We start from the raw sequence: 57,230 nt of genomic DNA, 5'->3' as shown, positions 1-57,230 counted from the left end.
TCCGCGGTATGGCCAAGGATCCGGCCGACCGCTTCCCGACCGCGACCGCACTGGCCAGGGCCGCGCGCGCCGCGCTGACTCCGGTATCACCCGCTGAGCCGACTCTCGTGGTGCGCGCGCCCGACCGGCCCCCGACTTCCGGTGGGCCGGTCGTCCGCGGCGCGGCTGTCGCGGCGGAATCCACGGGAGAGCTGTCGATTCCCGCGGTGATCCGCCCGAGCGAGGCCACCGTGGTCCGTCCGACGGAAACCCAGTTCACCCCACTCCAGCCCGCGAATGAGCCAGAGGGCCCGCGCCCGTCGCAGCCGTCCGCGGCGGGACTACCGCCGATGCGCCCATTCCCCGACGCGCATCTGTATCCGGAAACCCAGGCATACCTGGACTCGGCGGCTGCGCGGGCACAGGGATATCCGGCACCGGCGTATCCGCAGAACTACACCGATTCCGCGGCGCCGACGTACGCTCCGGATCACGGTTATCCGCCGGGCCCGGTCGGCTACCAGGTACCGCGGTCCGGTTATCCGGTTCAGGAGCACGAGCAGTACGACGGTTATCCGGCCCGGTCCGGCTATCCGGAGTACGGCCATCCCGAGTACGGCTATGACGAGATGCCGCCCCCACCGTCCCGCACCGGACGCTCCATCGCACTGCCCATCATGGTCGCTGTGCTCGCCATCGTCGCGTTGACCGTCGGCGGCGCGATCGTCTGGCAGACCTTCGGCTCCGGTTCGGCGGAGACGACCTCCGCTGAACCGATGTCGGAGGGGGCGGTGCCGACAACACGCCCTCGCCTCCGGACAATGCCTCCGGCAGGTTCACCCACTACGCCCGATGCACCCCCTCCGGTCGAGCCACCAGCGGTCACCCTGCCCGTGGGTGCCACACCCTGCGGGCAGGGCGGGGCGGCCGCAGGGGGCTTCAGCCGTTCTGCCGCCGGTACCACCGTGACCAGCTGTCCGTTCGCAGAAGCGGTACGCCGGGCCTATGCCGATAGCGCCGAGCCACCGAATACGGCCGGTAACGCACCACGCACGGTGGTCGCGACCAGTCCGGTCACCGGCCAGACCTACACGATGAAATGCCGGACCGAAGATCAGCTCGTTATCTGTACCGGCGGCAACAATGCGGTGGTGTACGTCTATTGACGTATGGCGTAGACAATGCAGCGGTTTTGTCGGGCAGCGGTATCCCGTGATCGCCGCTGCCCGCATCCGGTCGAGGTGGGCGATCGGCCCGAAGCCCCAGTACCGTGTCGGGACGCCCTGCCGACACGAAAGCCGGGCGGAATTCGCAACGAGGAATGTATCGAAGTATGTCTGCTGACCGATTTCGTAGAGCTCGAAATATCCTGGGTTGTGCGGCGGCCATCGCCCTGCTGGTCTCCGGCTGCGGGGCCGACCGCGCGCTGGAAACGGTGCCGAGTACGGCGGAAGTCACCGCAGCCGAGCCGCGCACCGATCAACAAGGCCTGTCCATCATCGTGCCGGGTACATTGGCAGCCAGTTATGCGGAGCTGGCGGCCAATGTATCCGGGCAGCTCGGTATGGCGATCATGCCGGTCGGCGGCGAGCAGGCGGTGACCTTCGGTGACTGGACCAGCGGACCTGCGTGGTCGACGATGAAGGTGCCGTTGGCCATCGCCGCGCTACGCCAGAGTTCGAGTATCTCGAACTACACCGTATCGTCGGCGATCACCGCCTCGGACAATACCGCCGCCGATGTGCTCTGGCAGTCACTCGGTGGTGGTGAGGCGGCGGCGCAGGCAGTACAAGCGGTGCTGCGCGAAGGTGGGGACAACACCACCGTGGTACCCGCTGCCCGTTCTCGTTCCGAGTATTCGGCCTTCGGGCAGGCCGACTGGTCGCTGGTCGATCAAGCGCGATTCGCCTCGCGGTTGCCCTGCCTGCAGCAGTCCGGACAGGTCACCGAGTTGATGGAACAGGTCATATCCCGTCAGCGCTGGGGTCTCGCCGAGTTCGACGGAGCCCTGTTCAAGGGTGGTTGGGGACCCGACACCAGAGGCGATTACCTGGTGCGGCAGTTCGGGATCATCACCGTTCCTTCGGGGCAGATCGCGATCGCGATGGCGGTGCGGCCGGATTCCGGGGTATTCAACGACGGCATGAAGATCCTGAATACACTGGCCGCGGTGGTCGCCGAACATGCGGATGAGCTGTCCGGCGGGCGCTGCCCGGCCGGATGAGAACAGCTGTCCCTGGCACTGTTACCCAGCGTTCACCGGGTCGGGGCTGCCGAGATCGACCGTGGAGGGCAAGATAGCGGCCATGCGCATCGGAGTCTTGACCGGAGGCGGTGACTGCCCAGGCCTGAACGCGGTTATCCGGGCCATCGTCCGCACCGCGAACGGCCGCTACGGAGACGCGATCGTCGGTTTCGAGGACGGCTGGCGCGGCCTGCTGGAGGACCGGAAGATCCGGATCCACAACGATGATCGCACCGACCGCCTGCTGGCCAAGGGCGGCACCATCCTCGGTACCGCGCGCACCAATCCCGACGTGCTACGCGCAGGCCTCGGCCGGATCAAGCAGACCCTGGACGACAACGGTATCGAAGCGCTCATCCCGATCGGCGGCGAGGGCACGCTCACCGCGGCGAGCTGGCTGTCCGACGAGGGCGTTCCGGTAGTCGGTGTGCCGAAGACGATCGACAACGATATCGATTGCACCGATGTCACCTTCGGCCACGATACTGCGCTGAGTATCGCCAGTGAGGCGATCGACCGGTTGCACACCACCGCCGAATCACACCAGCGCGTCATGCTGGTCGAGGTGATGGGCAGGCACGCGGGCTGGATCGCGATCAACGCGGGTGTGGCCGCTGGCGCGCATCTGACTCTGGTTCCGGAAGTCCCGTTCGATGTGGACGAGGTGTGCACCATGATCAAGCGGCGCTTTCAGCGTGGTGACAAGCATTTCATCTGTGTCGTCGCGGAGGGATCGCATCCGGCGCCGGATCGTGGATTCGCGTTGCGCGAGGGCGGTATCGATGAATTCGGCCACGAGCGGTTCACCGGCGTCGCACAGCAACTCGGTGTTGAGATCGAACGGCGCATCGGCAAGGAGGTCCGCACCACTGTGCTCGGTCATGTGCAGCGCGGTGGTATCCCGACACCCTACGACCGGGTGCTGGCCACCCGTTTCGGCTTGCATGCCGCCGAGGCGGTACACGCGGGCCGATTCGGCCAGATGGTCGCGTTGCACGGTACCGCCATCGAGCTCGTCCCGCTGTCGGAAGCTACCAAGCAGCTCAAACGGGTGCCCGAGGAACGTTATCGTGAGGCGGAGGCGTTCTTCGGCTGAATACGTCGGATTCGAGTCACCGAATCGCCAGAGTGCTACCGTGAATCGTATGCGTGTCCGGTGGCGAATTGTATTGGCTTTATTCATGATTGGAGTTCTCGCTACCGGATGCGCTGAGGCGGATCCTGCCGAGCCGATCAGCGGTGACTGGCACGGTGCCATCGAGGTGCCCACGCAACCGCTCCAGATAGGGGTGAGTTTCCACGGCGATGGGACGGCCACCATCGACATTCCCCTGCAAGGAATACGGGACACGCGGCTGAAGGATGTCAGCTCCGAGCGCGACCGGGTGTCGTTCGCGATTCCCGGTATCCCCGGCGAACCCATGTTCCTGGGCAGATACGACTCGGAAACCGACCGGATCACGGGGGATTTCACCCAGTCCGGTCAGACTTTCCCGCTGACCATGCAGCGAGGAGTGGTCGAAGGCCCGGCCCGTCCCCAAGAGCCGAAGCCGCCGTTTCCCTACAAGTCCGAGAACGTCACCTATCACAACGGTGACATCACCATCGCGGGTACGCTGACCGAGCCGCGCGGCGCGGGGCCGTTTCCCGCCATCCTGCTGATCAGCGGAAGTGGTCCGCAGGACCGCAACGAGGAGCTCATGGGCCATAAGCCCTTCTTGTTGCTGGCCGACACCTTCACCCGAGCGGGCTACGCCGTGCTGCGTACCGACGACCGCAGTGTCGGCGGCACCACCGGAACGCTGGAGGACGCGACCTACACCGACCTCGCCGAGGATGCCGCCGCAGGCATCCGTTTCCTCCGCGCGCGATCCGATATCGACCCGGACCGGATCGGGTTGTTCGGCCACAGCGAAGGTGGCTACCTCGCGCCGCTGGTCGCCGCGCGCCCGGACAGCGGTGTCGCGTTCGCCGTGCTGATGGCCGGGCCCGGTGTCCCAGGCGCGGATGTGCTCATCGAACAGACCCGGCTGATCGCTACCGCGAATGGTATGCCCGCCGAGCAGGTGGCTACCCGGGTGCGGCAGACCAGCGAACTGGTCGCCCCGTTGAAAACAGGTGATTTGGCCGCCGCGGTGGAACTGGCCGAGCAACAGAACCAGTCCCTCCCGGCCGCAGAGCGGGTGCCGGACGATCAGATCGCCGCGCAGATCAACCCGTATCTGGCCGCCATGGTCGCTTACGATCCCGCGCCCGCACTGCGTGCCCTGCGGATTCCGGTGCTCGCGTTCTTCGGTGCGACGGACCTGCAAGTGCCGCCTGCGCAGAGCGAGCAACCGATGCGCGATCTCCTCACCGATGCTCCGGACGCGACCGTGCATGTTTTCCCCGGGCTCAACCATCTGATGCAGCCGAGCGAGACCGGCAACCCCAGTGAATACAGTGCTATCGAAACGACCATCGCGCCGGAGGTGCTCGATTATGTCCTCGGCTGGCTGCGCCAACGGGTCCCGGTGCGTTAGCCGCGGCAGCGCACACCGCGAGAGCCCCTGCGTTACTACGAGAGCGCTTACTTAGACTGATGGCCATGAGCGCACCCACGGTCGACCTGATGGATTACTCGGATGTCATCGCCCGATTCGAGCCGGTGCTCGGCATGGAGGTTCACGTCGAGCTCTCCACCGCGACCAAGATGTTCTGCGGTTGCCCGACCGAGTTCGGCGCCGAGCCGAACACCCAGGTCTGCCCGGTATGTCTCGGCTTGCCCGGCGCGCTTCCTGTGGTGAACCAGAAAGCCGTGGAGTCGGCTGTCCGGATCGGTTTGGCACTGAACTGCTCGATCACGCCGTGGGGGCGGTTCGCGCGCAAGAACTACTTCTATCCAGACCAGCCGAAGAACTACCAGATCAGCCAGTACGACGAGCCGATAGCCACGAACGGATACCTGGACGTGCTGCTCGACGACGGCAGCACCTTCCGGGTGGAGATCGAGCGCGCGCATATGGAGGAGGACACCGGCAAATCGGTGCACATCGGCGGGGCGACCGGCCGGATCCACGGTGCGAGCCATTCCCTGCTGGACTACAACCGGGCCGGTGTGCCGCTGATCGAGATCGTCACCAAGCCGATCACCGGTGCCGGGGAGCGGGCGCCCGAGGTGGCCAGGGCCTATGTGACCGCGCTGCGGGATCTGCTGAAATCCCTCGAGGTCTCCGACGTGAAGATGGAGCAGGGCTCGCTGCGCTGTGATGCCAATGTTTCGCTGATGACAATCGGAGCCACCGAATTCGGCACCCGTACCGAGACCAAGAATGTCAACTCACTGCGTAGTGTCGAGGTCGCGGTGCGTTATGAAATGCGCAGGCAGGCCGCGGTGCTCATGGGCGGCGGTGCGATCGTGCAGGAGACCAGGCACTTCCACGAGGCCGACGGCAGTACCTCGCCGGGCAGGCGCAAGGAGACCGCCGAGGACTACCGCTACTTCCCCGAGCCCGACCTCGAGCCGGTCGCGCCCGATGCGGCATGGATCGAGCAGTTGCGCGGCACCATCCCCGAATACCCTTGGTTGCGCCGGGCGCGTATCCAATCCGAGTGGAGCCTGTCCGATGAGGTGATGCGCGACCTGGTCAACGCGGGTGCGCTGGATCTGGTCATCGCCACCGTCGACGCGGGCGCCCCGGTCAACGAGGCACGCTCCTGGTGGGTCGCCTACCTCACCGAGAAGGCCAAGGAACGCGAGATCCCGCTGGACGAGCTGTCGATCACCCCTTGGCAGGTCGCCGAGGTGATCAAGCTGGTCGAGGCGAAGACGATCAACAACAAGGTGGCCAAGCAGGTCGTCGACCACGTTCTGGACGGTGCGGGCGATCCGGCGCAGATCGTGGAGACCAAGGGACTCGGTATGGTCAGCGACGAGGGCGCTTTGCGGGCCGAGGTGGACAAAGCGCTCGCCGCCAATCCCGATATCGCCGACAAGATTCGCTCCGGCAAGGTCCAGGCGGCGGGCAAGATCGTGGGCGACGTCATGAAGGCGACCCGTGGTCAGGCCGATGCGGCGCGGGTAAGGGAACTGGTGCTCGCCGCCTGCGAGTGAGCACCAGCCGTCGCTCAGTCCAGGCTGCCGCCGCCGGCCCTCGGGGGCGGGATGCGCACCACACGATCGTCGAACGGTCCCGGCTGACCTCCGGTTTTATTCACTGTGCTCACCCAGACAGTGCCGTCGGCGCTGGCGTCGGCACCACCGAGTTGCCCGTATTTGTCCTGGGCCATCAGTGTCGGCGCCGTGGTGACCGTATGGGTGTTCGCGTCGGCGGCCACGAGGGCGAGGGCCTTCGCGCGGGTCAGCGAGATGGCCACGCCGTCGGCGGTCACCGTGCAGCCCGCGACTCCTGGTCGGTCGGGCCAGGTCCACGCGGTGACGACTGTGCCATCGCCCCCGATATGTTGTAACCGGTCTTCGGTGGCGGTGCTGTCGGTGATCCAGACGCTGTCCTTGCCGCCACGGCAGACATCCCCGGCGGTGCCGATTCCGGATACTGCGATCTCCGGGTCCGCCGTGCGTCCTGGTGCTGGTGAGTCGATCCGTAACAGTTTGCCCGCCAGCGAGCCCGAGGAGGCCGCGGCAGCGGGGTTGCCCGCATTGCCGGTCAGCACCAGCATCCGGTCGGGTGAGACGAAGTCGATCGCGCCGCGGTTTCCGCTGGCGCCTTTGGGGATTCCGGTGAGAATATCCTTCGGCGGACCGCCCTTGGCGATGCGGACCACCCGGTTGTCGCTCGCGGTGGTGATGTACGCGTACAGCAGGCCGTCTTCCTGATATGTGGGTGACAGCGCGATATCGCTCAGGCCGCCATCGGTGGAGCCGTCCACGTCCAGCTTGGCGATCTCGATCGGGGGTTGTTCCGGGACGACCTGGAGAATGCGTCCGGTCCTGCGCTCGGCCACCAGCGCACTGTTGCCGAGGGTGACCAGGCCGCCGGTAGTCTCCAGGCAGGTGGCTACCACGGCGGGGTCGGGATCGATGCACGGCCCGCTGGGCCGGGTCGTCGAGGTGGGTGGTGCGTCCGGGCTCTTCGGCTTGATGCTTGCCCCGTGCCAGGTCGGTTCCGGAGTGAACGGGCTTGACGCGGAATCGTCGAACCGGGCACAGCCTGCCAGCAGGGCTGAGCCGAGTGCCACGCTCGCTGCGATGCGGCCAACGACAACCAAACTCATAGCTCAGACGTTACGGAAATACCTTCCCGCGCGCCCCGTCCGGGTAGGTGTTGCGCGCATATTGACACGCCGTACCGCGTACTCGGTCGTCGTCATGAGGCGCGGCTTAGGGTAGTGGCCGTGACCGACAAGCCGAATAACGCACCCGGACTTTCGCATTCCGAGGATTCTATGGCCGCTGAGGACGTTAGGGACTCCACGCGGTCCACGGCCGAGCAGTCGGTGGTGTCGGCTACCGGGCTAGGGGCACGTAGCCCGTTCGATGGGCCGACCGAACAATTTCCCAGTGTGGAGCTATTCCGGCGGCCGGAACAGGCCGAAGGTATTCCACGCACCGAGGAGGAACTCGGCCTCGATCCGGACGTCCCGGTGGTCGGTGCGGACAAGACGGACCCGCGGCATGCCGGGGCGAACGGGGCCGAGGACAGCCAGGCGGAGGCGGACCAGCCCGCGTCCACCTATGAGTACGCCAGCATTCCACCTGCACCGACCCTGCCGAAAGGCAGCGTCCGGGTACCCCCACGTAAAGACGAGAATCGGCGCGGCACAGTGGATTTCGGTCTTTTTCTGCTGCGCTTGGTGCTCGGCGGCACATTCATCTATCACGGCCTGCAGAAACTCACCGGGTGGTTCCACGGCCCCGGTCTCGACGGCACTCGCGATATGCTGGCCGACGGTGGCTGGGACAACCCGACGCTGTCCACCACCTTGGTGACCGTCGGTGAGCTCGGTGGCGGCATCCTGTTGGTACTCGGCCTCGGCACCCCGTTCGCCGCGGGCGCGGTGCTGGCGGTGGTTCTGGACGCTTGGGCCTGGAAGCAGGGCATGGTGCCGGGGCTCCAGTACAAGGCGGGCCCAGGAGCGGTCGAATTGGAGAGTGTGCTCGCGGGCCTCGCTGTCGCCATCATCTTGATCGGTCCGGGACGCTGGTCCTTCGACAGGAATCGCGGCTGGGCCACCCGGCCTTTCATCGGTTCCTTCGTGATTCTCCTGCTCGCCATCGCGGCCGCGGTCGGCGTCTATTGGTACCTACACGGGGGCAACCCGTTCAGCGGAATCGGCCCCTTCGACTGAGCAGTCGCCGGGTGGCATCGGGCAAGTCCTGTGCGGACCTGCCGAATGCCACCCGGGGCCCGCGTTATGGAACCTGGCGGACGGCGCCCTTATCGGCCGAGGTCGCCATGGCGGCGTAGGCGCGAAGAGCGGTCGTGACCGGTCGCTTCCGATCGACCGGCTGCCAGGGGCGTTCAGCGGCTTCCATCTTGGTCCTGCGTTCGGCGAGCACGGTGTCGTCGAGGAGGACTTCGAGGGTCCTGGTGGCGACATCGATGCGGATCTGGTCGCCGTTCTCCACCAGGGCGATGACACCGCCTGCGGCGGCTTCGGGCGAGATATGCCCGATCGACAAGCCCGAGGTGCCGCCGGAGAACCGGCCGTCGGTGATCAGCGCGCACTGTTTACCGAGGCCTGCGCCCTTCAGGAAGGCGGTGGGGTGCAGCATCTCCTGCATGCCCGGGCCGCCTGCGGGGCCTTCGTAGCGGACCACGATCACATCGCCCGGCTTGATCTTCTTGCCGAGAATGATCGACACGGCCTCCTCCTGGGACTCCACCACCACGGCAGGCCCTTGGAAGGAGAACAGTTCCGCGTCGATGCCAGCGGTTTTCAGTACCGCGCCATCGGGCGCGATATTGCCCCGCAGGACCACCAGCCCTCCTTCTGCGGTGTAGGCGTGCTCCAGATCCCGGATACAGCCGTTCTCGGCATCGGTGTCCAGCGCCGACCAGCGATTGTCGGTGGAAAACGGTTCGGTGGTGCGCACTCCACCCGGTGCCGCGTGGAAGAGTTCGATGGCTTCCTCGGAGGCCTTGCCGGAGCGGATATCCCAGGTGTCGAGCCATTCGTCGACGGAGGCGGTGTGCACAGTGGTGACATCGGTCTCCAGCAGATCCGCGCGGCGCAGTTCACCGAGGATGGCGGGGATGCCACCCGCGCGGTGCACATCTTCCATGTGGTAGTCGGAGTTGGGGGAGACCTTCGACAAGGTGGGCACCTTACGGCTGATCTCTTCGATGGTGTGCAGATCGAAGTCGATCTCACCCTCCTGTGCCGCGGCCAGCGTGTGCAGCACGGTATTGGTCGAGCCGCCCATCGCGACGTCCAGTGCCATCGCGTTCCGGAAAGCCTTGGCGTCGGCGACGTTCCTCGGCAGTACGGAGGCGTCGTCCTCGCGATACCAGCGGTTGGCGATATCGACTATCACGGCACCCGCCTTTTCGAACAGCGCCCTGCGGGCGGCATGCGTCGCGAGCGTGGAGCCGTTGCCAGGCAGCGCCAGACCGAGTGCTTCGGTCAGGCAGTTCATCGAATTGGCGGTGAACATACCGGAACACGAGCCGCAGGTCGGGCACGCGGAGCGTTCGACCTCGGACAGGCCCTCGTCCGTCACCGCCTGGTTCGCGCTCGCGGAGATCGCCGTGACCAGGTCGGTCGGGGCGTGCGCTACGCCGTCGACGACCACGGCTTTGCCCGCTTCCATCGGTCCGCCGGAGACGAATACCGCCGGAATGTTCAGCCGCATAGCGGCGTTCAGCATGCCGGGAGTGATTTTGTCGCAATTGGAGATGCAGACCAGCGCGTCGGCGGTATGCGCGTTCGCCATGTACTCGACCGAGTCGGCGATGATCTCCCTGGAGGGCAGCGAGTAGAGCATGCCGCCGTGCCCCATGGCGATGCCGTCGTCGACGGCGATGGTGTGGAATTCGCGTGGTACGCCGCCGGCGGCGCGCACAGCGTCGGCGACGATCTCGCCGACGTCCTTCAGATGGACGTGGCCGGGCACGAACTGGGTATAGGAGTTCGCGATGGCGACGATCGGCTTGCCGAAGTCGGTGTCGGTCATGCCGGTGGCCCGCCAGAGCGCGCGGGCGCCTGCGGCATTGCGGCCGATGGTGGTGGTTCGGGAACGAAGCGGTGGCATTTCGATGATCCTCGGGTCGCGGGGGGCTGACTGTGCGACGGCGCAGAGCGTGCTCGGCGGACCCACACGTTACCCCGGTGGATTGGCGTACTCATCCGGCGGTCGGAGCAGGTGGTACGGGCGGCGCTCGCTGTCGAGCCCGGATTTCGGTCCGCCGCTGCGGGTGGTGCCGGGGTTGCCGGAGATGCCGGATCGTCGAGGGCGATGGGCACGAAGCAGGATCGCTACTCCGGCGAGATCATCCTATGATCCGATGCCACACCAGCATACCGCCGGTGTATGTGCCCATCCGGCACTCGGCGGTACGGCGCCGGTCGTGTCGTGTTCAGGTGGAATCACCGGTGTGGTGGTCGAGCACTGGATGATTACCGCGTGCCCTCGTCGGTGTCGGTGGGGAATTTTCCCGAACCATTCTGCTGAGGGTCGCCGTGGTCTCGGGGTTCACTGTCGGGGCTCGGGCTCGCCGCCTCGGTGGTCGCCGTGGATTCCTCGGCATCGCTGTGGTCGGCGGGTGATTCCTCCGGCTGCGCGAACGGATCGGGGATCCGGCCCGCCGACGCCGCCGCCAGCTCGCGCAGCCGGTCGTAGCTCACCGCGGGTAATGCGACTTCCGTACCGTCGGTCAGGTCGGCGCGTACGTATCCGCGCTTCGGGATCCGTACGCCCCGTATTTGTGTCCAGTCCAGCCGACGGGAGCCGAACATCGTCCGCAACTCCAATCCGGCGTCCGAGACGGTGGTCTGCGTCCGCAGTATCCAGACCAGTACCACGACCGGGATCAGCAGGAGCCACCACAGTGCGGCGGGCCAGCCGACGAACGGGAAGAACACGCACAACAGCAGGATGAGCACACCGAGGAGGGACAGCCGCGAGATGCGGATCACACGGGAATTCGATGCGCTACCCGTGTCCGCCGTCGGCGCGGACATGTGGGACGATTCAGAGGGTGGCACGGACTGATGCGGTGATGACACACCACCATCCTCGCATCCTGGTACACGGACACAAGCAACCGCACTGTCCCACATAATGGGACGCAATGGGTCAGCTATTTGACTCTTCGGTTCACCTCCGCTTAACGTCGTGCGCGTGAATCGAAACGAGTTGCTCGTAATCGGCCGGCGCGTCCAGCGTTGAGCCTGACACACTGAGTCGGATACGTCAGCTCGCGTTGCGACGCGCCACCCTCGATCAGCCCTGTGCTGTCGGGGGATTTTTTATGTTCGGACTACTGTCCAGCATGGCGAAGTGCACGACACCGCATGCGGGGGCCGGCTTATCCGGCCCAGCGCCTCGAGGCACAAAACCGGGGTCAGAACGACAACCAGTAAGGAACGAAGACGGTGAGCGCACCTACCGCACGGCCCGGGCCCTCGGCCCGCAAGCCTGCGCCTTCGGTGAATCAGCAGGCTACGCCCGCTGCCAATGCGATATCGGCGGCCGCCCGCCGCCCGGTCCCGCCCGAGCGGGTCACCGGCGCGCAGTCGGTTATCCGTTCGCTGGAGGAGCTCGGCGTCGATACCGTATTCGGTATTCCGGGCGGTGCGATCCTTCCGGTATACGACCCACTGTTCGATTCGGCCAAGGTGCGCCACGTCCTGGTCCGGCATGAGCAAGGCGCGGGCCACGCGGCCACGGGTTACGCACAGGCCACCGGCAAGGTCGGGGTGTGCATGGCCACTTCGGGCCCCGGTGCGACCAACCTGGTCACCCCGATCGCCGACGCGCAGATGGACTCGGTCCCGATCGTGGCCATCACCGGTCAGGTCGGCCGCGGTTTGATCGGCACCGACGCGTTCCAAGAAGCCGATATCTCCGGCATCACCATGCCGATCACCAAGCACAACTTCCTGATCACCGAAGGTGTCGATATTCCGCGCATCATCGCGGAGGCGTTCTATCTCGCCGCCTCAGGCAGGCCGGGCGCCGTGCTCGTCGACATCCCCAAAGACGTGTTGCAGGCGCAGACCACCTTCAGCTGGCCACCCGAGATGCGGTTGCCCGGCTACCGCCCGGTCACCAAGCCGCATGGCAAGCAGGTGCGTGAGGCGGCCAGGATGATCATGGAAGCCAAAGCGCCGGTCCTGTATGTCGGCGGTGGCGTGATCAAGGCCAATGCCTCGGCCGAACTGCTGCAGCTGGCCGAACTGACCGGTATCCCGGTGGTCACTACACTGATGGCGCGGGGCGCGTTCCCCGACAGCCACCAGCTGAACATGGGGATGCCCGGTATGCACGGCACTGTCGGCGCGGTGGCCGCGCTGCAGAAGTCGGACCTGCTGATCACCCTCGGCGCCCGCTTCGACGATCGCGTCACCGGTCAGCTGGACTCCTTCGCCCCAGGCGCCAAGGTCATCCACGCCGATATCGACCCGGCCGAGATCGGCAAGAACCGGCACGCCGATGTGCCTATCGTCGGGGACTGCCGCGAGGTGATCGCCGAGCTCATCGAGACGCTGAAGGCCGATCCGACGACAGGCACCGCTCCGCTGCTTTCGCTGGGCGAATGGTGGACCTACCTCGACCGGGTGCGCTCGTCGTATCCGCTGGGCTGGACTCCGCCTTCGGATGGCTCGCTGTCGCCGGAGTTCGTCATCGAGGCGCTCGGCAGGCTGGCCGGACCCGATGCGATCTACTGTGCCGGTGTGGGGCAGCACCAGATGTGGGCCGCCCAGTTCATCAAGTACGAGAAGCCACGCACCTGGCTCAACTCCGGCGGCCTCGGCACCATGGGTTACGCGGTTCCCGCCGCCATGGGCGCCAAGATGGGCGCGCCGGACAAAGAGGTATGGGCGGTCGACGGTGACGGCTGCTTCCAGATGACCAATCAGGAGCTGGCCACCTGCGCGGTCGAGGGTGTCCCGATCAAAGTCGCGCTGATCAACAACGGCAATCTCGGCATGGTCCGGCAGTGGCAGACCCTGTTCTACCAGGAGCGCTACTCCAACACCGATCTCGGCACGCACACCCTGCGTATCCCCGATTTCGTGAAGCTCGCCGAAGCCCTCGGCTGCCACGGCATCCGCGTCGAGCGCGAGGAGGACGTGGAGGCGGCCATCCGCGAGGCACAGGCCATCAAAGACCGCCCCGTGGTGATCGACTTCATCGTCGGCAAGGACGCCCAGGTGTGGCCGATGGTCGCCGCGGGCACCAGCAACGACGAGATCATGGCAGCCCGTGGTATCCGCCCGCTGTTCGACGAGGACGAGCAGGCCGATGAGCCCGCGGCCATCCACGCTGCGATGTCACAAGAAGAAGCGGTGTCACAAGAACAGGACAAGGTGAACAACGGATGAGCACCACCCACACCCTCAGCGTTCTCGTCGAGGACAAACCGGGCGTGCTGGCGAGGGTCGCGGCGCTGTTCTCCCGTCGCGGCTTCAATATCGAATCACTGGCGGTCGGCGGCACCGAGCTGCCGGAGGTCTCGCGTATGACCATCGTCGTCACCGTCGAGGACCTGCCGCTGGAGCAGGTCACCAAACAGCTCAACAAGCTGGTGAACGTCATCAAGATCGTGGAGCAGGACTCCGACAGTTCGGTGGCCCGCGAACTGATCCTGGTCAAGGTACGCGCCGATGCCAGTGTGCGTACTCAGGTGATCGAGGCGGTAGGGCTGTTCCGCGCCAAGGTCATCGACGTGTTCCCGGACGCGCTCACCATCGAGGCGACCGGAACCAGGTCCAAGCTCGACGCGCTGTTGCGGATGCTAGAGCCCTACGGCATCCGGGAGATCGTGCAGTCCGGTGTCGTCGCGGTAGGGCGTGGACCGAAATCCATCACCGCTGCCAGATGACGCGGAAGACGCCGCAGCGGCCGCTCGCCAAGCGGCGGTCGCGCGTAGTCTGGCTGCGATCGACGGTCGGCGTGCCGGCCTCCCGCCTCTGCGGGAACGACCAAGTCCCCGCAGAGGCGAGGACGATTTCACACAATACCGGCGCGAGCGAGATGTACCCCGCCTCGCGCGGGATAACTCCGGAAGGAAACCACACAGTGGCAGTCGAGATGTTCTACGACGACAATGCCGATCTGTCGATCATCCAGGGCCGCAAGGTCGCTGTCATCGGCTACGGCAGCCAGGGCCATGCGCATTCGCTGAGCCTGCGCGACTCCGGTGTCGAGGTGCGCGTCGGCCTCGCGTCGGGTTCGAAGTCGCGGCCGAAGGCCGAAGAGGCGGGCCTGACCGTCGGCACCCCGGCCGAGGTCGCGGCTTGGGCCGACGTCATCATGGTGCTGGCGCCCGACACCGCGCAGGCATCGATCTTCACCAATGACATCGAGCCGAACCTGAAAGACGGCGACGCGCTGTTCTTCGGCCACGGCCTCAACATCCACTTCGGGCTGATCAAGCCGCCCGCCGAGGTCACCATCGGTATGGTCGCGCCGAAGGGCCCCGGACACCTGGTCCGGCGCCAGTTCGTCGACGGCAAGGGTGTTCCGGCGCTGATCGCCGTGGACCAGGACCCGAAGGGCGAGGGCCAGGCGCTGGCGCTGTCCTACGCCAAGGCCATCGGTGGCACCCGCGCAGGCGTCATCAAGACCACCTTCAAAGAGGAGACCGAAACCGACCTGTTCGGTGAGCAGGCCGTGCTCTGCGGTGGCACCGAGGAACTGGTCAAGACCGGTTTCGAGGTCATGATCGAGGCCGGTTACGCCCCGGAGATGGCCTACTTCGAGGTACTGCACGAACTCAAGCTGATCGTCGACCTGATGTACGAGGGTGGCATCGCGCGGATGAACTACTCGGTGTCCGATACCGCCGAGTTCGGCGGCTACCTGTCCGGCCCGAGAGTCATCGACGCCGACACCAAGAAGCGTATGCAGGCCATCCTCAAGGACATTCAGGACGGCACCTTCGTCAAGCGCCTTGTGGCCAATGTCGAGGGCGGCAACAAGGAGCTGGAGGCGCTGCGCAAGCAGAACGCCGAGCACCCGATCGAGGTCACCGGCGCCAAGCTGCGTGGTCTGATGAGCTGGGTCGACCGGCCGATCACCGAGACCGCCTGAGCCGGCGCGGAGATCATCCGAAGGCCTGTTCGTCGAGAGACGGACGGGCCTTCGGGCATTCCACGGCGAGTAGCCAAGGGCAGTAGGCTGGTGTAGTGCCGGAAGGAACACCAGCTCAGCGTTTGCGTCTCGCTCTGGAGATGTATGAGTTCGGTGTGCGTATGCAGCGCACCCGGATCCGCCGAGACCGTCCCGAGGCGACGGAAACCGAGATCGAGCAAGCAGTGCATGAGTGGCTTCTCACTCGCCCCGGCGCGCCACTCGGCGACGCGGTCGGACGGCCGTCGTCGCGGTTCGCATAAGTGGCTCCCCGCATTGCGCAGCATTGATTCAACCGTGAACGCGATTTCCTCGAGTCGCTTCGAGCAGTGACGAATCATCGACGGTAGTCAAATGGTTGCCGAACAGCGTTTTGGTGCCACCACATCACTCCGCTCGAACGACCGACCCGGCACCGGCGACCCCACCGCTAGACTTATTACCGATGAGTAAGTTATTTGCGTCGGTGGACGAAGTGACCGAGCGCCTCGGTGCGGCCGGGTATCTCCCATCCCTCGATATCGCGACCACGGTGTTTCTGGCCGGCCACCTCGGCAAACCCCTGCTGGTCGAAGGCCCGGCGGGGGTCGGCAAAACCGAGCTGGCCAAGGCCGTCGCCGCCGCGACGAACTCCGATCTCATTCGGTTGCAGTGCTATGAAGGCATCGATGAGGCCCGCGCGCTCTACGAGTGGAATCACGCCAAGCAGCTGCTACGCATCACCGCCACCGATACCGAAGGCTGGGACAGCGCCCGTGACCACGTCTTCACCGAGGAGTTCTTACTCGACCGCCCCTTGCTGGCCGCTATCCGCAATCCACGCCCCACCGTGCTGCTCATCGACGAACTCGATAAGGCCGACGTAGAGCTGGAAGGTCTGTTGCTCGAGGTGCTCGGTGACTATCAGGTGAGCATCCCAGAACTCGGCACGATCACCGCGGTCAGGAAACCGTTCGTCTTCGTGACCTCGAACGCCAACCGCGAGTTGTCCGAGGCATTGCAGCGACGCTGTCTCTACCTGCACATCGATTATCCGACAGCGGAATTGGAGCGGGCGATCGTGCGTATGAAAGTGCCCGAGCTGGACGCGGCACTACGCGAACCCGTGGTCGGTGTGGTCGGCGCGCTCCGGCAGCTCTCCTTGCGCAAGCCTCCATCGATCGCCGAAACCGTGGATTGGGCAAAGACTCTTGTCGCTCTCGGGGTCCGCGATCTGACCGGGAACATCGTTCGCTCGACCCTCGGTGTGCTGCTGAAATATCAGTCCGATCAGCGCGTAGCGATCGAACGATTGACATTGCTCGAACCTGATCGCACGCCGGGGAGCGCAGCGCGATGAGAGCGACCGAGGGGCGTGTCCGCGATACCGAAGCCGGATCCGCTGATTCGATGACCGATCGGCTCGTCGAATTCGTCGGCTTGCTGCGTGACCACAGGATCACCGCGGGGCCGAGCGAGACCATCGACGCGGCCGAGACGATAGTCGCCCTGGGGACAGCCGATCGTGATCGGCTGCGCTGCGGCCTGGCGGCCTGTCTGCTCCGTCGCAATGTCCAACGCCCCGTGTTCGATCAGCTCTTCGACCTCTACTTCGGCACGGCGGACACACCGCGCCCCGGCGCCGCCATCCCTGAGAAGTCCATCGATGCCCTCCGCGATCAGCTGGTTCCCGCACTGGCACAAGGTGATACGCAGGCCATCGGCGAACTCGCCCGCCGAGCGCTGACCCAACTCGGTGGCTACGGCGGGGCCGGTGCTCAGCAGAACTCCGGCCCGGTCACCACCGCATCCGGTGCGGGCTGGTCCTCCTACCTGACCATGAAAGCCCTACGCCCGGAAGAGCTTCTCGACCGGATAGTCGCGGGCATGCACGGCACCTCCCAGCTCGACACCGCCGTGCACACCATCGAAGCCGACCGTCGGCTCACCGAATTCCGCACCGCCGTCCAGACCGAGGCCAGGCTGCGCTCCGCACAGTTACGCGGCACCGAATACATCGCCCGTCGTGGCGTGCAATCCAGTACCGACCGCATCGATTTCCTCGGCGCCCGCGAACAAGATCTCGCCGAAATGCGCCGTCTGGTCCACCCATTGGCCCGTAAACTCGCCACTCGCCTCGCCGTACGCCGCCGCAAAGCCGTCCGCGGACAGATCGATCTGCGCCGCACTCTGCGCCGCTCCATGTCCACCGGAGGCGTCCCCATCGACCCGGTCCTGCGCTCCCGCAAACACGGCCGCCCCGACCTGGTCGTACTCGCCGATATCTCCGGTTCGGTCACCGGGTTCGCCGAATTCACCCTGCACCTGATCCAAGCCCTACAAGACCAATTCAGCAAGGTCCGCAGCTTCGGGTTCATCGATACCTGCGACGAGATCACCGGATTCTTCACCAAGGGAGAACCGCCGACCCCCGGCACCGCCGCCCGAATCATCAGCTCCGCCGATGTCGCCCGTTTCGGTAGCTCGAACTACGGTGAAGCATTCCAAGGATTCCTCGACAACTACCTCGACGCTCTCGGCCCACGCACCTGCGTCCTCATTCTCGGGGATGCCCGCACCAACCGCACCGATCCGAATCTCGCTGCCCTGGAAACGATCCGCACCCAGGCGAAGCAGACCTATTGGCTCAACCCGGAATCTGCTCGCTCATGGTCGACAGGCGACTCCGCCGCCCATGTATACGCCGAGCACGTCACCATGCACGAGTGCCGAAACGTCGAGCAGCTCGCCGAGGTCATCGCCCGGCTGCTGCCCGCATGAGCACAGTACGTGACTACCCGCGCACCTCGTCGATCCGGATCAGCGCGTCTCGGCCGTAACCGCTCGGCTTGACCTTGACACGATGTGAAGGGGTCGAGTGGTCGACGAAGGAGGTGGTTGTCATGCATACAACCAACCACGATGGGCCGGATGCTCGTCTCGTCACCGCTCTCGCCGGGGCCGATGCGGCGACCCGGCTGCGGGCAGCGCTTTCGGCAGGCACACTGGGCGATCCACATCTCATGGAGCCGCTCATCGCCCGCTGCGCCGTAGAACCGGACTTCTTCGTCCGGGACATGCTGACCTGGGCGTTGTGCCGGTTGCCTGCCGAGATCACGGTACCGAGGCTGCTAGCGGAGCTCGGGTCGGACACCACGCAGGCCCGCAGCCAGGCATTGCACACCCTGTCCAAGATCGGTGACCGGAGTGCCTGGCCCGCGGTATCGGCACTGCTGCACGCCGAGCACGACGAGGTCGCGCGTAGTGCGTGGCGGGCCGCCACCGTACTCGTATCGCCCGGCGCGGAGGGGAAGCTCGCCGCTGATATGGCGACCGAGCTCGGCCGGGGTGACTACCAGGTGCAGCTCAGCCTGAGCCGCGCGCTGGCGGCGCTCGGAGCGGCTGCCACCCCGATTCTAGATGCTGCCATGGCGAGTCCCGATCCACACATCCGCGCGCATGCCCAGGCCACTGAACGGCTTCGCCGTAACCCCGAGAGCGGGTTCGCCCTCTCGCTCGAGTTTGCCGAGCGGGTCACGGCGACCGGCCCGGACGCGTAACAAGGAGACGACGGAATGTTGATCGGTGAGGTCTCGCGACGTTCCGGCGTCAGCACCCGCATGCTGCGCCACTACGACGCGTTGGGGCTGCTGGAACCGACAGGCCGCACATCGAGTAGCTATCGTGAATACTCCGCCGACGACATCCGTCGTCTCTTCCATGTCGAATCCCTCAGAACCCTGGGGCTATCGCTGCACGACACCAAACGGGCACTGGACGAACCCGGCTTCGCGCCCGCCGAATTGGTGGGAGAGCTCATCCGGCGCACCCGAGCGCGGATCGCCACGGAGGAGGAACTGCTAAGAAAGCTGGAGTGTGTCGACACGGCCGCACCGGCACAGTGGGAGGCCGTGATGGGCATCGTCACCCTACTGCGTGCGCTCGAATCGGAATCCGGAGCCAGCAGGCAACAAGCTGTGCTGGCACAGCACGAGGGCGCATCGCTGCCCGTCGAAGCGCTGGTCGAGGCAGTGCTGTCGGAAGACGATCCGAATGTCGCCGGGGCGCTGCGCTGGTCGTTGGCGAGGGCGGCCGGTGCTGGGTTGACCGAGTTGGCAGTCGGCCTGGATTCGGCGGTGGTCGAGGTTCGGCGCCGAGCGGTTGTCGCGATAGCGGAAGTGCCCGTCGCGGCAGCGGCAGTGTTGCTGCGGCGGGCACTCCACGACTGCGACGTGACAGTGCGGGACCGTGCTGCCCTGGCACTGGGCTCCCGTCGGGTCGCGGAGGCGATACCTGCTCTGCTCGCGATGGTTGTCGCGGGGCGGTTCGATGTCGAGGCCGCCGAGGCATTGGGATTGCTGGCGGAGGGCGCGGCCGCTGCCGCCGATATCGTCGGGATGATGCGGGATGAGCTCGAGCGCACGGACGACATCCCATCGCGGTTGCGGATTACGCAGGCGCTCGCCGAGCTTCCTGGCGTTGCGGCGCGGGAGGTGCTCACCGAGCTGGCTGATGATGCCGACCGGACGATCGCGGCGACCGCGGCTGCGATTCTGCGTAGATGAGATTACCGGAGGGGCGAGTTCCGAAGGTTCGCATGTGTTTTGGTGTGAGGTCTCATCAGGGGCTGTGATGGGTGTATAGGCGATTGCGGTCTTGTCGCTGATTCTGGAGGTGCCAGATGCAGGGGGCATCGACCGATGGATCTACGATCACATCTGAGGAGAGCCGACCGGCGGGCAGCAGCACTGCCGGACGCACTGACGGAATTTCCGGGTATCGGTGGTGTGGTAGAAGAACATCCTGAAATAGTCAGAATGGTATACCCCAGTTGTCAACTGGCTGTTTCGAACTCGGCGAATCGTTCCTCGAGCCGTTCTGTTGCGGGCCAGTCTTTCCGTCGTTGTGGCAAGGTGAGGTGCTGACCGTTTATTTCTTGCAGTCCATGTCGCAGCATCGATCCTTCGCGGCGATCATGCATCAGTTTTGCGCCGACGAGGATTGTGTACTCGGGTGATATTCCGATCAGATTTGCATCATAGGCGGCGTGGTGGATTTTGCAGAGGCTCAAACCGTTGGACACATCCGCCGTACCGTTCTCCTTGCTATCCGCGACTATATGGGCGGCGTCGAGCAGTTGTGTATGACCCACATCGCATATTGCGCAGCGATGGTCGTACGCAAGAAGGACCCTGCCCCTGAACTCTGGCTGATGTAGGCGCTGTGTGGTCAGGCGTTGAGCATACTTTCGTTCGATCGGCTTCAGATTCAACACATCTGGAATATCTCTGAAGGTTTCGTCCAGTGCTAGAATGAATCGTTGTCGTTTTGTATCGTCCGCAATTACGTAGACCGGGAATACTGGTACATAGCGAATGGCTGTACCGATCTTGATCCATCGGAGTAGGATGATGGGCATATTTAACTCATAGGCGCGTCGTAGCTTCGTATTGTCGCCTTGGACACTGCCTTCTCGGTACGCATAGGCATAGAGCGAGTCACTGAATTCTGCGTCCTCATATGGGCTGTCCGGCTTTGAGAGGATCGACAAGGTAGCTGCTAATTGAGCGGGATTCCAGATTCCCTTATTGCGATCGATCAACCGATAGGTCTCGGCACCGACTTCGAATTCGGTCAGCTCCTCGCGAGTCAGCGCCCCCTTCTCTTCAACCCTGCGCGCCAGACGATCGAAGATCATCTGGCGTAGCTCTAGCTCCGCCTCGCTCTCCATAGGAGGAGTGTGCCATGGTCGACTGATTGCCACTGATCTTTCGATTCGCGTTGGCCGAGTGGCGGGTTCGTCCGGAGCCGTGACAGGTGGCCAGCTCCGTGTGGCTCGACGCAATGAGGAGCGTGAAAACCACGCGTCCGTAATCGCACTGCGTCGCAGCCCATCTAGCGTTCCGACCAACTGGGTGAGACGGATTCGAGCCACTGCGCGTCGCTGCGATTCTCGACGTAGCTACCCCCAGGAGGGTCGGCATAAGCGGTCAGCATAGCTCGTCTCGCTGAAGGTGAACCAGCCGAGAGGTTTTGATCCCGAGAGTGCTTCCAATCGGACCAGGACCATCCAGCGCCCGCGTCGATCCGGAACTCGGTCACTGTCCTCTCCACACCGTCGATGAATACATGGACATGAACAGGGCCGTCCGGGTCGCGGATGACGACCACTTCGACATCTGATTGCTCGAAGTCCCCTGCGCGCCTGTCCATTCGATCTCCGATCTGTGAAGTGCGGAGTGATCGTTCATGTGAGCTCAGTTGGTGGTCGTACCGGCCTATTTCATCAGAGGAGGAGCGCCAACCACCGATCGCCGCGCGGTCATCACCGCATCCTCTTACCAGGAGGTGGGATGTGGGTGCACGATCATGCCACTATGACAAGCTGTCAGTCTCGTATCTCGGAGACTTCCACCGCTCGCCCCGCGCGGCGTGACAGTTCACACGCTTCTGCCACGTAACACGCCTCCAGCGCATCGATGGGACTACAAGGACTGTCGAGCTCACCGGTGACAACCGCGACGAAGGCCGACAACTCTTCCGCATAAGCGGATCGAAACCGTTCCAGGAAGCCCGTATAGAAGTAAGACGCGGTCCGGCCGGCTCCGACCGGATCGAGCGGCGCCACACCATCCACTCCGACGACAGCGTTCCCCTCGGACCCCAACGCCTCCAACCGCACGTCGTACCCCGTGCCGTTGTACCGCGTCAACGACACGGTAGCCAGCGTCCCGTCGTCCAAGCGCAGCACGACCGCGGCGGTATCGACATCGCCTGCTTCGGCGATGAACTCCTCTCCCCGGTTGGCTCCGAGCGCGCAGACCTCGACGACTTCCCGGCCCGTCACCCACCGGATGATGTCGAAATCGTGCACCCCGCAGTCCCGGAACAGCCCACCGGACCGTGCGATGTATTCGGCGGGTGGTGGCGCCGGGTCCAGAGTGGTCGCGCGTACCGTGTGTAGTCGGCCGAGCCGACCGGAGGAGATAGCGCCGCGAACGGCGCGATAACCGGCGTCGAAGCGCCGCTGGAACCCGATTTGGACTGGGACCGAGGAGTTCTCGATGTGCTCGATCACGGCTAAGGTGCCCGCCAGGTCGGCGGCCACCGGTTTCTCGCAGAAGACCGGGATTCCGGCGTCGACGGCGCGGGTGATGAGTTCGGGGTGGGAATCGGTGCCGGTGGCGATGACCAGGCCGTCGAGGTCGGCGGCGAAGAGGGCGTCGAGGTCGGGGGCGAATTCGGCGCCGAGGTCGGTGGCGACAGTGTGGGCTCGGTCGGTGTCGGCGTCGGTGAGCACGACGGTGGCCACGGTCGGCAGTGCTGTCAGGGTCTCGGCGTGCAAGGTTCCGATCCGGCCGGTGCCTGCCAGGCCGATGGTGCTGGTTCGGCGGGATGGCATCGGCTTCTCCTGGGGTGGTGCTGACCTACGGACGGTGGAGGTTCCGATTCCGGCCGTCCGGTGTTTCTGGTGTTTACCAGGATGTCTCCTGGTTGCAGCGGTATTGTCCGGAATGAACCATACTTATGAGACACGATGATCAGAGTCCCGTAGTTGGGGCGCTCCACTGTATCGGAGCCGACTCGATGTCGGAGGTCGGAGAAGTGCCGGTGATCGGATCTCGCTATCGGCCGCGGCTCGCGGCCGCGCCGATCTCTTGGGGGGTCTGCGAGGTCCCTGGTTGGGGACATGTGCTCGACGCGCGTACTGTCCTGGCGGAAATCGCCGCGCTCGGCTTGTCCGCTACGGAGCTCGGCCCGCCGGGGTATCTGCCGGGCGACCCTGGTGAACTGCGTCGATTGCTCGATGCCTTCGGGTTGACGCCGGTCGGTGGATTCCGCGCTCTCGTACTGCACCGCGACCAGCGGCAGGCTGTTGCGCAGGCTGCGGATACCGCCGCGCTGCTGGCTGCCATCGGTGCGGAAGTTCTCGTGCTCGCCGCTGCGACGGGATCCGGGGGATATGATGCGCGGCCACGGCTCACCGATACCGAATGGCGCACGTTGGTGCGGACCGCCGCCATGGTTCGCGATGTGGTCGCCGGGTACGGCCTGCGCACGGTGCTGCACGCGCATGTGGGCACGCATGTGGAGACAGAGGCACAGATCGAGCGGTTCCTCGCCGATTCCGAGCTCGACCTCTGCTTGGATACCGGGCATCTGGTCATCGCGGGCGCTGACCCGGTCCGGCTGGCGCGGCGGTATGCCGAGCGGATCGGGCACATCCATCTCAAAGATGTCCGTGGCGTGCTGGCCGATCGGGTGCGTGCCGGGGAGATGGGGTACCACGAGGCGGTGCGTCGTGGGTTGTACGTTCCGCTCGGCTCGGGCGATATCGATATCGCCGCGCTCGTGCGCAGTGTGCGAGCCGTGGGGTATCGGGGGTGGTATGTCCTGGAGCAGGACACCACCTTGTGTCCGGTGGACTCGGCGCGACAGCCGAGTCGCGATACCGGGCGCAGTATGCGTTACCTCGAGGACACCGTACTCGCCGCGGCGGAGAGCTAGTGTCGCGATGACGGCGACACCGGAGGTTCTCACGGTCGGCCGGGTCGGGGTGGATCTCTACCCGGAACAGAGTGGAGTCGCGCTGGCGCAGGTGCGCAGTTTCGCGAAGTCCCTCGGCGGCACCGCGACCAATGTGGCGGTGGCCGCCGCTCGGCTCGGTAGGTGTTCGGCGATACTGACCAAGGTGGGTCCGGATGGTTTCGGTGATTTCGTTCGTACCGCGCTGGAAGGTTTCGGTGTCAGCTCCCGTTACGTCACGACCGCTCCGAATCTGCTGACTCCGGTGGTGTTCTGTGCGCTCACCCCACCCGCTGATCCACCGTTGTTGTTCTACCGCGCGCCGATCGCGCCGGATCTCACCCTTACCGTGGACGATGTTCCTTGGGACATCGTGGATACCGTGCCATTGCTCTGGGTCACCGGCACCGGTGTGAGTGCCGAGCCGAGCCGGACCACCCAGCGTGAGATTCTGCTGCGACGTGCCCGGCGTAGGTATACCGTGCTCGATCTGGACTACCGGTCGATGTTCTGGCCCGACGCCGATACCGCGCGGGCGGAGATCGACTGGATGCTCGACCATGTGGATGTGGTGGTCGGTAACCGCATCGAGGTCCAGGTGGCGGTGGGTACCGAGGACCCGGCCGTTGCGGCCGACCGGCTGCTCGCCCGCGGTGTGCGTTTCGCGGTGATCAAACAAGGCGCCGACGGGGTGCTGGTGGCCACCGAATCCGAGCGTTGGACGGTGCCACCGTGCCGGGTCGAGGTGGTCTGTGGCCTCGGCGCGGGCGACGGATTCGGTGGGGCACTGATCCACGGGCTGCTCGCGGGCTGGGACCCACGGCGGGTCGCCACCTACGCGAATGCGGCGGGCGCGCTGGTGGCCGCGCGCCTCGCCTGCGTGGACGCGATGCCTACCGATGCGGAAATAGAGGAGCTGCTGTGTCGCTGAGACTGCACCGGCCGACGGGAACGTTGCGCCGCAACGGCGATCCGGTGTTGTTGACTCCGGAAGACGCCGGATGGAGCTACGCCGGGCTGTGGGTGCTGCGGATCGGCGCGGGGATGTCGCGGACTGTGCGGACGGGGGAGTTCGAAGCGTTCGTGCTGCCCTTGTCGGGTGCGTGCGCGGTGCGTGTGGATGGTGTGGTTTTCGCCTTGGCAGGCCGGGAGTCGGTCTTCACCAGGGTCACGGATTTCGCCTATGTGCCAAGGGATGCCGAGGTGGAGCTGGAGGCCGCGGACACCGACCTGGAGGTGGCGCTGCCGATGGCGCGTTGCACACGCAGGCTGGAGCCGAGATACGGTCCCGCGGAAAAGGTTCCGGTCGAAGTGCGTGGTGCGGGAAATGCGACACGGCAGGTCGCGAACTTCGGGGTACCCGGCGTATGGGAGCACGCGGACAAGCTCAACGCCTGCGAGCTGATCACCCCGGATGGCAATTGGTCGTCCTATCCGCCGCATAAACACGATGAGGCGAGCGACTGTGAGGTCGTCAACGAGGAGATCTATTACTTCCGTATCGCCGGGCGGGACGGCATCACGCCGTCGCATGAGGGGTTCGGTATGCACCGGACCTACACCGCCGACGGCACCGTGGACGAAAACGTCACGGTGGGTGACGGCGATGTCTTCCTGATTCCGTACGGCTACCACGGGCCGTGTATCGCCGCGCCCGGCTATCCCATGTACTACCTCAATGTGCTCGCCGGCCCCGCGCCAGAACGATCCATGGCGTTCTGCGACGATCCGGCGCACAGCTGGGTGCGGGCGCGCTGGGACGACGAGCCCACCGATCCGCGATGTCCGGTCACCACGCATGAAGGGCGGGTCCGATGCGGCTGACCGCGGCGCAGGCGCTGGTGGCCTGGCTGGTCGCGCAGCGTTCGGAGACGCTCGACGGCTACGAAGTTCCCTTGTTCCCCGCTGTTTTCGCGATTTTCGGGCATGGCAACGTGCTCGGTCTCGGTACCGCGTTGTATGAACGGCGTACCGAGCTCCCGGTCTGGCGCGGACATACCGAACAGGGGATGGCACTGGCGGCCGTCGGCTACGCCAAGGCCACGAACCGGCGTCAGGTCGGTGTCGTGACCTCCTCGATCGGGCCCGGCGCACTGAACATGGTCACGGCCGCGGGTGTCGCGCACGCCAATCGGCTTCCGCTGCTGCTGCTTCCCGGCGACACCTTCACCGGACGCGCGCCCGACCCGGTCCTGCAACAGGTCGAGCACTTCGGCGACGCGACCGTCACCGTGAACGACGCGTTCGGCGCGGTGAGCCGATACTTCGACCGCATCACTCGGCCGGAACAACTGATTTCCAGCCTGCCCCAAGTGATTCGGGTTCTCACCGATCCGGCTGACAGCGGTCCGGCCGTGCTCGCGCTACCCCAGGATGTCCAGGCAGAGAGTTACGACTTCCCCGAAGCGCTGTTCGCGCCGGTCGTACACCGGCTCATCCGGCCGCGTCCCGACCAGCGGGCGCTCGCCGCCGCCGTCACGCAGTTGCGCGCCGCGCATCGGCCGCTGATGATTCTCGGTGGTGGGGTCCGCTATTCTGGCGCCGGTGGCACGGTAATGGAATTCGCTGAGCACCATGGTGTTCCGCTGGTAGAGACCACTGCGGGCCGTACATTGGTTCCGCACAGACATCCGCTGTATGCCGGGCCGCTCGGTATCACCGGTTCGGCGTCGGCGAACGCGATGGCGGCCGAGGCCGATCTGGTTCTCGCGATCGGGACCAGGTTGCAGGACTTCACCACGGCCTCCTGGACCGTTTTCGCCCCGGATGTCCGCCTGGTGATGATCAACGCGGCACGGTTCGACGCCGTGAAACACGGTGCTCTCGAGGTGGTCGGTGATGCCGATGCCACCGTGCGCGAGCTGGACGGGCAGCTCGGGCAGTGGTGCGTCGATTCCGAGTGGAGTGCGCGTGCCGCGGCGCTGCGTACCGCATGGGATACCTATATCGACGCTCGGCGGGCGCCTACTCCTGGTCTGCCGAGCTATGCCCAGATCGTCGGCGTCGTGAACGAATCGAGTGGACCGGGCGACTATGTGATGACGGCTTCCGGTGGTCTTCCTGGTGAACTCGTCGGTGGTTGGCGGGCGGTGGGTGGCGTACCCACGATGGATGTGGAGTACGGCTTCTCCTGTATGGGCTATGAGCTCACGGGCGCCTGGGGTGCGGCCATGGCGCATTCCGCCGGAGTGGTCACGACATTGCTCGGGGACGGTTCCTATCTGATGTTGAACTCGGAGTTGTTCTCCGCGGCTTTCGCCGGGCACCCGTTCGTCGCGGTGGTCTGCGATAACGACGGCTACGCGGTGATCGCTCGTCTGCAGGAGGGGCAGGGTGGTGCCCCGTTCAACAATTTCTACGCGCAGTGCCGTACTACTCGTGCGGATCCGCCCCGGGTCGATTTCGCCGCGCATGCGGCCGCCCTCGGCTGCGCGGTCTTCACCGCTTCCGATCTGGACGAATTCCGTGCCGCCTATGGCCTGGCCCGGTCGGCGGCGCGGGCCGGATCCGGTCCGGTGGTGCTCGTGGTGCGGACTCGGTCCTCGGTGTGGACCGAGGCGGGCGCGTGGTGGGAGGTCGGTGTTCCGGAGCAGCTGTCAGGGCGGGCAGGCTATATGGAGGCGAAGTCACGCCAGGTGCGCTTCCTGCGGCCCTGAACAGAACTGGGCGAACAGTATCCCGGCAATCCATCGATGTGGCTCGTGTATGAGCGTTAGCTCACAGTTGGGGATACCGGACGTGAGTTATTCGTCGGATCATGGCATCGTTGATCAGTGAGACCAGGACAGCTCGATTACATGACCTGGCTCGTCTACAGAAAGTATGAAATGGCTCAAGGCATTGTGAAGTGGTTCAACAGCGAGAAGGGCTTCGGCTTTATTGCGCAGGACGGCGGAGGACCCGACGTCTTCGTGCACTACTCGGCTGTGAGCGGCTCGGGTTTCCGCTCCCTCGATGAGGGACAGCACGTGGAATTCGAGATCGGCCAGGGACAGAAGGGTCCCCAGGCTCAGGATGTTCGCGTTATCTAATCGCGACTCAGCTTTCGGAAGGCCCCGCACCGGAACGGTGCGGGGCCTTCCGCCCATCTGGGGGTATCGCCGCCACGATCCTGTTCGATCGGCCCGCGCGGAACGCTGGTTCAGCGTGTCAGTGCCTCGGCTTGGAAGAACTCCGCGGCCACTGCTTGGGCCCTCACGCGATCATGTGCCACGGATTCATGGAAAGTTCTTGCAGCGCAGTCTAATTCGGTAGTGATGAACGCGGAGATCGGTGCGGGTACCGGTCCGCTGCCCATTTCGTGGGCCTGCGACTTCAATCCGGTCAGCTCGGCCACCGCGGCCGATAGGTCGGCGGGTAGTTCGCACTGCCGCATCAGCGTCGGCAGATGCATGGGCGTCATTGTCGAGGCAGGGTGCTCACGCAACCACCGCAGTACCATCGCCGGGCGCAACGAGTAGAACACTTTTTTCAGTGACCGGGAGTGGTTGAACAGCGCCCACTGCTTATTGCCCAGGTGCAGATAGTGCCGCGCTATCTCGTCGCGGTCGGTCACCTCCTCGGCCACCGCGCGCAATCGGGCGCAGAACTCCGTGTCGCGGCGGTAGGTGATCGGCGACATCAACCACTCGATGAGCACGGCGTTGCCCTGTACCAGTAGTTGCAGCGCCTTGGCGAGATCCCAGCCGTTCAAGTCGAGCGGACCTGAGATCGGTGGTTCCAGCACATCGTAGGTGTGCCACGGGGACAGATAGGTCTCCAGCTCGGCGATGTACACGAATCGGCAGTCGTAGTCCGAATCCGGTGAGGGAAAGCCCCATGCTCGGCTGCCGCTTTCGATCGCAAGCCGGATCGACACCCGATACTCGTGTTCGAGCTGGTCCAGTGCGCGGTCGATGGAGCCGACCACCGTCGGATCCATCGAAGCTGGAATCGCGCGCACAGCCATGATTGTCATACTAGGTACCTGATCAGGCACGACGCAGGTGTCTTAATGCCCGTTTTATGGCCTCGCCGCGGGCGGTAGCGGTATATCGCCCGGCTTATGGGGAGGCGTTGTGCCAGCGGTTGCCGCCGTACTGTGGCCGGGGTACCACGAGATGACGGTACGGGCCCCGCATCGAAAGCGGCTGCGGGGCCCATTGTCCGCGATCAGCTGTGTGCTGGGACGGCGGAAAGCCGGACACATTCGGCCGCGAGCTGTTCCGGGTGGGTCAACTGCGGGTAATGACCTGTGCCTTCGATCGAGATCGAATCCGTATCGCGGGAAGCGAGAAACGCGGCGCGCGGACGCCGAGATGCTCGGCGAGCTGCCGGATCAGCATCGGTAGTTCCGGTGTTCGATCGTCGAGGACGGTGTAGGACCGGCCCGCGGTATCGGGCAGAGTGGGCAGGCTGATCAGGAAATCGGTGAAGTAGTCGAGGTCGACGATCGGCACGAAGGTCCGCGAACTGCCGGGAATCACGGTGAGCCTGCCGTACCAGAGGTCCTCGACCATAGCGGCCAGTCCGACGTATCGGCCGGGGCCGAGCACACTGCTCGGATTGGCGATGGTCAGTGCGATATCGAGGTCGGAAGCCAGCTGGCGCAGCATGGGATCCGATTCGAACTCGGACGCGCCGCAGGTCGGGGAGGGTGGATGCCCAGTCCGGTATGTGCGGTCGCGCCTCTCGGATCTGCCGAATGGAAGCTCGAGAGAAACCGGCGCCACCCGGCATGTCGCAATTATTCGAAATTTCTATCACATTTTAAATAAGGTCATGCTGTGAGAAATGGTCTGATCTTCTCATAATATTCTCATGATTTTCTCAGGGGTATTCGCTCGCTGATGTGTGCTCCTGCCTGATTCTATGCCTTGAGCTGGCATTACGTATGAGTTATTCGCTCATCGGCGCCTCGGGTGCGGTCTGTGGAGATGTAACGAAGCATCCGTGTTCTGTGTCACGAAATATTCCGATCGGGTAACGGCTGCGGTTATATGTTCGATGTACTCGATGTCAGCCAGTTCGACTGGATCCCTTTTACGGAAGAGGTATTTCATGATCCCCGTTATCATCGACACCGGCAGCGCTGCGATGGACGGTCTTTTCAATACGCTCGGTGCGGCTCTGTACGGCATCGTCGATACCCTCTGGACCGGCTCCTTCGGCGGCTGACCGAGAGAACCGTTCGACGCCGATAGCGGGCGTCGTATGACGGGCCCCGCGCCGAACCGGTGCGGGGCCCGTTGCTATGCGGTGGCGCCGCGCTGTCGCCTGCGGACCTGATCGCCCATACCGGTGTTGTTCGGGGCATAGGCGGGGTCCTTCGTGGTGACGCTGCGCTACCGCCTACGGACCTGACACCCATGCCGGGGCGGCAGGTCCGGGCTTTGCGTTCCGCCGGGCACGTGGCTGATCGCGGTCGACTGCCAGGTGGTAGGAGCGGGGGAAATCGCGCGCACTAAGCTGGTCGGCGGTAATTGCCGCACCCATTCCCCAGGAGTAGCCCCCGTGAGCCAAGCAGGCCGTCCGGTAGTTCTGATCGCCGACAAGCTCGCCCAGTCGACCGTCGACGCGCTCGGTGACGGCGTCGAGGTTCGCTGGGTCGACGGTCCCGACCGGCCTGCGCTGCTGGCCGCGGTGCCAGAGGCCGACGCACTGCTCGTACGCTCGGCGACCACAGTCGATGCCGAGGTCCTGGAAGCAGGGAAGAACCTGAAGATCGTCGCCCGTGCCGGCGTCGGCCTGGACAACGTCGATGTGCCCGCCGCTACCGAGCGTGGGGTCATGGTGGTGAACGCCCCGACCTCGAATATCCATACCGCCGCCGAGCACGCGGTCACGCTGCTGCTTGCCGCCGCGCGTCAGGTCCCCGCCGCGGATGCGACGCTGCGTGAGCGCACCTGGCAGCGCAGCAAGTTCAACGGTGTGGAAATCTTCGGCAAGACCGTCGGCGTCGTCGGCCTCGGTCGCATCGGCCAGCTGTTCGCCGCGCGCCTCGCTGCCTTCGAGACCAAGGTGATCGCCTACGACCCCTACGTATCGCCTGCCCGCGCCGCGCAGCTCGGCATCGAGCTGATGAGCCTCGACGAGCTGCTCGAGCGTGCCGACCTGATCTCCATCCATCTGCCGAAGACCCCGGAAACCAAGGGCCTCATCGGTAAGGAAGCCATCGCCAAGACCAAGCCGGGCGTGATCATCGTCAACGCCGCCCGCGGTGGTCTGATCGACGAGGCCGCGCTGGCCGAGGCGATCAAGTCCGGTCATGTTCGCGCCGCGGGTCTGGACGTATTCGAGACCGAGCCGTGCACCGACAGCCCGCTGTTCGATCTGCCGCAGGTCGTGGTGACCCCACATCTGGGCGCCTCCACCGCGGAGGCCCAAGATCGCGCAGGCACCGATGTGGCCAAGTCGGTATTGCTGGCCCTGGCAGGCGAATTCGTGCCGGGAGCGGTGAACGTCACCGGCGGTGTCGTCGGGGACGAGGTCGCACCGTGGCTGGATATCGTGCGCAAACAGGGCGCTCTGCTCGGCGCACTGTCCAATGAGCTTCCGGTCAGTGTCGAGGTCCAGGTGCGTGGCGAGCTGGCCGCTCAGCAGGTCGCGGTGCTGGAGCTGGCCGCGCTGCGTGGCATCTTCTCCGCCCATGTCGAGGACCAGGTCACCTTCGTCAACGCGCCTGCCCTGGCCAAGGAACGTGGTATCACCGCCGAGGTCACCACGGCGTCGGAGAGCCCGAGCCACCGCAGTGTGGTCGACCTGCGTGCGGTATTCGGTGACGGCAGCACCCTGAATGTGGCGGGTACGCTCACCGAGCCGCAGCTGGTGCAGAAGATCGTCAACATCAACGGCCGCAACTACGATATGCGGGCCGAAGGCCTGAATCTGGCTGTCCTGAACTACGAGGACAAGCCGGGAGCGTTGGGCAAGGTCGGCACCGAACTCGGTGAAGCGGAGGTCGATATCCTGGCCGCGCAGCTGACCCAGGATGTGGACAAGGAAGGCGCGACCGTGGTGTTCCGGGTCGCTCGTCCGGTACCCGCCGAGGTGCAGGCCGCGATAGCCGAGTCGGTCGGCGCGGCCAAGGTCGTCCTGGTCGACCTGGTCTGATCGGGGCAAGCTCATGAAACTCGCTGTCATCCCTGGCGATGGGATCGGGCCCGAGGTCATCGCCGAGGCGCTCAAGGTGCTCGACGTGGTCGTGCCCGGTATCGAGAAGACCGAATACGATCTCGGCGCTCGTCGTTACCACGCGACGGGGGAGATCCTGCCGGACTCGGTGCTACCAGAACTGAAGCAGCACGATGCGATTCTGCTCGGTGCTATCGGTGATCCTTCGGTGCCGAGCGGCGTGCTCGAACGCGGTCTGCTGCTGCGCACCCGGTTCGCGCTGGACCATCACGTGAACTTGCGGCCGTCCACGCTGTATCCCGGTGTGACCGGCCCGCTGGCGGGCAACCCTGCTATCGACCTCGTGGTGGTGCGTGAGGGGACCGAAGGGCCGTATACCGGCACCGGCGGCGCGATCCGTGTGGATACCCCGCATGAGGTAGCGACCGAGGTGAGTAACAACACCCGTTTCGGTATCGAGCGCGTAGTGCGTTACGCCTTCGCCGCGGCACAGGCCAGGCGTAAGCGCCTGACATTGGTGCACAAAACCAATGTGCTCACCTTCGCAGGCTCGCTCTGGCAACGCACCGTCAGCGAGGTCGCGACCGAATTCCCCGATGTCGCAACGGATTATCAGCATATCGACGCGACGACCATCCACCTGGTCAATGATCCGGGCCGGTTCGACGTGATCGTCACCGACAATCTGTTCGGCGATATCATCACCGATCTCGCGGCCGCGGTGAGCGGTGGAATCGGCCTGGCGGCCAGTGGCAACATCGATGCCTCCAGGACGAATCCGAGCATGTTCGAGCCGGTGCACGGCAGTGCGCCCGATATCGCGGGCCAGTCCAAGGCCGACCCGACCGCGGCGATCCTCTCGGTCGCGCTGCTGCTCGACCATCTCGGTGAATCCGAGGCGGCCGCGCGCATCGAGTCGGCTGTCGCCAAGGACCTCGCCTCCCGTTCGGGTGTCGTGTCGACCGTGGAGGTCGGCGACCGCATCGCCGCGGCGGTCTGAACCGCCCGCCGACCGAGGTCCCGCTCTCGGCCCGGCATGGGCGGTCAGGTCCGTGGGAGGTAGCGCAGCGTTTCCACGAAGGACCCCGCCCATGCCATGAACAACACCGGCATGGGCGGTCAGGTCCGTGGGAGGTAGCGCAGCGTTTCCACGAAGGACCCCGCCCATGCCATGAACAACACCGGCATGGGCGGTCAGGTCCGTAGGAGGTAGCGCAGCGTTTCCACGAAGGACCCCGCCCATGCCATGAACAACACCGAAGCGGGACCTTCTGTTTTCCTTTCCCCGCACGCACGTCATAGTGCGGGCGGGGCTGCACCGGATCTCGGGCGAAGCGGGTGAGTGGATCTGTTACGGATCCGGTTGTGCGGGGACATGCGGGACCAGGGGAACCGCCGCTGCGGCCGTACCTGCCGCGAGCAGGAAGACAGCGGGAAAGCCACTTATGGTGACGAGCGCGCCGAACGCCGGCGGGATGGCGGCCATGGCCAGGTTCTGTCCGGTGTTCTGGATACCGAGGCCGCGACCACTCCAGTGCGGGCCCGCTATCTCGGCGATCGCGGTGAAGGCCAATCCGTTGTCGGAGACTGTGATGACGGACGTGGCGATCAGCAATGGAACCGCGGCGAACCACCAGTGTGTCCACGCGGTCAGCGCCAGAGTCGCCATCGACAGCGCCGCGGCGATGGCGACCGTGCGCAGCGGACCGACGCGGCTGCCGACGTGATCGGACCATACGCCAGCCCCGATCCGGCCCAGTGCGCCGAGGAGTTGTGTGCCCGCTACCAAGGCGCCCGCGGCAACAGGGGGCCAGCCGACATCATGTTGCAGCCACAGCAGCGCGAACGTCCATACAGTGCCCTGCGGTATGACGAGCAGTACCGAGACCAGGTGGATGCGCCATAGCGTGGCATCGGTGCGATACGGGTTGGTACGTAACGCCGGATCGGCGGTGGATCCGGGGTGGCGCGGCGGGTCGATGATGCCGGTCGAGCAACTCACGGCCGCCAAGCCCGCCATGAGCGCGGGGACCAGAATGGCCGCGGGCACACCGTAGGTATCGGCAACCATCGGAATCGCCAACGCGCCGATACCTACGCCGAGTGGCTGCGCGGTCTGCCGGATTCCCATGGCCAGCCCGCGTCGGTGCGGTGGGAACCAGCCGACGATCACCCGGCCACTGGCACCGTTGGTGCTCGCTGCTCCGATACCACCGAGGAACAACAGCGCGCCTAAAGCGAGATCGTCGGTGGTGGCCGCCGCGGCGCATCCCGCCACCAGCATCAGTAACGGGCCGCTGATCAATACTTTGCGCTCGCCGACGCGGTCGACCAGATAACCCCAGCCGATCAGTGTGCACACCAGCCCGATGGTCGGCATGGCCACCAGCAGCCCCGCGGTAGTGAGCGGCATACCGCGGTCGGTGAGGGTGGGTAGCAGGAACGGCACGCCATGGACGAAGACCGCGCTGGTGGCCTGGGCGAAGACGCCGATACCGAGCATGGACCATCGGCGCACCTCATCGATCTGCGTCGCCGACGTCATCATCATCACCTGTATCTCATATTATGAGATATGCATCCCGTTTTATGAACTCTTTGCCTACCGTACATCGCTCGGACGGCTACGCGGGTCCTCGCCGATGTCGGACTGCTCACAGTGCGGATTGTTATGGGCGACGCGGATTGCGTACCTCTCGGTCGGGTGTGTTCGGGCAGGTGGTAGTGGGTCGATAGACTGCCGGGCATGCGTCTAGGTCGAATTGCCAGTCCCGATGGAGTCGCCTTCGTCAGCATCGAAGGCGACGGAAGTGACAGTGTGGCCAAGGAGATCGCGGAACATCCGTTCGGAACGCCGACGTTCACCGGGCGGAGCTGGCCACTGGCCGATGTCCGGCTACTCGCCCCGATCCTTGCCAGCAAGGTGATCTGTGTGGGCAAGAATTACGCGGCCCATGCCGCTGAGATGGGTGGTTCCGCGCCTGCCGAACCGGTCATCTTCCTCGTACCGAACACCGCGATCGTCGGGCCGAATGCTCCGATCATCTTGCCGCCCAGCTCTACTCAGGTCGATTACGAGGGTGAGTTGGCGGTGGTCATCGGCAGGCCATGTAAAGACGTACCCGCCGCTCGCGCTCTGGATGTGGTGCTCGGCTACACCATCGCCAACGATGTGACCGCCCGCGATCAGCAGCGCCTTGATGGTCAGTGGACCAGAGCCAAGAGCTACGATACGTTCTGTCCGTTGGGGCCGTGGATCGAAACCTCGCTCGACCCTACGGATCTGGAGATCGTCACCGAGCTCGACGGTGAAGTGCGCCAGCGCAGTCGCACTTCGCTTCTGCTACACGATATTCCGAAGCTCATCGAGTGGATTACTACTGTGATGACGCTGTTGCCCGGTGATGTCATTCTCACCGGAACTCCTGAGGGCGTCGGCCCGATGCGTAATGGGCAGCAGGTGTCGGTAACCGTCGAAGGCATCGGAACTCTCACCAATCCTGTTGCCGCCAAACGCTGATCGAAAGAGAGCCATGACTGAAGTACGGGTCCGATTCTGCCCGTCACCGACCGGAACACCGCATGTCGGCCTGATCCGCACGGCGCTGTTCAATTGGGCCTACGCCCGCCATCACGGTGGCGCATTCGTCTTCCGCGTCGAAGACACCGATGCCGCACGCGATTCCGAGGATTCCTATCGGGCGATTATCGACGCATTGCGTTGGCTCGGCCTTACCTGGGACGAGGGCCCCGAGGTCGGCGGGCCGTACGCACCGTATCGGCAGTCGCAGCGAAAAGATCTTCATCTGGATGTGGTCCAGCGTTTGCTGGACGCTGGGGAAGCGTATGAATCGTTCTCCACGCCGGAAGAAGTGGAGGCCCGGCATCGGGCCGCGGGCCGTGATCCCAAGCTCGGTTACGACAATTACGACCGCGACCTGGCGCCGGAGCAGATCGCGGCGTACCGGGCCGAGGGGTGCCCCGCTGTGATCCGGTTACGGATGCCCGATACCGACCTGTCCTGGCATGATCTGGTGCGTGGTGAAACCACCTTCAAAGCGGGCACCGTCCCGGACTTCGCGCTGACCCGAGGTACCGGTGATCCGTTGTATACCCTGGTCAATCCGGTCGATGACGCGCTGATGCGGATCACGCACGTCTTACGGGGAGAGGACCTGCTCTCGTCGACCCCACGGCAGCTCGCGCTGTATGCCGCGCTGCGCAGGATCGGAGTAGCCGACTTCACTCCGGAGTTCGGCCATCTGCCCTTCGTGATGGGGCAGGGCAACAAGAAGTTGTCCAAGCGCGATCCGGAGTCGAATCTGTTCGTCCACCGGGACCGCGGCTTTGTTCCTGAGGGTTTGCTGAACTATCTCGCTTTGCTTGGCTGGAGCATCGCTGAGGACCGTGACGTATTTACTATGGCGGAGATGGTCGAGGCCTTCGATATCTCGAAGGTGAATTCGAATCCGGCCCGTTTCGATCAGAAGAAGGCGGATGCGCTGAATGCCGAGCACATCCGTTTGCTGGACCCGTGTGATTTTGCGCACCGACTGCGAGAGTATCTCACCGCACACGGACGGATCGGCGCGGAAATAGATGAGAAAGTTTTCACTGCGGCGGCCGAACTCGTACAAACCAGGATTGTCGTGCTGGCGGACGCCTGGGAACTGCTGCGTTTCTTGTTCACGCCCGTAGATGAGTTCGCCATCGACCCCGCCGCGGGTGCCAAGAATCTTGGTTCCGAAGCGAACGAAGTATTGCAAGTTGCTATTACCGGGCTGGAGTCGTTGCCGGAATGGACGGCCGCGGCGATCGAAGAGGTTCTGAAGAAGGCACTGATCGATGATCTGGGCCTGAAACCACGCAAGGCCTTTGCTCCGGTCCGGGTCGCGGTGACCGGATCGCATATCAGTCCGCCGTTGTACGAGTCGCTGGAACTGCTCGGCCGGGACACCACTATGGACCGGCTGCGCTCGGCGCTGGGGTGGTCTGCGCCGTCCTAGTGTCGGAAATGCGGTCATGACCAGGCGATTTGCAAAAAGCCGGTAGCTGTTTGGTAATCTTCTTCTCGGCTCGGAACACGGCCTCGCATCATCCAGAAGCGAGGCGGAAACGCCTGGTCATTGGGGTATGGTGTAATTGGCAACACAGCTGATTCTGGTTCAGCCATTCTAGGTTCGAGTCCTGGTACCCCAGCGGAATGTTGTTCGACTTCGGTTCGCGACCGAGATCATGACAGCATCCGGCGATTTGGTCGCCGGGCCTCGGTCGGCTAAGCTAACCGAGCCTCCTGATCGAAAGATCAACCACGGAAGCTCTCGCATCAGCGAGGAGCAGTCCTGGCCCCGTCGTCTAGCGGCCTAGGACGCCGCCCTCTCAAGGCGGTAGCGCGGGTTCGAATCCCGTCGGGGCTACTCGAGACGAAAGTCCATGCTCTCAGAGCATGGACTTTCGTCGTTTTGTAGGATACGTCTACTCCGGACGGCGTCCGGAGTAGACGTATCCGGTTCAGTCCGCTGCCGGGATATCCACTGCCGGGGTGTTCGATCCCTGAGCCGTGGTTCCACCGAGCGGCATGCGCGGGAGTCCCAGTTTGCGGTGATCCCAGCTACGCATACGTTCGGGCACCACACGGACGGCGACTCGCTTGTTCAGCATCGCCTCCACCATCGGTCGCACTTCCTCGCTGTACGGGCCGGTATAGCGTTCCCAGACACTCACGCCGACGGCGAACAGTTTCTCGGAGTCCTCGACGATCTCGGCGCGCCCCTCGATGGACACTCCCCGTAGCTGGTCGTAGGTGTCACCGGCCTCGACCATGCAGGTGACCCGAGGATCGCGGCGCAGGTTCAGTGCCTTCTGCGATTTGGCTTTGGTCTCGAACCAGATCTCACCGTCGATGAGCGCGTACCACATAGCGGTCAGGTGTGGCATGCCCTCCCGGCCGATGGTCGCCAGCGTCGCGATCCGGCTGCGCTGCAAGAACTCGGTGATTTCGATGTCGGACATGACGATCTGTGCCCGTTGGTTGGCTCCCATAGGAGACAACTGTAGAGAGTTGGAATGCAACCTGTTATAGGCGCTTGTGCAGAGCGTCGGCTGCCGCGACCAGATCGGCTGCCCAGCGAGCACCTGGTCTGCGACCCATTCGATCGATCGGGCCGGAAACCGATACGGCCGCTATGACGGTGCCATCGCTTGCGCGCACCGGCGCGGAAACGCTGGCCACACCTGCTGAGCGTTCGGCGGCACTCTGCGCCCAGCCGCGCTTTCGCACCTCGGCAAGTGCGCGTTCACCGAACACCGCTTCGGTCACGAGGGTGCGCTGGAGTTCCGGGTCGGCCCAGGCCAGCAGGACTTTGGCGGCTGAGCCCGCGGTGAGCGGCAGCCGCGCTCCGACCGGGACAGTGTCGCGCAGGCCTGCAGCGGGTTCCAGCGCCGCGACGCAGATCCGGCTGTTGCCGTCGCGCCGGTAGAGCTGCACGCTTTCGCCGGTGATTTCGCGCAGCCGGGGCAGCACGATGGACGCGGCCTCCAACAGCGGATCATCGGCACTGATCGCGAGCTCGGCGAGAGCGGGCCCTGGACGCCACATCCCGTTGCTGTCGCGGGCGAGCAGACGGTGCGTCTCCAAGCCGACGGCCAGCCGGTGCGCGGTGGCCCGAGGCAGGCCGGTGCGGGTGCACAGCTCGTTGAGGCCGGAGGGGCGCTCGGCGACAGCGTGCAGGACCGCCACCGCTTTGTCCAGAACGCCGATGCCGCTAGACTGTCTCATAGAACGATATTAGCGTCTCAGATGCTGAGAACTCTACTACGAAGAATCTCGCTGTGGCCGAACTCGGCCTGCGAACTCCGGTTCTCGGCATCCGGGCCGGATACGACTATCCCGATTCGTATAGCTGTTGTCGTGGCACCATCCGGTGCGCAACAGCTGCTTCGTCCGAAAGGTGATCGACCATGGCCGAACCGCGCACGCTGGCCGAGAAGGTGTGGGACCAGCATGTCGTCGCTTACGGGGCCGGTGAGGGCGCCGCGCGCGAACCCGACCTGATCTACATCGACCTGCACCTCGTGCACGAGGTGACCAGTCCGCAGGCCTTCGATGGGCTGCGTGCCGAGGGGCGGCGGGTACGGCGGCCGGATCTCACGATCGCGACCGAGGATCACAATGTTCCGACGGTCGATATCGATAAGCCGATCGCCGACCCGACTTCGCGTACTCAGGTCGAGACGCTGCGACGCAATTGCGCGGAATTCGGGGTGCGGCTGCACCCCATGGGCGATCTGGATCAGGGGATCGTGCATGTGGTCGGGCCGCAGCTCGGGTTGACTCAGCCGGGGATGACCGTGGTGTGCGGTGACAGCCACACCTCGACGCACGGCGCGTTCGGCGCGTTGGCGATGGGCATCGGCACCTCCGAGGTCGAGCATGTGCTTGCCACTCAGACCCTCTCACTGCGCCCGTTCAAGACGATGGCGATCACGGTGGACGGCACTATGCCGCCAGGGGTGACGAGTAAGGATCTGATCCTGGCCGTCATCGCCAAGATCGGTACCGGTGGCGGCCAGGGCTATGTTCTGGAGTATCGGGGCGAGGCCATCCGCGCTATGTCGATGGAGGCCCGAATGACAATCTGCAACATGTCCATCGAGGCGGGTGCGCGGGCGGGCATGATCGCGCCGGACGAGACGACCTATGAATTCCTCGCGGGACGTCCGCACGCGCCGCAGGGGGCCGACTGGGATGCCGCGGTGGCCGCCTGGGAGGCGCTGAAGACCGATGCGGATGCCGTTTTCGATGCCGAGGTGCATATCGATGCCACCGAGCTGACTCCGTTCGTCACCTGGGGTACCAATCCAGGGCAGGGCGCCCCATTGGGCGGGGTGGTTCCCGATCCGGCCGATATCGCGGGAGAGGTGGCTCGTGAGGCTGCGGAGAAAGCACTGCGGTACATGAATTTGGAGCCGGGTACTCCGCTTCGCAAGGTTCCGATCGATACCGTTTTCGTCGGATCGTGCACCAACGGGCGCATCGAGGATTTGCGTGCGGTGGCCGGGATTTTGCAGGGACGCCGGGTCGCTGAAGGTGTGCGAATGCTGGTTGTACCGGGCTCGATGCGGGTTCGCGCGCAGGCGGAAAAAGAAGGATTGGGTGAGATTTTCACCGCGGCGGGCGCCGAATGGCGGCAGGCGGGATGCTCAATGTGTCTGGGAATGAATCCGGACCAGCTCGCACCAGGCCAGCGTTGTGCCTCCACATCGAACCGCAACTTCGAGGGCAGGCAGGGCAAAGGCAGCCGTACACACCTGGTTTCTCCCCTCGTAGCGGCCGCGACGGCGGTCCGTGGAACTCTGTCCTCGCCTGCGGATCTGGACTGACCGGCCCCGATTCCCCCAACCGACCTCAGGAGATTCATTATGGAAGCTTTCGATGTACACAAGGGCATCGGGGTGCCACTGCGCCGTTCCGATGTGGATACCGATCAGATCATCCCCGCCGTCTACTTGAAGCGGGTCACTCGTACGGGTTTCGAGGACGGGTTGTTCGCCGCATGGCGAACGGATTCCGGATTCATTCTGAACATCGAGCCCTACAACAGGGGTAGTGTCCTGGTGGCCGGTCCGGATTTCGGTACCGGATCCTCGCGTGAGCATGCCGTCTGGGCGCTGATGGACTATGGCTTTCGAGTGGTTATCTCGTCCCGGTTCGCCGACATCTTCCGCGGCAATGCGGGTAAGGGTGGTCTGGTGGCCGCGCAGATGTCACAGAACGATGTCGAAATGCTCTGGAAGTTGCTCGAGGAACAGCCCGGCTTGGAATTGGTTGTAGACCTCCGAGCGCGCACGGTAGCGGCTGGAACCGTTGTGTTGCCGTTCGATATTGATGACTACACCCGGTGGCGTCTACTCGAGGGATTGGACGACATCGGGCTCACCCTGCGCCAGGAAGATGCCATCACCCGGTTCGAAAACGCAAGGCCGGCATGGAAACCCGCTACGCTGCCTGCGCGTATTTAGCGGAGGTAATCTCCCTGGAAGTTAGCTGGGCGCTCTGACTATCGGTAGCTGGACGTGTGCTACACCACATGAATTTTGGCGTGGCACATAGACTCTTGCCCAAAGTGGGTTTACCGTGGTACCTAGTCGGTCCGACGACGGGCCATTAGTCTGCGGAGGATTCAATGAACAAGGCGGAACTGATCGACGTTCTGACCGAAAAGTTGGGTACAGATAGGCGCACGGCCACCGCGGCGGTTGAGCACGTGGTCGACACCATTGTGCGCGCGGTACACAAGGGTCAGAGCGTCACAATCACCGGATTCGGTGTGTTCGAACAGCGTAAGCGCGCCGCGCGGGTGGCGAGGAACCCGCGCACCGGCGAAACTGTCAAGGTAAAGCCCACTTCGGTGCCTGCTTTTCGTCCCGGCGCCCAGTTCAAGGCGGTCATCGCGGGTAAGCAGAAGCTGGCCGCGACCGGCCCCGCCGTCAAGCGTGGGGTGAACGCGCCGGTAGCCGCTAAGAAATCGGCGGTGAAGAAGGCAGCAGCCAAGAAGGCAGCCAAGAAAGCGACCCCGACCAAGGCTCCTGCCAAGACCACGGCCCGCAAGGCCGCCGCCAAGGCTCCTGCCAAGACCACGGCAAGGAAGACGGCCGCGGCGAAGAAGACGGCGGCCAAGAAGGCACCTGCGAAAAAGGCTCCGGCCAAGAAGACAGCCGCGAAGTCCGCGACGGCCGCGAAGTCCGCCGCCAAGAAGACAGCGGTGAAGAAGACCGCGGCCAAGAAGACAGCTAAGAAAGCCCCGGCCCGTCGCGCCCGCTGAATTCGAGCCACCGCCGGATCATCGCCGAATGCGCGGCCCTGGAATTGGGCCCGTTCGCCTCAACGTCGAGACGAGCCCCGACAGTCGCTCGGGGCCGTTTTCGCTTGGCCGGGGCTTGTCCTGGCTATCGCTCGCTGCGGTAGCAGGCCTCGCCGCCTCTTCTCGTGTCCACTCCGGATGCTCCGAGACCGATGCGTAGCGAGGCCTGCCCGGTATCAGGATTTCGCGTTGTATATCGACAATGAGCGGTCCAAATGGTCGGCGGCAACCAACCGCTGCTCGACGAACGACAGCACCCACACACTGCCCTTGCGGTTGCGGGCAGGCTGTAGCGTGACGCCGTCGCGTTCGGCCAGCCATTCCAGCAGATCCGGGATCACTTTTCCCTGGCTGCAGACGACCCGAACATTCTTGTCCGACACCAATTCTCGAAAGCGTTCCCGAGCACTGTCCGTGGCCGCGGCATAGCCGGTTTCGGAGAACAGCGGCTCGATGACCACCTCGGCCCCGAGGTGCTCGGCCAGCGGTGTCACCGTGTGCACGCACCGTAGCGGATCCGCCGAGTAGATCTCGGAAGCCCCGAAGGCGAGGAGATTGGATACCAGCGCCTGAGCCTGTGCTTCGCCTTCACTATCGAGCGGCCGTTGCTCGTCCGGCCCATGGAAACGATCCCTGCGGCCGGCTTTGGCGTGCCGTACCAGCAGCAGCGTGCTCGTGTTCGCGGGCAGACGCGCGAAAGCGCGTATCACTTGCCGGTCCATCGGGTACGACAACTCGTCCATCACCCGTTCCAGTGGATGCCAGCTGAGTTCGTCTACCTCGGAGTTGGCCGCGAATTCGCCGTCCATTACCTCGGCAGCCCAGTAGTCTACGCGTTTCAGCTTGCGATGGCCCGGAATCGGGTAGGTTACATGACCGAGGTAGCGGCCGAGTCGGCACTCCAGCCCGGTCTCCTCGCGGACTTCGCGGACTGCGGCGAGTACTGGGGTCTCACCGGGATCGAGTTTGCCCTTCGGTAGCGACCAGTCCTGGTATTTGGGTCGGTGTACAACGGCGATCTCGATCACCCCCTTGGCGGAGGCTCGCCACAGTACGGCCCCCGCGGCGTGGATGTTCGCGGTGACACGGGGATCCTGGACAGAAGTTCCCGCTGTCGTGGCCTTCATTGCTGATCGGGCCTCCGTAGTCGCATCAGGAACCCTTGGTGGTCTCTGATTTTGCCGCCGTTCCCGGCTGGGTCGGGTGCGGCCAGCCAGGTGCCATCCGGTTGCAGTGCCCAACAGCGCGTGGTCGCCGACAGCGCGGAGTCGAACACTTCGTCGAGTCGCTCGGTCAGCCGTGCGTCTTTCACCTGGGCCATCACCTCGACCCTGCGGTCGAGGTTGCGGTGCATCATGTCGGCGCTGCCGATCCAATACTCGTCCTGTGCCTGGAAGTGCAGGACACGCGAGTGCTCGAGGAACCGTCCGAGGATCGAGCGGACCTCGATGTTCTCGCTCATACCGGGTACGCCGGGGCGCAGCCCGCAGATACCGCGCACCACGATATGCACCGGCACACCCGCTTGCGAGGCCCGGTACAGCGCGTCGATGATCTGTTCGTCGACGATCGCGTTGGCCTTCAGCCGTATTCGGGCATCGTGCCCCTTGGCGGCCAGCTCGATTTCACGTTGGATGCGCTCGATGATGCCCGAGCGCACGCTGTGCGGGGCGACGAGCAGATTGCGGTAGTTCTCCTTCCGCGAATAGCCGGTCAGCGAATTGAACAGGTCGGTGAGGTCGGCACCGATCTCGGGTGCGGCGGTGAGCAATCCCACGTCCTCGTACAGGCGCGCGGTCTTCGGGTTGTAGTTGCCCGTTCCGATGTGGCAGTAGCGGCGAATAGTCGAGCCCTCCCGCCGTACCACCAAGCAGGTCTTGCAGTGGGTCTTGAGGCCGATGAGGCCGTACACCACGTGCACCCCGGCCTGTTCCAGCGCCCGCGCCCACTTGATGTTGGCCTGCTCGTCGAAGCGCGCCTTGAGCTCGACCAGTGCGACCACCTGTTTGCCCGCCTCGGCGGCATCGATGAGCGCGTTGACGATCGGGGAGTCTCCGGAGGTGCGATACAGCGTCTGTTTGATCGCGAGTACCTGCGGGTCAGCGGCGGCTTGTTCGATGAACCGTTGCACACTGGTGGAGAACGAATCGTAGGGATGGTGCACGAGCACATCACCCTCGCGTAGCGCCGCGAACACATTGCGCGGCGTCTCGCCTTCGCCGAATGCGGGCGGTGTCGCGGGGACGTACGGGGTGTCCTTCAAATTCGGCCGGTCCACGCCGTACACCTGCCAGAGACAGGACAGGTCGAGCAGGCCAGGAACCTGGATCACGTCCGCTGGATCGACATCCAGTTCGCGCAGCAGCAGCTCGAGCATGTGCTCGGTCATATCGTCGGAGACCTCCAAGCGCACCGGCGAACCGAACCGGCGTCGGGCCAGTTCCCGTTCCAAGGCTTGCAGCAGGTCTTCGTCGCGGTCCTCGTCGACCTCGAAGTCTGCGTTGCGGGTGATCCGGAACGAGTGGTGCTCGACCACCTCCATTCCGGGGAACAGCAGATCCAGATGCGCGGCGATGAGTGCTTCCATCGGGAGGAAAGCGGCGATGGGGGAGCCGGATTCGGTGCGGCGGATACGGACGAACCGATCGACGTTGTCGGGTACCTTGACGCGGGCGAAATGTTCTCCTCCGGTGGAGAAATCCTTCACCGTCACCGCGAGGTTGAGACTCAGTCCGCTGATGTAGGGGAAAGGATGTGCTGGATCCACCGCGAGTGGAGTGAGCACCGGGAACACTTGATCCTGGAAGTATCCGGACAGCCGCAGGCGTTCGTCATCGTCGAGATCGGTCCAGTCGATGATCGCTATGCCCTCGGCGGTCAGTGCGGGGAGCACGTTGTCGAGGAAAACCCGGGCATGCCGCACGGCGATCTCCTGGGCGCGTGCCGCGATCAACTCCAGTTGCTCACTGGGGGAGCGGCCGTCGGCCGAGCGCACCAGTAGACCGGTCTCGGCGCGCCGTTTCAGGCCCGCCACTCGCACCATATAGAATTCGTCGAGGTTCGACGCGAAGATCGCGAGAAACTTGGCTCGCTCCAGCAGCGGAAGCGAAGCGTCCTCGGCGAGGGCCAGTACGCGGGCGTTGAAGTCGAGCCAGCTCAATTCGCGATTGAGATAGCGATCATGGGGCAACCGCGGTGCCGAGGAGTCGGGCGACGGGGGTGTCGCCGCCGGGGGTGGTGTTGGCAGCAATGGCTGCTGCTTGACGGTATCCATCTCGCTCACATAAACGATCATCCCTTACCGACATGTCCGCGTGCAGCCTGGAGACAGGATAGGCCGGTGGCGTACGCGATCGGAGCGAATGACTAGCACGCAGGCGGAACGTATTCGTGAACATGGCCTGACCAACCGATGTCGCGCAGGACGGTACGGGTGGCGTTGCCGGTGCCGAGCATTACCGCGCGATCCAGGTCGTCGGCAGTATCGACATCCAAACGCAGCCCCGGCCAGTTCCCCGCGAGACCGATGGCACCCGCGGCGATGTGGTTGCGGGCCGAGCCGGGGCCGAAGCGTGGCTCCAGCGCGGCGATCGGGTCGCGAACCACCAGTGCCGCGGTGCCGCTGCCCGCGTGGTCGGCCACGATGGACCGCAGACCGCGGGGGGCGCATGCGAGCATGTCCGATAACTCGTGCGGTCGTAGTGCGGGCAGATCGGCTTGTAGGGCGAGCAGGTCGATCGGGCCGTGGACGCCGCGTAATGCGGTAGCGGTGGCAGCCAGGGCGGTGTTGAGCCTGCTGGAGTGTTGCGCGCGCGGTTCCGGATAGCCGTGCGGTTCCGGATAGACCTCGGCACCCAGCGCGCGAGCTGCCTCGGCGACTGTGGGGTCGGGAGTGACCACGGCGACCGACGCGACCTCGCCGACCGCCGCGGTGGCGGTCACGGTGTCGGAGAGCATGGCCAGCACCAGTCGCGCCCGGTGTTCCGGGCGCAAGTGGTCGGCCAGTCGGCTCTTGGCCCGATCGAGGCTCTTGACCGCGATCACGGCATGCACGGCGTGCGGGCGCATACGAACAATCCTTCCATGGCATATTGGGCTGATGACGAGGGCGGCAGTGTTGGGCGCGGGATCGTGGGGCACCGCGTTCGCGAAGGTGTTGGCGGACGCGGGAACCGAAGTCACCATCTGGGCCAGACGGCCGGAAGTGGCCGCGGTACTGACCGCCGAACATCGCAATCCGGATTACCTGTCGGATATTCCGCTGCCGCCGATCACGGCCACGGCCGATCCCGCTGTGGCGCTGGATGGCGCCGATATCGTGGTGCTCGCGGTACCGTCCCAGTCCTTGCGGGGCAACCTCGCGGAATGGAAGGGCCTGATCGGTCCGGATGCCACGCTGCTCAGCCTGGCGAAGGGGGTCGAGACCGGAACGTTGCTGCGGATGAGTCAGGTGATCGAAGAGGTCAGCGGTGCCGATCTGAGCCGGATAGCGGTGTTGTCCGGGCCCAATCTGGCACGTGAGATCGCGGTAGGTCAGCCCGCGGCGACCGTGATCGCCTGTTCCGACAACGAGCGCGCGGTCGCGGTGCAACACGCCAGCGCGACCGGATACTTCCGGCCGTACACCAATGTCGATGTGGTCGGCTGCGAGATCGGTGGCGCGTGTAAGAACGTGATCGCGCTCGCCTGCGGCATCGCTTCGGGAATGGGTTTGGGCGACAATTCGATCGCCAGCCTGATCACTCGTGGTCTGGCCGAGATCATCCGGCTCGGAGTGGTCCTCGGCGCGGAGCCGGTGACGCTGGCCGGTCTGGCCGGGGTCGGTGATCTGGTCGCCACCTGCACCTCACCGTTATCGCGTAACCGGTCCTTCGGTCATGTCCTCGGCGCGGGTGGGTCGATGGAGGCCGCGCAGTCGGCCACTCATGGCCAGGTGGCCGAGGGTGTGAAGTCCTGCACATCGATTCGCGCGCTGGCCGAGCGCAACGGGGTCGAGATGCCGTTGACGACTGCGGTGCATCAGGTCTGTCATGAAGGGTTGTCCGTGCGTAAAGCTGTCGACAACTTGCTCGGGCGGCGGATCAAACCGGAGTGAGTCTGCTCTGTCCGGTGTGCGCGGGAGGCCCGCCGGGCACAATGGGCAGCGGTGGGTTCGCGCGCCGAAGCGGGTACGTTCAGGACATGACGAACCGGATCAGGGTGGCTGTGCTGTTCGGCGGGCGGAGCAATGAGCACGCTGTGTCCTGTGTGTCGGCCGGTAGTGTGCTGCGCAATCTGGATCCGCGGCGATACGAATGTGTGCCGATCGGCATCACCACCGAAGGCAGCTGGGTGCTCGGCGCTTCGGATGCGGCCGCACTGGGTATTCACGGGCGTGCCCTGCCGTCGGTGGATGCCACCGGTACGGCGCTGACCCTGGTCGCCGACCCGAGCCGGGCGGGAGAGCTGATCGCGCTCGACAATGCGGGCTGCGCGGATACGCTTACCGCCCTCGGCGCGGTCGACGTAGTGTTCCCGCTGCTCCATGGACCTTTCGGCGAGGACGGCACGGTGCAGGGGATGCTGGAGCTCGCCGGTATCCCTTACGTCGGGTCGGGGGTGCTGGCCAGCGCGGCGGGTATGGACAAAGAGTTCACCAAGAAACTGCTCGCCGCGGAGGGACTGCCGGTCGGTACCCAGGTAGTGCTGCGCCCCGGCACCGCGACCCTTGCCGAGGAAGACCGGCAACGCTTGGGGCTTCCGGTGTTCGTCAAGCCCGCCCGCGGTGGATCATCGATCGGCATCACCAAAGTGACCGAGTGGAGCGCACTGGACGGGGCGATTGCCGTGGCACGCGCACACGACCCGAAGGTGATCGTCGAGGCGGGCATCGTCGGGCGTGAAGTGGAATGCGGAGTACTCGAATTCCCGGACGGACGGGTCTCGGCGAGCGTGATCGCGGAGATCCTGATGCCGGAGAACGCTGCCGAGCAGCCCGATTTCTACGATTTCGACACCAAATACCTCGACGACGTCTGTGAATTCGATGTCCCGGCCAAAGTGGACGACGAGGTCTCCGACCAGGTACGAGAACTGGCGGTGCGTGCCTTCGGAGCTCTCGATTGTCAAGGGCTGGCGCGGGTGGATTTCTTCCTCACCGAGCAGGGGCCGGTGATCAACGAGATCAACACCATGCCAGGGTTCACCACGATCTCCATGTTCCCGCGGATGTGGGCTGCCGCGGGTATCGACCAGGCCGAGCTGGTTTCCACTCTCATCGACACCGCGCTGGCCCGCGGCACCGGTCTGCGCTAGATTTCCGCGCCGGGTTCTCGATACTCGCGGGCGGCCTGCTCAGTTGGGCAGCGGTCCAGGGGTGATCGGCTGGGCAGCCAGGGTGTCGGTGATGGTGTCGGAGATCTCTTGTAGTGGGGTCGGGCCAGAGCCGTCGGGGACGGTCAGGGCGATGTAGGTGCCACGGTCGACGGCGAACCAGGTGCTCGCCCCGAGAGCCTGATCGCGGATCTCGAACCATTGGACGCCGTTCACGATCTGTAAGGGTGAGGCGCGGTTGAACTCCAGCGGGCGGTCTACTCCGCAGCGCAGGACGATAGCCTCGCCGCCCTCAGGGCGCTGCCATGCGCGGGTGGCGGGTGGTGCGGGCTCGACGACCGTGGATACGGTGAACTCGCCCAGATCCGCGGGTAGCGCGGGCAGTAAGTTCGTGCATGCCGGGCTGTCTGCGGCCGGGGCGGGAAAAGCACCGAGAACCAGTGGTTCGCGTTCGGTGGGTGCGTTGCGAGCCAGCACCGCGGCCACGAGCACCCCGACGATCAGAACGACGGGAAGAGCCACCGCGGTAGCGATGAGGGCAGGGGAGTAGGTAGGGGTCGAGGCCGATTCTGGTGCCTCGCCTGGATCTCCTGCCGAGTTCGCGGTGGTATCCGTGGTGCTGTCGGGCATAACTTCTGCCCTGGTGGAGCCGGTGCTCTCGGTCGTATCGTCTTTTGTTGCCGAACCTTCGGCGCCTGACCCGGATTCCGTGGCATCCGGCTGGGCATCCGGCTGCTCGGCTTCGCGTTCCGCCGAATCGTGGTTCGATGGATCCGCCGCCATGGTCAGCTGTCCTTCCTGGTCGCGCATCGATACCGGTCACGCAGCACCGGTCGGCATCGCGAAAGTGCGATGGAATGGACCGGTGGTGCTCTGGTGTCCTAGGAAAGGGTACCGTCGGGCACATTCCAGCACACAGCGCGCCGGAGAGGATCGGTCATCAGCGCAGGCAAAAGCCCGAGGACAGTGCGCGAACTAGGGGAGTTCGCGCTGATCGATCGGATCAACGCGGGCCGGGTGCAGGCGCCTGGGGTATTGCTCGGCCCTGGTGACGACGCGGCGCTGGTCGCGGCACCGGATGGCCGATTCGTGGTTACCACCGACATGCTTGTGCAGGGCAGGCATTTCCGGTTGGACTGGTCCGGTCCAGGGGATATCGGCCGCAAGGCGATCGCGCAGAACGCCGCTGATGTGGTCGCCATGGGAGCCGCGCCGACCGCGTTCGTCGTGGCACTCGGCTGTCCTGCCGATACGCCGCTAGAGCTGATCGACGGCCTCATGGACGGCGCGTGGGCAGAGGCGGTCAGGGCTGGTGCGTCCATCGCGGGTGGTGACCTGGTGCGCAGCCGTGATCTGGTTATCTCCGTCACCGCCTTCGGTGCGCTGAGCGGTGCCGCGCCGATTACGAGAGCCGGTGCGTGCGTGGGCGATATTGTCGCGGTCGCGGGCAGGCTCGGCTGGTCGGCCGCTGGACTCGACGCCCTCATCGCAGGGACGACCGGAGCCGAGGTCGCTGAAGTACTTGCCGCCCATCGTGTTCCGCAGCCACCATATGGCACGGTATTGGACGCGCTGCGGCAGTTCTCGGCGCATCATCACGCATCGGAGATCGGGCTGCGTGCGCTGACCGATGTGTCCGATGGGTTGCTGGCGGATCTGGGGCATATCGCCGCGGCCTCCGGCGTCGCTGTGGATCTGGACTCGGCGGCACTGCGTGATCCGGCGCTGGAGCGGGTCGCGACGGTACTGGCGGCCGATGCGATGCGCTGGGTACTGACCGGCGGTGAGGACCATGCCTTCGTCGGCACTTTGGCGCCAGGCTGCCCGTTGCCTGCCGGTTGGCGTGCGGTCGGGCGGGTTGTGACCGGCCACGGGGTTACCGTCGACGGGGTGGCACAGGCAGGGGACGGTGGCTGGGAGTCGTTCCGAGGGACGGATTCGGCAGCGGGCGGTGCGCCGGGCTGAGTTGTCCGGTTGCTAAGTTGTCCGGTCATGGGTGCGAAACCACTGTCGGAAATCATGGATCCGGGATGGGCGAAGGCGCTGGAGCCGGTGTCGGATCGGATCGCCGCGATGGGCGATTTCCTGCGCGCCGAGAATGCGGCGGGCCGTGGCTATCTGCCCTCCGGTGAGAACGTTCTTCGCGCTTTCCAACGTCCATTCGACGCGGTGCGTGTGCTCATCGTCGGTCAGGACCCGTATCCGACGCCAGGCCATCCGATGGGGCTGAGTTTCTCCGTGGCGCCCGAGGTATCCCCGGTACCACGCAGCCTGGCCAATATCTTCGCCGAATACAGTAAGGATCTGGGCCATCCGACGCCATCGTGCGGTGATCTGAGCCCGTGGTCGGACCAAGGTGTGCTGCTGCTGAACCGAGTACTCACCGTTTCGCCGGGCAAGCCGGCCTCGCATCGGGGCGAGGGCTGGGAGGTAGTAACCGACCAGGCGATTCGCGCGCTGGTCGCCAGGGATGAGCCACTGGTGGCGATACTGTGGGGGCGGGATGCGGCGACACTGAAGCCCCTGCTGGCCGAATCCGAGATCCCCACCGTCGAGTCCGCGCATCCGTCGCCATTGTCCGCCTCCCGCGGGTTCTTCGGTTCCCGCCCCTTCTCCCGAGTGAACGGATTATTGGACGAACTAGGGGCAGAACCGGTTGACTGGCTCCTGCCATGAGCCGGTTGTCTGCGTGCGCTCGACTGCCGGTGACCGATGAAAGACAACGAGTGAGGAATATGCCCATGCACAACACCACTGCCCGCGGCGCATTGCGTGGCACCACCATGACTCTGGCCCTCTGCGCCGCGCTCACCAGTGGCGTCGCCGTCGCCGCGGCGGAGCCGCTGCGGCTGGAGCCCGCTGCCGAAACCACGACGGCTCCGGTCGCCGAGGAATACACCTCGACCGGCTCCTCCACCCTGTCCGCGACAGTGAATGCCAAGATCTCGTGCCTATTCTTCGTGGGTAACCTCGCCTGCTGAATCTGTCATCCGCCGGGCCCGTGTCAGCGACACCGAGTGTTGTGCGATCCTACGAACCGTGAGTGATATGAATAACCTTCTCGAACCGACGAGGCTTCGACTGCGCGGTGCGGGTGATATCGAGCTGGCCGCCGATCAATTCGGACCGAGCGATGGCCCGCTCGTTGTTTTCTTGCACGGTGGTGGGCAGAACCGGCACTCGTGGAAGCAGACCGGAGCCCGGCTCGGCGCAGCGGGAATGCGGGTGATCACGCTGGATGCGCGTGGTCACGGCGACAGTCAGTGGGCGCCCGATCGCGACTATCAGCGCTCGACCATGGTGCGGGATCTGCTCTTGGTGCTGGACCAGCTCGGCGCGCCCGCGGTAATCGTCGGCGCCAGCATGGGTGGCATCACCGGATTGCTCGCCACCGCGGAACCCGAGGGGAAGCTGATCAGCGCCTTGGTGCTCGTCGATATCGTCCCAAGACCCGAACGGAAAGGGGTCAGCCGGGTAATCGACTTTCTGAGCAACCATCGGGATGGTTTCGATACGCTAGAACAGGCGGCCGACGCGGTCGCCGAATATCTGCCACATCGCCCCCGGCCGAAGAACACCGATGGTTTGCTGCGCAATCTGCGTGAGCGCGACGGCCGGTGGTATTGGCATTGGGATCCGGATCTGGTCGATGACCTCCACGATCGGCTGGAGAATCCCGCCGGGATAGTCGAGCAGACCGAAGAAGCGGCCCGCTCGCTGCGCATTCCGGTGCTGTTGGTGCGTGGTATGCGCTCGGATGTGGTGAGCGATGAAGGGGCCGAGGAATTCCAGCGCCTGGTGCCGCACGCCCAGCTCGTGGAGATCAGTGGCGCCGCACATACCGCGGCCAGTGACGACAACGACTCGTTCACCGATGTAGTGGAGAGATTCGTGCTCTCGATCCGAGAGTGATATCGGGCCGGGTGAGTCCGATCCAGGCGAGCTCGTACCACACGGTGCGTCCGGCTCGACGGCAGCGAGAGCGAGCTGCGCGTTACCGTCGGGCGGTCGTCATCTATCCGGCCGGTGTGGTAGAGATCGTGGCCGGTCTTTCGTATGGCTCCGCTCCTTGGTTTCGGCGCGCACCATTGGTGTGCGTGCCATACGTACCTCGATCAGGGAGGTGAACGGTTCGATCCTGCGCATGCTCTCCAGGAGTGCGAATCCGTGCTTACGGTAGAACGCCTCGGCGCGCGAGTTCTGCTCGAACACCCATAGTTCGTACGAGAGCGCCGGATCCAGCGCGGCGTGGATGAGGTCGTCGGCGACGCCACTGCCATACCAGGCGGAGCGTACATAGAGGGCGTTCAGCTCGGCTGGGGTTATCGGGTGTGCGCTAGCGGGCGGGCTCGCGGAGACGAATCCGATCACCGTGTCGTCGACGATCGCGATATGCGTGCGATCCGGATACCGTACCCGGTTGCGCTCCCACCGCTCGGCGCAGCGATCGACATCGAGCGCATCCAGCACATGCGCGGACACCAGATCTCGATAGGCTTCCCGCCAGGAGGCGATGTGGCACTCGGCGAGGCCGGGTATGTGTTCGGCGTCTGCTCCCAGGATGCGCCATGGGTGCGTGGTCATCGTGATCGCTGTAATTGCTGCACAAGCGTAGTCGAATGACCACAGTCATGACGATGCCCCGGCTCACCCGATGGGGGTTCCGGGGCATGCGCCGGTGGTATCGACCGGCTGGCGGTGGGATCAGCCGCGGACGACCTTGCCCGCCTTCAGGCAGGAAGTGCACACGTTCATGCGACGGGTGTTACCCGGCGCGACCTGCGCGCGAACCGTCTGGATGTTCGGGTTCCAGCGACGGTTGGTGCGCCGGTGCGAGTGCGAGACCGACTTCCCGAAGCCGGGGCCCTTGGCGCAGACGTCGCAGACGGCAGCCATAGTCGCGAACTCCTTCATGTCATGGTAGGGACCGCCACCTTCGCGGTGCGGCGAATCCCGGATCAATGTCGTGATGTGCCCTGCCGACTGAAGCCGACCAGCGCGGACCGGTAAGCGGACGCGCAAGGCAACCCTGCAAGGGTAGCTGGGCAGGCGCCGATCCACCAAACCGGTCGCCGACATGGTGCCCGCATCCCTGGGTGCGGTTGAGCGTGCCGATGCGGTACTACCGGCTCCCTGTCGGGCTCGCCCGCTAACCTGGCGGTGGTTGGTGCGTGGGTGGCGGAAGGGAGAGATGGTGGTGCCTGTGACGCGGGAAGCGATGGACGGCGCGGCATTGCTGTGCTGGGGCCGCGCCTGCGTTTCGGGCTTGGCGCACTGTCGCGAGGAGATCAACGCGCTCAATGTCTTTCCCGTCCCGGATGCGGATACCGGGACCAATCTGCTGGCTACCATGCGCGCCGCGGTCGAGACGGCGGAAGCGGTGGACGAAGGCGGGGATGCGTCCGGTGCGGTCGCCGCGGCGCTGGCGCGCGGCGCGACAGCAGGCGCCCGCGGTAATTCCGGGATCATCCTGTCCCAGGTATTACGTGGTATCGCCGAAGCGGTGCGTGGTGGGCCGTTGACGGCTGAGACGCTGCGCATCGCGCTGGCGAGGGCGGCGCAGCTGGTCCGCGAGTCGCTGAGCACGCCGGTCGAAGGGACCATACTCACGGTATTGGACTGTGCGTCCGCCGCCGCCGCGACAAGCCCGGATCGCGTGCTGGCCGAGGTGGCGCGCGCGGCGGCGGACGGTGCGGCGAAAGCGCTCGGCGATACGCCCTTCCAACTCGGTGTGTTACATGACGCCGGTGTCGTCGACGCGGGCGCCCGTGGGCTGCTCGTGGTGCTGGACAGCCTGGTCGCGGTGACCAGTGGTGAGACGCCGTCCCGGCCGAGGTACTCCCGGCCCGCGCCTGCCACCGGCCGATTCGCGCCGATAGGCGCCGCCGAGCCGCAGTACGAAGTGATGTATCTCCTCGCGGGTGCCGACGAGCGGGCTGTGGCGGCGTTGCGTGCTCGCTTGACCGAGATCGGCGATTCGGTCGTGGTCGTAGGAGATGGTGGTGGATCCTGGTCGGCGCATGTGCATTGCGCTGACGCGGGCGCGGCGGTTGAGGCCGGGATGACAGCGGGTGCATTGAGCCGGATCCGGATCGAGCACGTTGTATCGGAGCCGCATCACGGTGCCCCTGCTCACCGCGGCGAGAATCCGGTATCGCGGGCAGCGTCCGCGACCGGGCCGGCGGACACGACCGGTAACCGCGCTGCCGCGATGACTCCAGCGGCTCCGGCAGACCGGGGGGTGCTCGCGGTGGTCGCCGGTACTGGTGCCGCTGCGCTGTTCGAGGATGCGGGCGCGGTGGTGCTTCCGGGCGACCCGCCGGTCACCGCGGAGATATTGCTGGCCGCGATCCGTCGGATGCCCAACCGTGAAGTGTTGGTATTGCCCAATGGCGCGCTGCCTGCGCACGAACTGGTCGCCATCGGCGTCGCGGCCCGTGACGCGCATCGTGATGTGCTGTTGTTGCCCAGTGCGTCCATGGTGCAAGGGCTGGCCGCGCTGGCTGTGCACGACCGAGGGCGGATCGCGGTCGATGACGCCTTCACCATGTCCGAGGCCGCCGCGACTACGCGGTGGGGGTCGCTGCGTACCGCGGCCGAGCGCGCACTCACCATGGTCGGTACCTGCGAAGCGGGCGATGGGCTCGGATTGGTCGGCCACGACGTGGTGGTCATCGACCGCGATGTACGCGCGGCCGGGCAGACCTTGCTCGATCGGTTGCTCGCCTTCGGCGGTGAGCTGGTGACCCTGCTGATGGGCGCGGCGGCGCGAGCAGAGCTCGGCGACGAACTCGCCGCGCATATCGAGCGCGGCTTTCCCGGTGTGGAGGTGATCGTGTATTCCGGTGGGCAGCACGGCGATGTGGTGCAGATCGGAGTGGAGTAGACCATGGCGGTACTGAGCGATCGGCTCGATCACATTCTGGGCGTGAAAGCGGCGGGCGCGCTGGTGGACGCGTTCGATATGCACACTGTCGAAGATCTGCTGCGGCACTATCCGCTGCGCTATGCGACGCAAGGGCAGCCGCTCACCGAGGAAGCGCCGGAGGACGGTACGCATATCACGGTTATCGGACGCATCACCAAGGCCGAACTGCGGCCGATGCGCAATCGCCGCGGTTCACTGCTGAAAGTGGTGCTAGACACCGGTACCGGGCGTGGTGTCGATGTCACATTCTTCAATGGTGACAAAGTGAAATACGTTGTCCGCGAAGGTTTTCGGGCGATGATGTCGGGAACCGTCAACTACTGGCGTCCTGGTCGATGGAACCTCAGCCATCCCGGCTACTTGATCCTGCCTGAGTCGGGCAGTGACGATTCGGTCGGCACACTGACCACGGTGCGTGGCGGTGGAGACCTACGTGGTCTCGCGCAGAGCGCGAAAGACTCGGGTGGAGTGGATACGGCGTTTCTGGAGCGGGAATTCATCCCGGTCTACCCGGCGACCGCGAAAGTGCAGAGCTGGGATGTGCTCGCGTGTGTGCGCCAAGTACTCGACCAGCTCGATCCCATCGAAGACCCGTTGCCGGAGCAGGTGCGTGCGGAACACGTACTGCTGAACGTCTCCGATGCGCTGCGCTTGATCCACCTGCCCGAGCAGAAGGCCGATATCTCCCGGGCCAAGGATCGGTTGCGTTTCGATGAGGCGTTGGCGCTGCAATTGGTGCTGGCGCAGCGGCGGCACGAGATATCCGGCCGCAGCGCGCGGGCCTGCCCGCCGCACCCGGATGGTGTCGCCGCCGCCTTCGAACACCGGCTGCCGTTCGATCTCACCGCGGGCCAACGCCAGGTGATCGGCGAGATCTCCGCCGACCTGGCGCGTGAGCAGCCGATGCATCGGTTGCTGCAGGGTGAGGTGGGCTCGGGTAAGACCATCGTCGCCTTGCACGCCATGTTGCAGGTGATCGATGCCGGCCTGCAGTGCGTGCTGCTCGCGCCGACAGAAGTTCTTGCCGCGCAACATTATCGGTCGTTGCGTGGCATGCTCGGCGAGCTGGGGACGGCGGGTGAGCTCGGCGCCGGTGCCAACGCGACCCGTGTGGTGCTGGTGACCGGGTCGATGTCGGCAGGAGCGAAGAAGGCCGCACTGCTGGATGCGGTGACCGGTGTGGCCGGCATCGTGATCGGCACCCATGCGCTCATTCAGGACAACATCGAATTCTTCGATCTCGGCATGGTGGTGGTCGACGAGCAGCACCGATTCGGTGTGGAGCAGCGAGATTCCTTGCGTGCCAAGGCAAAAGCCGGTTTCAGCCCTCATTTGCTTGTGATGACCGCGACCCCGATCCCACGCACCATCGCGATGACCACCCTCGGCGATCTGGAGACCTCCACATTGACCGAACTGCCGAAGGGGCGCTCACCGATCACATCGAAAGTGGTACCGCGCAGGCAGCATCCGAACTGGGTCGACCGTGCCTGGGAGCGGATCCTGGAGGAAGTCGCCGCCGGACGCCAGGCCTATGTGGTGTGTTCGCGCATCGGCGACGACGAGGCGGGGACGGGCAAATCGGGGGGCGGTCGCGCGAAGTCGGGTAACGGCGCCAAGGACGCTCCCGCCACCCAGGCGGTGCTGGAGGTGTTCGAGATGTTGCGCGGCGGGCCACTGTCCGGAGTTCGGGTCGGATTATTGCACGGCAGATTGCCCGCCGAGGAAAAAGACCAGGTGATGCGGGAATTCACCGAGGGATCGGTGGATGTTCTCGTGTGCACCACAGTGGTCGAGGTCGGCGTCGATGTACCGAACGCCACGGTGATGGTGATCGTCGACGCGGACCGGTTCGGTGTCAGTCAGTTGCATCAGTTACGTGGCCGGATCGGCCGCGGCGAGCATCCGGGTCTGTGTCTGTTGATCACCGATGCCGCGCCGGGGGGGTCGGCGATGGCGCGGTTGAACGCGGTGGCCGCTACCACCGACGGTTTCGAACTGGCGGTGCTCGACCTGCGCACTCGCCGAGAAGGTGATGTGCTCGGT

Annotated in this window: 50 protein-coding genes and 2 tRNA genes (2 of these 52 cut by a window edge); 36 read left to right on the top strand and 16 right to left on the bottom strand. The window is 64.9% G+C overall.

The genetic code is table 11. The features are described 5' to 3' along the window. The 5 genes from ACL02S_RS13460 to gatB all read left to right on the top strand — a co-directional run. Positions 1–1,145 carry the 3' portion of a protein kinase domain-containing protein gene (locus ACL02S_RS13460; protein ID WP_412802701.1) on the top strand. The gene continues 751 nt to the left of window position 1, outside the view, so the window shows 1,145 of its 1,896 coding nt (coding positions 752–1,896); the start codon falls outside the window, past its left edge; it ends in the stop codon at positions 1,143–1,145. 167 nt (positions 1,146–1,312) lie between these two features. After that, positions 1,313–2,203: a serine hydrolase gene (locus tag ACL02S_RS13455; RefSeq protein ID WP_412802700.1), complete on the top strand. Its 891-nt coding sequence runs from the start codon at positions 1,313–1,315 to the stop codon at positions 2,201–2,203. Between the two features lie 82 nt (positions 2,204–2,285). Continuing rightward, the gene (locus tag ACL02S_RS13450; RefSeq protein WP_412802699.1) at positions 2,286–3,320 is read left to right on the top strand and encodes an ATP-dependent 6-phosphofructokinase; all 1,035 of its coding nucleotides are present in this window, start codon (positions 2,286–2,288) and stop codon (positions 3,318–3,320) included. Between the two features lie 85 nt (positions 3,321–3,405). Then, positions 3,406–4,746 carry an alpha/beta hydrolase family protein gene (locus ACL02S_RS13445; protein WP_412802698.1) on the top strand — a complete coding sequence of 447 codons (1,341 nt, stop codon included), beginning with the start codon at positions 3,406–3,408 and terminating at the stop codon, positions 4,744–4,746. A gap of 59 nt (positions 4,747–4,805) precedes the next feature. Further along, complete coding sequence (gene gatB, locus ACL02S_RS13440) at positions 4,806–6,317, top strand: Asp-tRNA(Asn)/Glu-tRNA(Gln) amidotransferase subunit GatB (RefSeq protein ID WP_412802697.1); 1,512 nt, start codon at positions 4,806–4,808, stop codon at positions 6,315–6,317. A gap of 14 nt (positions 6,318–6,331) precedes the next feature. Here the strand turns inward: gatB and ACL02S_RS13435 are convergent, their stop codons facing one another. After that, the gene (locus tag ACL02S_RS13435; protein WP_412802696.1) at positions 6,332–7,438 is read right to left on the bottom strand and encodes a PQQ-dependent sugar dehydrogenase; all 1,107 of its coding nucleotides are present in this window, start codon (positions 7,436–7,438) and stop codon (positions 6,332–6,334) included. 288 nt (positions 7,439–7,726) lie between these two features. Here ACL02S_RS13435 and ACL02S_RS13430 point away from each other — a divergent pair, with 288 nt between their 5' ends. After that, a complete protein-coding gene (locus ACL02S_RS13430) occupies positions 7,727–8,512 on the top strand; it encodes a DoxX family protein (protein ID WP_412802695.1) in 786 nt (261 codons plus the stop codon). A 64-nt stretch (positions 8,513–8,576) separates the two neighbouring features. On the opposite strand, the gene ilvD is transcribed toward ACL02S_RS13430, so the two are convergent. Beyond that, a complete protein-coding gene (gene ilvD / locus ACL02S_RS13425) occupies positions 8,577–10,418 on the bottom strand; it encodes a dihydroxy-acid dehydratase (protein WP_412802694.1) in 1,842 nt (613 codons plus the stop codon). A 365-nt stretch (positions 10,419–10,783) separates the two neighbouring features. Further along, entirely contained in the window at positions 10,784–11,302 is a 519-nt protein-coding gene (locus ACL02S_RS13420; RefSeq protein WP_412802693.1) for a PH domain-containing protein, read from the bottom strand. A gap of 459 nt (positions 11,303–11,761) precedes the next feature. Here ACL02S_RS13420 and ACL02S_RS13415 point away from each other — a divergent pair, with 459 nt between their 5' ends. From ACL02S_RS13415 to ACL02S_RS13380, 8 genes are all read left to right on the top strand, one after another. Then, positions 11,762–13,714, top strand: a complete 1,953-nt coding sequence (locus ACL02S_RS13415; RefSeq protein WP_412802692.1) for an acetolactate synthase large subunit — start codon at positions 11,762–11,764, stop codon at positions 13,712–13,714. After that, positions 13,711–14,214, top strand: coding sequence for an acetolactate synthase small subunit (ilvN, locus tag ACL02S_RS13410; protein ID WP_412802691.1), 504 nt, complete (start codon positions 13,711–13,713; stop codon positions 14,212–14,214). The genes ACL02S_RS13415 and ilvN overlap by 4 nt, the downstream gene beginning before the upstream one ends. Before the next feature lie 209 nt (positions 14,215–14,423). Next, a complete protein-coding gene (ilvC, locus tag ACL02S_RS13405) occupies positions 14,424–15,425 on the top strand; it encodes a ketol-acid reductoisomerase (protein ID WP_412802807.1) in 1,002 nt (333 codons plus the stop codon). Positions 15,426–15,520: 95 nt separating this feature from the next. Then, positions 15,521–15,727 carry a hypothetical protein gene (locus ACL02S_RS13400; protein WP_412802690.1) on the top strand — a complete coding sequence of 69 codons (207 nt, stop codon included), beginning with the start codon at positions 15,521–15,523 and terminating at the stop codon, positions 15,725–15,727. Positions 15,728–15,909: 182 nt separating this feature from the next. After that, the gene (locus ACL02S_RS13395; protein ID WP_412802689.1) at positions 15,910–16,803 is read left to right on the top strand and encodes an AAA family ATPase; all 894 of its coding nucleotides are present in this window, start codon (positions 15,910–15,912) and stop codon (positions 16,801–16,803) included. Continuing rightward, the gene (locus ACL02S_RS13390; protein WP_412802688.1) at positions 16,800–18,224 is read left to right on the top strand and encodes a vWA domain-containing protein; all 1,425 of its coding nucleotides are present in this window, start codon (positions 16,800–16,802) and stop codon (positions 18,222–18,224) included. The genes ACL02S_RS13395 and ACL02S_RS13390 overlap by 4 nt, the downstream gene beginning before the upstream one ends. 122 nt (positions 18,225–18,346) lie before the next feature. Continuing rightward, complete coding sequence (locus ACL02S_RS13385) at positions 18,347–19,003, top strand: HEAT repeat domain-containing protein (RefSeq protein ID WP_412802687.1); 657 nt, start codon at positions 18,347–18,349, stop codon at positions 19,001–19,003. A 15-nt stretch (positions 19,004–19,018) separates the two neighbouring features. Next, entirely contained in the window at positions 19,019–20,008 is a 990-nt protein-coding gene (locus tag ACL02S_RS13380) for a MerR family transcriptional regulator (RefSeq protein ID WP_412802686.1), read from the top strand. A 269-nt stretch (positions 20,009–20,277) separates the two neighbouring features. Here the strand turns inward: ACL02S_RS13380 and ACL02S_RS13375 are convergent, their stop codons facing one another. Further along, on the bottom strand, positions 20,278–21,174 hold the full coding sequence (locus ACL02S_RS13375; protein WP_412802685.1) for an HNH endonuclease: 897 nt from the start codon (positions 21,172–21,174) through the stop codon (positions 20,278–20,280). 657 nt (positions 21,175–21,831) lie between these two features. After that, entirely contained in the window at positions 21,832–22,845 is a 1,014-nt protein-coding gene (locus ACL02S_RS13370) for a Gfo/Idh/MocA family protein (protein WP_412802684.1), read from the bottom strand. Between the two features lie 185 nt (positions 22,846–23,030). On the opposite strand from ACL02S_RS13370, the gene ACL02S_RS13365 reads away from it, so the two are divergent. The 5 genes from ACL02S_RS13365 (at position 23,031) to ACL02S_RS13345 (ending at position 28,000) form a co-directional block, all read left to right on the top strand. After that, a complete protein-coding gene (locus ACL02S_RS13365; RefSeq protein WP_412802683.1) occupies positions 23,031–23,951 on the top strand; it encodes a TIM barrel protein in 921 nt (306 codons plus the stop codon). A 7-nt stretch (positions 23,952–23,958) separates the two neighbouring features. Next, positions 23,959–24,900, top strand: coding sequence for a 5-dehydro-2-deoxygluconokinase (gene iolC / locus ACL02S_RS13360; RefSeq protein WP_412802682.1), 942 nt, complete (start codon positions 23,959–23,961; stop codon positions 24,898–24,900). Next, positions 24,897–25,793 (top strand): 5-deoxy-glucuronate isomerase, encoded by an 897-nt coding sequence (gene iolB, locus ACL02S_RS13355; protein WP_412802806.1) that lies wholly within the window; start codon positions 24,897–24,899, stop codon positions 25,791–25,793. The genes iolC and iolB overlap by 4 nt, the downstream gene beginning before the upstream one ends. Continuing rightward, positions 25,784–27,625, top strand: a complete 1,842-nt coding sequence (gene iolD / locus ACL02S_RS13350; protein ID WP_412802681.1) for a 3D-(3,5/4)-trihydroxycyclohexane-1,2-dione acylhydrolase (decyclizing) — start codon at positions 25,784–25,786, stop codon at positions 27,623–27,625. The genes iolB and iolD overlap by 10 nt, the downstream gene beginning before the upstream one ends. A gap of 171 nt (positions 27,626–27,796) precedes the next feature. Beyond that, complete coding sequence (locus ACL02S_RS13345; RefSeq protein ID WP_412802805.1) at positions 27,797–28,000, top strand: cold-shock protein; 204 nt, start codon at positions 27,797–27,799, stop codon at positions 27,998–28,000. 110 nt (positions 28,001–28,110) lie between these two features. Here ACL02S_RS13345 and ACL02S_RS13340 read toward each other — a convergent pair whose 3' ends face one another. After that, positions 28,111–28,917, bottom strand: a complete 807-nt coding sequence (locus tag ACL02S_RS13340; RefSeq protein WP_412802680.1) for a nucleotidyltransferase domain-containing protein — start codon at positions 28,915–28,917, stop codon at positions 28,111–28,113. A 265-nt stretch (positions 28,918–29,182) separates the two neighbouring features. Further along, positions 29,183–29,563 (bottom strand): NAD-dependent epimerase/dehydratase family protein, encoded by a 381-nt coding sequence (locus tag ACL02S_RS13335; protein ID WP_412802679.1) that lies wholly within the window; start codon positions 29,561–29,563, stop codon positions 29,183–29,185. Positions 29,564–30,461: 898 nt separating this feature from the next. On the opposite strand from ACL02S_RS13335, the gene serA reads away from it, so the two are divergent. Further along, on the top strand, positions 30,462–32,060 hold the full coding sequence (gene serA / locus ACL02S_RS13330; protein WP_412802678.1) for a phosphoglycerate dehydrogenase: 1,599 nt from the start codon (positions 30,462–30,464) through the stop codon (positions 32,058–32,060). 13 nt (positions 32,061–32,073) lie between these two features. Then, positions 32,074–33,081, top strand: a complete 1,008-nt coding sequence (locus tag ACL02S_RS13325; RefSeq protein WP_412802677.1) for a 3-isopropylmalate dehydrogenase — start codon at positions 32,074–32,076, stop codon at positions 33,079–33,081. Between the two features lie 351 nt (positions 33,082–33,432). On the opposite strand, the gene ACL02S_RS13320 is transcribed toward ACL02S_RS13325, so the two are convergent. Further along, entirely contained in the window at positions 33,433–34,626 is a 1,194-nt protein-coding gene (locus ACL02S_RS13320; RefSeq protein WP_412802676.1) for an MFS transporter, read from the bottom strand. A 201-nt stretch (positions 34,627–34,827) separates the two neighbouring features. Between ACL02S_RS13320 and ACL02S_RS13315 the strand changes: the two genes are divergently transcribed. The 4 genes from ACL02S_RS13315 (at position 34,828) to ACL02S_RS13300 (ending at position 37,498) form a co-directional block, all read left to right on the top strand. Continuing rightward, positions 34,828–35,601, top strand: a complete 774-nt coding sequence (locus ACL02S_RS13315) for a fumarylacetoacetate hydrolase family protein (RefSeq protein ID WP_412802675.1) — start codon at positions 34,828–34,830, stop codon at positions 35,599–35,601. Positions 35,602–35,614: 13 nt separating this feature from the next. Next, positions 35,615–37,087 (top strand): glutamate--tRNA ligase, encoded by a 1,473-nt coding sequence (gene gltX / locus ACL02S_RS13310; protein WP_412802674.1) that lies wholly within the window; start codon positions 35,615–35,617, stop codon positions 37,085–37,087. Positions 37,088–37,208: 121 nt separating this feature from the next. After that, a tRNA-Gln gene (locus ACL02S_RS13305) sits at positions 37,209–37,280 on the top strand. Between the two features lie 145 nt (positions 37,281–37,425). Then, positions 37,426–37,498: transfer RNA gene (locus ACL02S_RS13300), tRNA-Glu, on the top strand. 94 nt (positions 37,499–37,592) lie between these two features. On the opposite strand, the gene ACL02S_RS13295 is transcribed toward ACL02S_RS13300, so the two are convergent. After that, a complete protein-coding gene (locus ACL02S_RS13295) occupies positions 37,593–38,123 on the bottom strand; it encodes a pyridoxamine 5'-phosphate oxidase family protein (protein ID WP_412802673.1) in 531 nt (176 codons plus the stop codon). Positions 38,124–38,157: 34 nt separating this feature from the next. Next, a complete protein-coding gene (locus tag ACL02S_RS13290) occupies positions 38,158–38,859 on the bottom strand; it encodes an IclR family transcriptional regulator (RefSeq protein WP_412802672.1) in 702 nt (233 codons plus the stop codon). A gap of 182 nt (positions 38,860–39,041) precedes the next feature. Between ACL02S_RS13290 and leuC the strand changes: the two genes are divergently transcribed. The 3 genes from leuC to ACL02S_RS13275 all read left to right on the top strand — a co-directional run bounded on the left by leuC (position 39,042) and on the right by ACL02S_RS13275 (position 41,905). Next, entirely contained in the window at positions 39,042–40,463 is a 1,422-nt protein-coding gene (leuC, locus tag ACL02S_RS13285) for a 3-isopropylmalate dehydratase large subunit (RefSeq protein ID WP_412802671.1), read from the top strand. A 39-nt stretch (positions 40,464–40,502) separates the two neighbouring features. Continuing rightward, entirely contained in the window at positions 40,503–41,102 is a 600-nt protein-coding gene (leuD, locus tag ACL02S_RS13280; protein WP_412802670.1) for a 3-isopropylmalate dehydratase small subunit, read from the top strand. Between the two features lie 164 nt (positions 41,103–41,266). After that, a complete protein-coding gene (locus tag ACL02S_RS13275; protein WP_412802669.1) occupies positions 41,267–41,905 on the top strand; it encodes an HU family DNA-binding protein in 639 nt (212 codons plus the stop codon). 215 nt (positions 41,906–42,120) lie between these two features. On the opposite strand, the gene ACL02S_RS13270 is transcribed toward ACL02S_RS13275, so the two are convergent. The 3 genes from ACL02S_RS13270 to cofC all read right to left on the bottom strand — a co-directional run bounded on the left by ACL02S_RS13270 (position 42,121) and on the right by cofC (position 46,012). After that, complete coding sequence (locus ACL02S_RS13270; protein WP_412802668.1) at positions 42,121–43,071, bottom strand: NUDIX hydrolase; 951 nt, start codon at positions 43,069–43,071, stop codon at positions 42,121–42,123. Beyond that, positions 43,068–45,218, bottom strand: a complete 2,151-nt coding sequence (locus ACL02S_RS13265) for an RNA degradosome polyphosphate kinase (protein WP_412802804.1) — start codon at positions 45,216–45,218, stop codon at positions 43,068–43,070. Before ACL02S_RS13265 ends, ACL02S_RS13270 begins: the two co-directional genes overlap by 4 nt. Positions 45,219–45,310: 92 nt before the next feature. Then, positions 45,311–46,012: a 2-phospho-L-lactate guanylyltransferase gene (gene cofC, locus ACL02S_RS13260; protein ID WP_412802667.1), complete on the bottom strand. Its 702-nt coding sequence runs from the start codon at positions 46,010–46,012 to the stop codon at positions 45,311–45,313. A 31-nt stretch (positions 46,013–46,043) separates the two neighbouring features. On the opposite strand from cofC, the gene ACL02S_RS13255 reads away from it, so the two are divergent. Beyond that, positions 46,044–47,039: an NAD(P)H-dependent glycerol-3-phosphate dehydrogenase gene (locus ACL02S_RS13255; protein WP_412802666.1), complete on the top strand. Its 996-nt coding sequence runs from the start codon at positions 46,044–46,046 to the stop codon at positions 47,037–47,039. 86 nt (positions 47,040–47,125) lie between these two features. Next, a complete protein-coding gene (locus ACL02S_RS13250; protein ID WP_412802665.1) occupies positions 47,126–48,238 on the top strand; it encodes a D-alanine--D-alanine ligase family protein in 1,113 nt (370 codons plus the stop codon). Between the two features lie 39 nt (positions 48,239–48,277). Here the strand turns inward: ACL02S_RS13250 and ACL02S_RS13245 are convergent, their stop codons facing one another. Then, complete coding sequence (locus ACL02S_RS13245) at positions 48,278–49,066, bottom strand: DUF3515 domain-containing protein (RefSeq protein WP_412802664.1); 789 nt, start codon at positions 49,064–49,066, stop codon at positions 48,278–48,280. Positions 49,067–49,195: 129 nt separating this feature from the next. Here ACL02S_RS13245 and ACL02S_RS13240 point away from each other — a divergent pair, with 129 nt between their 5' ends. The 4 genes from ACL02S_RS13240 to ACL02S_RS13225 all read left to right on the top strand — a co-directional run bounded on the left by ACL02S_RS13240 (position 49,196) and on the right by ACL02S_RS13225 (position 52,168). Further along, positions 49,196–50,221, top strand: a complete 1,026-nt coding sequence (locus tag ACL02S_RS13240; RefSeq protein ID WP_412802803.1) for a thiamine-phosphate kinase — start codon at positions 49,196–49,198, stop codon at positions 50,219–50,221. Between the two features lie 27 nt (positions 50,222–50,248). Then, entirely contained in the window at positions 50,249–50,932 is a 684-nt protein-coding gene (locus tag ACL02S_RS13235) for a uracil-DNA glycosylase (RefSeq protein ID WP_412802663.1), read from the top strand. A gap of 65 nt (positions 50,933–50,997) precedes the next feature. Beyond that, positions 50,998–51,237, top strand: a complete 240-nt coding sequence (locus ACL02S_RS13230; protein ID WP_412802662.1) for a hypothetical protein — start codon at positions 50,998–51,000, stop codon at positions 51,235–51,237. A 67-nt stretch (positions 51,238–51,304) separates the two neighbouring features. Then, positions 51,305–52,168, top strand: a complete 864-nt coding sequence (locus ACL02S_RS13225; protein WP_412802802.1) for an alpha/beta fold hydrolase — start codon at positions 51,305–51,307, stop codon at positions 52,166–52,168. Between the two features lie 99 nt (positions 52,169–52,267). Here ACL02S_RS13225 and ACL02S_RS13220 read toward each other — a convergent pair whose 3' ends face one another. Next, entirely contained in the window at positions 52,268–52,840 is a 573-nt protein-coding gene (locus ACL02S_RS13220; RefSeq protein WP_412802661.1) for a GNAT family N-acetyltransferase, read from the bottom strand. A gap of 120 nt (positions 52,841–52,960) precedes the next feature. Next, positions 52,961–53,152: a 50S ribosomal protein L28 gene (gene rpmB, locus ACL02S_RS13215; RefSeq protein WP_011210730.1), complete on the bottom strand. Its 192-nt coding sequence runs from the start codon at positions 53,150–53,152 to the stop codon at positions 52,961–52,963. A 295-nt stretch (positions 53,153–53,447) separates the two neighbouring features. Between rpmB and ACL02S_RS13210 the strand changes: the two genes are divergently transcribed. Then, the gene (locus ACL02S_RS13210) at positions 53,448–55,142 is read left to right on the top strand and encodes a DAK2 domain-containing protein (RefSeq protein WP_412802660.1); all 1,695 of its coding nucleotides are present in this window, start codon (positions 53,448–53,450) and stop codon (positions 55,140–55,142) included. Between the two features lie 3 nt (positions 55,143–55,145). Next, positions 55,146–57,230, top strand: the 5' portion of a protein-coding gene (recG, locus tag ACL02S_RS13205) for an ATP-dependent DNA helicase RecG (RefSeq protein ID WP_412802659.1). The gene runs 195 nt beyond the window's last position; 2,085 of the gene's 2,280 nt are visible here — the first part of the coding sequence; the start codon lies at positions 55,146–55,148; the stop codon falls past the right edge of the window.

The sequence above is a fragment of the Nocardia spongicola genome (assembly GCF_047200775.1).
GTDB lineage: Bacteria > Actinomycetota > Actinomycetes > Mycobacteriales > Mycobacteriaceae > Nocardia.
Note: the sequence above shows the minus strand (reverse complement) of the source record. Positions and strands in the feature narration are given on the sequence as shown.

What these genes read in the sequence shown, in the direction of transcription:
- ACL02S_RS13455 (WP_412802700.1), top strand. Translation starts at nt 1,313, where the DNA reads ATGTCTGCTGACCGATTTCGTAGAGCTCGAAATATCCTGGGTTGTGCG.
- ACL02S_RS13450 (WP_412802699.1), top strand. Translation starts at nt 2,286, where the DNA reads ATGCGCATCGGAGTCTTGACCGGAGGCGGTGACTGCCCAGGCCTGAAC.
- ACL02S_RS13445 (WP_412802698.1), top strand. Translation starts at nt 3,406, where the DNA reads ATGATTGGAGTTCTCGCTACCGGATGCGCTGAGGCGGATCCTGCCGAG.
- gatB (WP_412802697.1), top strand. Translation starts at nt 4,806, where the DNA reads ATGGCCATGAGCGCACCCACGGTCGACCTGATGGATTACTCGGATGTC.
- ACL02S_RS13435 (WP_412802696.1), bottom strand. Translation starts at nt 7,438, where the DNA reads ATGAGTTTGGTTGTCGTTGGCCGCATCGCAGCGAGCGTGGCACTCGGC.
- ilvD (WP_412802694.1), bottom strand. Translation starts at nt 10,418, where the DNA reads ATGCCACCGCTTCGTTCCCGAACCACCACCATCGGCCGCAATGCCGCA.
- ilvN (WP_412802691.1), top strand. Translation starts at nt 13,711, where the DNA reads ATGAGCACCACCCACACCCTCAGCGTTCTCGTCGAGGACAAACCGGGC.
- ilvC (WP_412802807.1), top strand. Translation starts at nt 14,424, where the DNA reads ATGTTCTACGACGACAATGCCGATCTGTCGATCATCCAGGGCCGCAAG.
- ACL02S_RS13395 (WP_412802689.1), top strand. Translation starts at nt 15,910, where the DNA reads ATGAGTAAGTTATTTGCGTCGGTGGACGAAGTGACCGAGCGCCTCGGT.
- ACL02S_RS13390 (WP_412802688.1), top strand. Translation starts at nt 16,800, where the DNA reads ATGAGAGCGACCGAGGGGCGTGTCCGCGATACCGAAGCCGGATCCGCT.
- ACL02S_RS13385 (WP_412802687.1), top strand. Translation starts at nt 18,347, where the DNA reads ATGCATACAACCAACCACGATGGGCCGGATGCTCGTCTCGTCACCGCT.
- ACL02S_RS13380 (WP_412802686.1), top strand. Translation starts at nt 19,019, where the DNA reads ATGTTGATCGGTGAGGTCTCGCGACGTTCCGGCGTCAGCACCCGCATG.
- ACL02S_RS13375 (WP_412802685.1), bottom strand. Translation starts at nt 21,174, where the DNA reads ATGGAGAGCGAGGCGGAGCTAGAGCTACGCCAGATGATCTTCGATCGT.
- ACL02S_RS13370 (WP_412802684.1), bottom strand. Translation starts at nt 22,845, where the DNA reads ATGCCATCCCGCCGAACCAGCACCATCGGCCTGGCAGGCACCGGCCGG.
- ACL02S_RS13365 (WP_412802683.1), top strand. Translation starts at nt 23,031, where the DNA reads ATGTCGGAGGTCGGAGAAGTGCCGGTGATCGGATCTCGCTATCGGCCG.
- iolC (WP_412802682.1), top strand. Translation starts at nt 23,959, where the DNA reads ATGACGGCGACACCGGAGGTTCTCACGGTCGGCCGGGTCGGGGTGGAT.
- iolD (WP_412802681.1), top strand. Translation starts at nt 25,784, where the DNA reads ATGCGGCTGACCGCGGCGCAGGCGCTGGTGGCCTGGCTGGTCGCGCAG.
- ACL02S_RS13345 (WP_412802805.1), top strand. Translation starts at nt 27,797, where the DNA reads ATGGCTCAAGGCATTGTGAAGTGGTTCAACAGCGAGAAGGGCTTCGGC.
- ACL02S_RS13340 (WP_412802680.1), bottom strand. Translation starts at nt 28,917, where the DNA reads ATGGCTGTGCGCGCGATTCCAGCTTCGATGGATCCGACGGTGGTCGGC.
- ACL02S_RS13335 (WP_412802679.1), bottom strand. Translation starts at nt 29,563, where the DNA reads ATGCTGCGCCAGCTGGCTTCCGACCTCGATATCGCACTGACCATCGCC.
- ACL02S_RS13325 (WP_412802677.1), top strand. Translation starts at nt 32,074, where the DNA reads ATGAAACTCGCTGTCATCCCTGGCGATGGGATCGGGCCCGAGGTCATC.
- ACL02S_RS13320 (WP_412802676.1), bottom strand. Translation starts at nt 34,626, where the DNA reads ATGACGTCGGCGACGCAGATCGATGAGGTGCGCCGATGGTCCATGCTC.
- ACL02S_RS13315 (WP_412802675.1), top strand. Translation starts at nt 34,828, where the DNA reads ATGCGTCTAGGTCGAATTGCCAGTCCCGATGGAGTCGCCTTCGTCAGC.
- gltX (WP_412802674.1), top strand. Translation starts at nt 35,615, where the DNA reads ATGACTGAAGTACGGGTCCGATTCTGCCCGTCACCGACCGGAACACCG.
- ACL02S_RS13295 (WP_412802673.1), bottom strand. Translation starts at nt 38,123, where the DNA reads ATGGGAGCCAACCAACGGGCACAGATCGTCATGTCCGACATCGAAATC.
- ACL02S_RS13290 (WP_412802672.1), bottom strand. Translation starts at nt 38,859, where the DNA reads ATGAGACAGTCTAGCGGCATCGGCGTTCTGGACAAAGCGGTGGCGGTC.
- leuC (WP_412802671.1), top strand. Translation starts at nt 39,042, where the DNA reads ATGGCCGAACCGCGCACGCTGGCCGAGAAGGTGTGGGACCAGCATGTC.
- leuD (WP_412802670.1), top strand. Translation starts at nt 40,503, where the DNA reads ATGGAAGCTTTCGATGTACACAAGGGCATCGGGGTGCCACTGCGCCGT.
- ACL02S_RS13275 (WP_412802669.1), top strand. Translation starts at nt 41,267, where the DNA reads ATGAACAAGGCGGAACTGATCGACGTTCTGACCGAAAAGTTGGGTACA.
- ACL02S_RS13270 (WP_412802668.1), bottom strand. Translation starts at nt 43,071, where the DNA reads ATGAAGGCCACGACAGCGGGAACTTCTGTCCAGGATCCCCGTGTCACC.
- ACL02S_RS13265 (WP_412802804.1), bottom strand. Translation starts at nt 45,218, where the DNA reads ATGGATACCGTCAAGCAGCAGCCATTGCTGCCAACACCACCCCCGGCG.
- cofC (WP_412802667.1), bottom strand. Translation starts at nt 46,012, where the DNA reads ATGCGCCCGCACGCCGTGCATGCCGTGATCGCGGTCAAGAGCCTCGAT.
- ACL02S_RS13255 (WP_412802666.1), top strand. Translation starts at nt 46,044, where the DNA reads ATGACGAGGGCGGCAGTGTTGGGCGCGGGATCGTGGGGCACCGCGTTC.
- ACL02S_RS13250 (WP_412802665.1), top strand. Translation starts at nt 47,126, where the DNA reads ATGACGAACCGGATCAGGGTGGCTGTGCTGTTCGGCGGGCGGAGCAAT.
- ACL02S_RS13245 (WP_412802664.1), bottom strand. Translation starts at nt 49,066, where the DNA reads ATGCGCGACCAGGAAGGACAGCTGACCATGGCGGCGGATCCATCGAAC.
- ACL02S_RS13235 (WP_412802663.1), top strand. Translation starts at nt 50,249, where the DNA reads ATGGGTGCGAAACCACTGTCGGAAATCATGGATCCGGGATGGGCGAAG.
- ACL02S_RS13230 (WP_412802662.1), top strand. Translation starts at nt 50,998, where the DNA reads ATGCACAACACCACTGCCCGCGGCGCATTGCGTGGCACCACCATGACT.
- ACL02S_RS13225 (WP_412802802.1), top strand. Translation starts at nt 51,305, where the DNA reads ATGAATAACCTTCTCGAACCGACGAGGCTTCGACTGCGCGGTGCGGGT.
- ACL02S_RS13220 (WP_412802661.1), bottom strand. Translation starts at nt 52,840, where the DNA reads ATGACCACGCACCCATGGCGCATCCTGGGAGCAGACGCCGAACACATA.
- rpmB (WP_011210730.1), bottom strand. Translation starts at nt 53,152, where the DNA reads ATGGCTGCCGTCTGCGACGTCTGCGCCAAGGGCCCCGGCTTCGGGAAG.
- ACL02S_RS13210 (WP_412802660.1), top strand. Translation starts at nt 53,448, where the DNA reads ATGGTGGTGCCTGTGACGCGGGAAGCGATGGACGGCGCGGCATTGCTG.